This is a genomic window from Micromonospora sp. RTP1Z1 (genome assembly GCF_033804685.1).
GTDB lineage: Bacteria > Actinomycetota > Actinomycetes > Mycobacteriales > Micromonosporaceae > Micromonospora.
In genome coordinates this window covers 227,095-280,849 of record NZ_JAPFQV010000001.1, presented here as the reverse complement: position 1 = coordinate 280,849, position 53,755 = coordinate 227,095, and the positions used below count along the sequence as shown (strand labels likewise).

58 protein-coding genes (1 of these 58 cut by a window edge) are annotated in these 53,755 nt (G+C 74.3%); 23 read left to right on the top strand and 35 right to left on the bottom strand.

Features of this window, described 5'->3' with window-relative positions; all coding sequences use genetic code 11:
* Positions 1-187: 187 nt before the first annotated feature.
* From SLP03_RS01320 to pgsA, 7 genes are all read right to left on the bottom strand, one after another.
* Entirely contained in the window at positions 188-940 is a 753-nt protein-coding gene (locus SLP03_RS01320) for a YebC/PmpR family DNA-binding transcriptional regulator (protein ID WP_319458602.1), read from the bottom strand.
* Positions 941-1,236: 296 nt separating this feature from the next.
* A complete protein-coding gene (gene pdxT, locus SLP03_RS01315) occupies positions 1,237-1,842 on the bottom strand; it encodes a pyridoxal 5'-phosphate synthase glutaminase subunit PdxT (protein WP_319458601.1) in 606 nt (201 codons plus the stop codon).
* Positions 1,843-1,847: 5 nt separating this feature from the next.
* A complete protein-coding gene (gene pdxS / locus SLP03_RS01310; RefSeq protein WP_319458600.1) occupies positions 1,848-2,765 on the bottom strand; it encodes a pyridoxal 5'-phosphate synthase lyase subunit PdxS in 918 nt (305 codons plus the stop codon).
* Positions 2,766-2,923: 158 nt separating this feature from the next.
* Positions 2,924-3,427 (bottom strand): hypothetical protein, encoded by a 504-nt coding sequence (locus SLP03_RS01305; protein ID WP_319458599.1) that lies wholly within the window; start codon positions 3,425-3,427, stop codon positions 2,924-2,926.
* An 81-nt stretch (positions 3,428-3,508) separates the two neighbouring features.
* Entirely contained in the window at positions 3,509-4,669 is a 1,161-nt protein-coding gene (locus SLP03_RS01300) for a glycosyltransferase family 4 protein (protein WP_319458598.1), read from the bottom strand.
* Between the two features lie 13 nt (positions 4,670-4,682).
* Positions 4,683-5,627 (bottom strand): phosphatidylinositol mannoside acyltransferase, encoded by a 945-nt coding sequence (locus SLP03_RS01295; RefSeq protein ID WP_319458597.1) that lies wholly within the window; start codon positions 5,625-5,627, stop codon positions 4,683-4,685.
* Positions 5,624-6,244 (bottom strand): phosphatidylinositol phosphate synthase, encoded by a 621-nt coding sequence (gene pgsA, locus SLP03_RS01290; protein ID WP_319458596.1) that lies wholly within the window; start codon positions 6,242-6,244, stop codon positions 5,624-5,626. The genes SLP03_RS01295 and pgsA overlap by 4 nt, the downstream gene beginning before the upstream one ends.
* Before the next feature lie 251 nt (positions 6,245-6,495).
* Between pgsA and SLP03_RS01285 the strand changes: the two genes are divergently transcribed.
* Positions 6,496-8,658 carry an elongation factor G-like protein EF-G2 gene (locus tag SLP03_RS01285; RefSeq protein WP_319458595.1) on the top strand — a complete coding sequence of 721 codons (2,163 nt, stop codon included), beginning with the start codon at positions 6,496-6,498 and terminating at the stop codon, positions 8,656-8,658.
* A 48-nt stretch (positions 8,659-8,706) separates the two neighbouring features.
* On the opposite strand, the gene SLP03_RS01280 is transcribed toward SLP03_RS01285, so the two are convergent.
* Positions 8,707-9,765 (bottom strand): aldo/keto reductase, encoded by a 1,059-nt coding sequence (locus SLP03_RS01280; protein WP_319458594.1) that lies wholly within the window; start codon positions 9,763-9,765, stop codon positions 8,707-8,709.
* A 67-nt stretch (positions 9,766-9,832) separates the two neighbouring features.
* Here SLP03_RS01280 and SLP03_RS01275 point away from each other — a divergent pair, with 67 nt between their 5' ends.
* Positions 9,833-9,997 carry a hypothetical protein gene (locus SLP03_RS01275; RefSeq protein ID WP_319458593.1) on the top strand — a complete coding sequence of 55 codons (165 nt, stop codon included), beginning with the start codon at positions 9,833-9,835 and terminating at the stop codon, positions 9,995-9,997.
* Between the two features lie 75 nt (positions 9,998-10,072).
* On the opposite strand, the gene SLP03_RS01270 is transcribed toward SLP03_RS01275, so the two are convergent.
* Positions 10,073-10,702, bottom strand: a complete 630-nt coding sequence (locus tag SLP03_RS01270) for a CG0192-related protein (protein ID WP_319458592.1) — start codon at positions 10,700-10,702, stop codon at positions 10,073-10,075.
* A 74-nt stretch (positions 10,703-10,776) separates the two neighbouring features.
* Between SLP03_RS01270 and SLP03_RS01265 the strand changes: the two genes are divergently transcribed.
* Positions 10,777-11,313 (top strand): hypothetical protein, encoded by a 537-nt coding sequence (locus SLP03_RS01265; RefSeq protein ID WP_319458591.1) that lies wholly within the window; start codon positions 10,777-10,779, stop codon positions 11,311-11,313.
* On the opposite strand, the gene SLP03_RS01260 is transcribed toward SLP03_RS01265, so the two are convergent.
* Entirely contained in the window at positions 11,310-11,870 is a 561-nt protein-coding gene (locus SLP03_RS01260) for an HIT family protein (RefSeq protein ID WP_413644118.1), read from the bottom strand. The two genes, SLP03_RS01265 and SLP03_RS01260, sit on opposite strands and share 4 nt — an antisense overlap.
* Before the next feature lie 78 nt (positions 11,871-11,948).
* On the bottom strand, positions 11,949-13,955 hold the full coding sequence (gene thrS / locus SLP03_RS01255) for a threonine--tRNA ligase (protein ID WP_319458590.1): 2,007 nt from the start codon (positions 13,953-13,955) through the stop codon (positions 11,949-11,951).
* A gap of 219 nt (positions 13,956-14,174) precedes the next feature.
* On the opposite strand from thrS, the gene SLP03_RS01250 reads away from it, so the two are divergent.
* On the top strand, positions 14,175-15,119 hold the full coding sequence (locus SLP03_RS01250; protein WP_319458589.1) for a DUF1775 domain-containing protein: 945 nt from the start codon (positions 14,175-14,177) through the stop codon (positions 15,117-15,119).
* Between the two features lie 151 nt (positions 15,120-15,270).
* Here SLP03_RS01250 and SLP03_RS01245 read toward each other — a convergent pair whose 3' ends face one another.
* Positions 15,271-16,191, bottom strand: a complete 921-nt coding sequence (locus SLP03_RS01245; protein ID WP_319458588.1) for an ADP-ribosylglycohydrolase family protein — start codon at positions 16,189-16,191, stop codon at positions 15,271-15,273.
* Between the two features lie 73 nt (positions 16,192-16,264).
* Between SLP03_RS01245 and SLP03_RS01240 the strand changes: the two genes are divergently transcribed.
* Entirely contained in the window at positions 16,265-16,954 is a 690-nt protein-coding gene (locus SLP03_RS01240; RefSeq protein ID WP_319458587.1) for a response regulator transcription factor, read from the top strand.
* A gap of 29 nt (positions 16,955-16,983) precedes the next feature.
* Positions 16,984-18,375, top strand: coding sequence for a HAMP domain-containing sensor histidine kinase (locus SLP03_RS01235; protein ID WP_319458586.1), 1,392 nt, complete (start codon positions 16,984-16,986; stop codon positions 18,373-18,375).
* A 276-nt stretch (positions 18,376-18,651) separates the two neighbouring features.
* Here the strand turns inward: SLP03_RS01235 and SLP03_RS01230 are convergent, their stop codons facing one another.
* Together SLP03_RS01230 and SLP03_RS01225 are read right to left on the bottom strand one after the other, a co-directional pair.
* On the bottom strand, positions 18,652-19,677 hold the full coding sequence (locus SLP03_RS01230) for an adenosine deaminase (protein WP_319458585.1): 1,026 nt from the start codon (positions 19,675-19,677) through the stop codon (positions 18,652-18,654).
* A complete protein-coding gene (locus SLP03_RS01225; protein ID WP_319458584.1) occupies positions 19,674-20,468 on the bottom strand; it encodes a trans-aconitate 2-methyltransferase in 795 nt (264 codons plus the stop codon). The genes SLP03_RS01230 and SLP03_RS01225 overlap by 4 nt, the downstream gene beginning before the upstream one ends.
* Before the next feature lie 83 nt (positions 20,469-20,551).
* Between SLP03_RS01225 and SLP03_RS01220 the strand changes: the two genes are divergently transcribed.
* Complete coding sequence (locus tag SLP03_RS01220) at positions 20,552-21,535, top strand: aldo/keto reductase (protein ID WP_319458583.1); 984 nt, start codon at positions 20,552-20,554, stop codon at positions 21,533-21,535.
* A 73-nt stretch (positions 21,536-21,608) separates the two neighbouring features.
* Positions 21,609-21,806 carry a hypothetical protein gene (locus tag SLP03_RS01215; protein ID WP_319458582.1) on the top strand — a complete coding sequence of 66 codons (198 nt, stop codon included), beginning with the start codon at positions 21,609-21,611 and terminating at the stop codon, positions 21,804-21,806.
* 123 nt (positions 21,807-21,929) lie between these two features.
* Here the strand turns inward: SLP03_RS01215 and SLP03_RS01210 are convergent, their stop codons facing one another.
* From SLP03_RS01210 to SLP03_RS01180, 7 genes are all read right to left on the bottom strand, one after another.
* Positions 21,930-22,133, bottom strand: coding sequence for a cold-shock protein (locus tag SLP03_RS01210; protein ID WP_319458581.1), 204 nt, complete (start codon positions 22,131-22,133; stop codon positions 21,930-21,932).
* Positions 22,134-22,424: 291 nt separating this feature from the next.
* Entirely contained in the window at positions 22,425-22,697 is a 273-nt protein-coding gene (locus SLP03_RS01205) for a DUF4235 domain-containing protein (protein ID WP_319458580.1), read from the bottom strand.
* Positions 22,694-23,044, bottom strand: coding sequence for a DUF3618 domain-containing protein (locus tag SLP03_RS01200; RefSeq protein WP_319458579.1), 351 nt, complete (start codon positions 23,042-23,044; stop codon positions 22,694-22,696). The genes SLP03_RS01205 and SLP03_RS01200 overlap by 4 nt, the downstream gene beginning before the upstream one ends.
* Positions 23,041-23,475, bottom strand: coding sequence for a phage holin family protein (locus SLP03_RS01195; protein ID WP_319458578.1), 435 nt, complete (start codon positions 23,473-23,475; stop codon positions 23,041-23,043). The genes SLP03_RS01200 and SLP03_RS01195 overlap by 4 nt, the downstream gene beginning before the upstream one ends.
* A gap of 354 nt (positions 23,476-23,829) precedes the next feature.
* Positions 23,830-25,026 carry a mechanosensitive ion channel family protein gene (locus tag SLP03_RS01190; RefSeq protein ID WP_319458577.1) on the bottom strand — a complete coding sequence of 399 codons (1,197 nt, stop codon included), beginning with the start codon at positions 25,024-25,026 and terminating at the stop codon, positions 23,830-23,832.
* A gap of 82 nt (positions 25,027-25,108) precedes the next feature.
* Positions 25,109-25,930 (bottom strand): DUF1206 domain-containing protein, encoded by an 822-nt coding sequence (locus SLP03_RS01185; protein ID WP_319458576.1) that lies wholly within the window; start codon positions 25,928-25,930, stop codon positions 25,109-25,111.
* A gap of 60 nt (positions 25,931-25,990) precedes the next feature.
* On the bottom strand, positions 25,991-26,356 hold the full coding sequence (locus tag SLP03_RS01180; RefSeq protein ID WP_319458575.1) for a hypothetical protein: 366 nt from the start codon (positions 26,354-26,356) through the stop codon (positions 25,991-25,993).
* Positions 26,357-26,431: 75 nt separating this feature from the next.
* On the opposite strand from SLP03_RS01180, the gene SLP03_RS01175 reads away from it, so the two are divergent.
* Together SLP03_RS01175 and SLP03_RS01170 are read left to right on the top strand one after the other, a co-directional pair.
* A complete protein-coding gene (locus SLP03_RS01175) occupies positions 26,432-27,658 on the top strand; it encodes a cysteine desulfurase-like protein (protein ID WP_319458574.1) in 1,227 nt (408 codons plus the stop codon).
* The gene (locus tag SLP03_RS01170; protein WP_319458573.1) at positions 27,655-27,942 is read left to right on the top strand and encodes a GNAT family N-acetyltransferase; all 288 of its coding nucleotides are present in this window, start codon (positions 27,655-27,657) and stop codon (positions 27,940-27,942) included. Before SLP03_RS01175 ends, SLP03_RS01170 begins: the two co-directional genes overlap by 4 nt.
* A gap of 18 nt (positions 27,943-27,960) precedes the next feature.
* On the opposite strand, the gene SLP03_RS01165 is transcribed toward SLP03_RS01170, so the two are convergent.
* Positions 27,961-29,472, bottom strand: coding sequence for a glycoside hydrolase family 3 protein (locus SLP03_RS01165; protein WP_319458572.1), 1,512 nt, complete (start codon positions 29,470-29,472; stop codon positions 27,961-27,963).
* 139 nt (positions 29,473-29,611) lie between these two features.
* Between SLP03_RS01165 and SLP03_RS01160 the strand changes: the two genes are divergently transcribed.
* Both SLP03_RS01160 and SLP03_RS01155 read left to right on the top strand, forming a co-directional pair.
* Positions 29,612-29,734, top strand: coding sequence for a hypothetical protein (locus SLP03_RS01160; protein ID WP_255544580.1), 123 nt, complete (start codon positions 29,612-29,614; stop codon positions 29,732-29,734).
* Between the two features lie 93 nt (positions 29,735-29,827).
* Positions 29,828-30,778 (top strand): TIGR03557 family F420-dependent LLM class oxidoreductase, encoded by a 951-nt coding sequence (locus tag SLP03_RS01155; protein ID WP_319458571.1) that lies wholly within the window; start codon positions 29,828-29,830, stop codon positions 30,776-30,778.
* Positions 30,779-30,836: 58 nt separating this feature from the next.
* Here the strand turns inward: SLP03_RS01155 and SLP03_RS01150 are convergent, their stop codons facing one another.
* Complete coding sequence (locus SLP03_RS01150) at positions 30,837-30,986, bottom strand: hypothetical protein (protein WP_319458570.1); 150 nt, start codon at positions 30,984-30,986, stop codon at positions 30,837-30,839.
* A gap of 136 nt (positions 30,987-31,122) precedes the next feature.
* Here SLP03_RS01150 and SLP03_RS01145 point away from each other — a divergent pair, with 136 nt between their 5' ends.
* Both SLP03_RS01145 and SLP03_RS01140 read left to right on the top strand, forming a co-directional pair.
* Positions 31,123-32,754, top strand: coding sequence for a RecQ family ATP-dependent DNA helicase (locus SLP03_RS01145; RefSeq protein ID WP_319458569.1), 1,632 nt, complete (start codon positions 31,123-31,125; stop codon positions 32,752-32,754).
* A gap of 151 nt (positions 32,755-32,905) precedes the next feature.
* Positions 32,906-33,409: a hypothetical protein gene (locus SLP03_RS01140; RefSeq protein WP_319458568.1), complete on the top strand. Its 504-nt coding sequence runs from the start codon at positions 32,906-32,908 to the stop codon at positions 33,407-33,409.
* Between the two features lie 283 nt (positions 33,410-33,692).
* On the opposite strand, the gene SLP03_RS01135 is transcribed toward SLP03_RS01140, so the two are convergent.
* From SLP03_RS01135 to SLP03_RS01100, 8 genes are read right to left on the bottom strand one after another with little or no spacing between them, the layout of a single operon-like run.
* Complete coding sequence (locus SLP03_RS01135; RefSeq protein ID WP_319458567.1) at positions 33,693-34,676, bottom strand: DNA topoisomerase IB; 984 nt, start codon at positions 34,674-34,676, stop codon at positions 33,693-33,695.
* Complete coding sequence (locus SLP03_RS01130) at positions 34,660-35,628, bottom strand: glycosyltransferase family 9 protein (RefSeq protein ID WP_319458566.1); 969 nt, start codon at positions 35,626-35,628, stop codon at positions 34,660-34,662. Before SLP03_RS01130 ends, SLP03_RS01135 begins: the two co-directional genes overlap by 17 nt.
* Positions 35,625-36,326 carry an SDR family oxidoreductase gene (locus SLP03_RS01125; protein WP_319458565.1) on the bottom strand — a complete coding sequence of 234 codons (702 nt, stop codon included), beginning with the start codon at positions 36,324-36,326 and terminating at the stop codon, positions 35,625-35,627. Before SLP03_RS01125 ends, SLP03_RS01130 begins: the two co-directional genes overlap by 4 nt.
* A complete protein-coding gene (locus SLP03_RS01120) occupies positions 36,323-37,831 on the bottom strand; it encodes a PfkB family carbohydrate kinase (protein WP_413644107.1) in 1,509 nt (502 codons plus the stop codon). The genes SLP03_RS01125 and SLP03_RS01120 overlap by 4 nt, the downstream gene beginning before the upstream one ends.
* 11 nt (positions 37,832-37,842) lie before the next feature.
* On the bottom strand, positions 37,843-38,553 hold the full coding sequence (locus SLP03_RS01115) for an SIS domain-containing protein (protein WP_319458563.1): 711 nt from the start codon (positions 38,551-38,553) through the stop codon (positions 37,843-37,845).
* A complete protein-coding gene (locus SLP03_RS01110) occupies positions 38,553-39,770 on the bottom strand; it encodes a glycosyltransferase (RefSeq protein ID WP_319458562.1) in 1,218 nt (405 codons plus the stop codon). The genes SLP03_RS01115 and SLP03_RS01110 overlap by 1 nt, the downstream gene beginning before the upstream one ends.
* A complete protein-coding gene (locus tag SLP03_RS01105; RefSeq protein ID WP_319458561.1) occupies positions 39,755-40,729 on the bottom strand; it encodes a glycosyltransferase in 975 nt (324 codons plus the stop codon). The genes SLP03_RS01110 and SLP03_RS01105 overlap by 16 nt, the downstream gene beginning before the upstream one ends.
* Entirely contained in the window at positions 40,726-42,477 is a 1,752-nt protein-coding gene (locus SLP03_RS01100) for an HAD-IIIA family hydrolase (RefSeq protein ID WP_413644104.1), read from the bottom strand. Before SLP03_RS01100 ends, SLP03_RS01105 begins: the two co-directional genes overlap by 4 nt.
* Before the next feature lie 358 nt (positions 42,478-42,835).
* Here SLP03_RS01100 and SLP03_RS01095 point away from each other — a divergent pair, with 358 nt between their 5' ends.
* Complete coding sequence (locus tag SLP03_RS01095) at positions 42,836-43,603, top strand: polyprenol monophosphomannose synthase (protein ID WP_319458559.1); 768 nt, start codon at positions 42,836-42,838, stop codon at positions 43,601-43,603.
* An 85-nt stretch (positions 43,604-43,688) separates the two neighbouring features.
* Here the strand turns inward: SLP03_RS01095 and SLP03_RS01090 are convergent, their stop codons facing one another.
* Positions 43,689-45,293 (bottom strand): NAD(P)/FAD-dependent oxidoreductase, encoded by a 1,605-nt coding sequence (locus SLP03_RS01090; RefSeq protein ID WP_319458558.1) that lies wholly within the window; start codon positions 45,291-45,293, stop codon positions 43,689-43,691.
* Positions 45,294-45,365: 72 nt separating this feature from the next.
* Here SLP03_RS01090 and SLP03_RS01085 point away from each other — a divergent pair, with 72 nt between their 5' ends.
* Positions 45,366-46,799, top strand: coding sequence for an aldehyde dehydrogenase family protein (locus SLP03_RS01085; RefSeq protein ID WP_319458557.1), 1,434 nt, complete (start codon positions 45,366-45,368; stop codon positions 46,797-46,799).
* Positions 46,800-46,865: 66 nt separating this feature from the next.
* On the opposite strand, the gene SLP03_RS01080 is transcribed toward SLP03_RS01085, so the two are convergent.
* A complete protein-coding gene (locus SLP03_RS01080; RefSeq protein WP_319458556.1) occupies positions 46,866-47,270 on the bottom strand; it encodes a ChaB family protein in 405 nt (134 codons plus the stop codon).
* A 152-nt stretch (positions 47,271-47,422) separates the two neighbouring features.
* Here SLP03_RS01080 and SLP03_RS01075 point away from each other — a divergent pair, with 152 nt between their 5' ends.
* The 5 genes from SLP03_RS01075 (at position 47,423) to SLP03_RS01055 (ending at position 50,241) form a co-directional block, all read left to right on the top strand.
* The gene (locus tag SLP03_RS01075; RefSeq protein ID WP_319458555.1) at positions 47,423-48,400 is read left to right on the top strand and encodes a YihY/virulence factor BrkB family protein; all 978 of its coding nucleotides are present in this window, start codon (positions 47,423-47,425) and stop codon (positions 48,398-48,400) included.
* A 65-nt stretch (positions 48,401-48,465) separates the two neighbouring features.
* Positions 48,466-48,882, top strand: coding sequence for a DUF2795 domain-containing protein (locus SLP03_RS01070; RefSeq protein ID WP_319458554.1), 417 nt, complete (start codon positions 48,466-48,468; stop codon positions 48,880-48,882).
* 52 nt (positions 48,883-48,934) lie between these two features.
* A complete protein-coding gene (locus SLP03_RS01065; protein ID WP_319458553.1) occupies positions 48,935-49,396 on the top strand; it encodes an SRPBCC family protein in 462 nt (153 codons plus the stop codon).
* 106 nt (positions 49,397-49,502) lie between these two features.
* Positions 49,503-49,766, top strand: coding sequence for a hypothetical protein (locus tag SLP03_RS01060; RefSeq protein ID WP_319458636.1), 264 nt, complete (start codon positions 49,503-49,505; stop codon positions 49,764-49,766).
* Between the two features lie 262 nt (positions 49,767-50,028).
* Positions 50,029-50,241, top strand: coding sequence for a hypothetical protein (locus SLP03_RS01055; protein WP_319458552.1), 213 nt, complete (start codon positions 50,029-50,031; stop codon positions 50,239-50,241).
* Here the strand turns inward: SLP03_RS01055 and SLP03_RS01050 are convergent.
* On the bottom strand, positions 50,238-50,687 hold the full coding sequence (locus SLP03_RS01050; protein ID WP_319458551.1) for a hypothetical protein: 450 nt from the start codon (positions 50,685-50,687) through the stop codon (positions 50,238-50,240). The genes SLP03_RS01055 and SLP03_RS01050 overlap by 4 nt on opposite strands.
* Before the next feature lie 165 nt (positions 50,688-50,852).
* Here SLP03_RS01050 and SLP03_RS01045 point away from each other — a divergent pair, with 165 nt between their 5' ends.
* A complete protein-coding gene (locus tag SLP03_RS01045) occupies positions 50,853-51,215 on the top strand; it encodes a DUF6401 family natural product biosynthesis protein (protein WP_319458550.1) in 363 nt (120 codons plus the stop codon).
* A 58-nt stretch (positions 51,216-51,273) separates the two neighbouring features.
* Here the strand turns inward: SLP03_RS01045 and SLP03_RS01040 are convergent, their stop codons facing one another.
* The gene (locus tag SLP03_RS01040) at positions 51,274-52,149 is read right to left on the bottom strand and encodes a mechanosensitive ion channel family protein (RefSeq protein ID WP_319458549.1); all 876 of its coding nucleotides are present in this window, start codon (positions 52,147-52,149) and stop codon (positions 51,274-51,276) included.
* Between the two features lie 199 nt (positions 52,150-52,348).
* On the opposite strand from SLP03_RS01040, the gene SLP03_RS01035 reads away from it, so the two are divergent.
* Positions 52,349-53,755, top strand: partial view of a SpoIIE family protein phosphatase gene (locus SLP03_RS01035; protein WP_319458548.1) — the 5' portion only. 735 nt of this gene lie beyond the right edge of the window; the window shows 1,407 of its 2,142 coding nt (coding positions 1-1,407); it begins with the start codon at positions 52,349-52,351; its stop codon lies off the right edge, out of view.

Below are 53,755 nucleotides of genomic sequence, written 5' to 3'. Positions count from 1 at the left end.
ACCCACGCCGCGCGCTACGAAGCTGATGTCGTGGATGGATCGCCGGGCGACGCGGCCGGGGGCCGTGCGGACGACGACGAATCAGCGCCGCAGCGGTGACTCGTTCACGACATCAGCTTCGTAGTACCTCGCCGGGATGTCCGGAGCCCGCGCGCCACCGCGACCCGGGGCGCGCCGGCACCGACGGTCAGGCGTCGACGACCGCCATCACGTCGTCGGAGACGTCGAAGTTCGCGTAGACGTTCTGCACGTCGTCGCAGTCCTCCAGCACGTCGATCAGCTTGAAGATCTTGCGCGCGCCGTCGGCGTCCAGCGGCACGTTCATGCTGGGGATGAGGGCCGACTCGGCCGACTCGTACTCGATGCCGGCGTCCTGCAGGGCGGTGCGGACCGGAATCAGGTCGGTCGGTTCGGAGACCACCTCGTACGCCTCGCCGAGGTCGTTGACCTCCTCGGCGCCGGCGTCGAGGACCGCCATCATCACGTCGTCCTCCGACGTGCCGGCCTTGGGGACGATCACCACGCCCTTGCGGGAGAACATGTACGACACCGAGCCGGCGTCAGCGAGCGAGCCGCCGTTGCGGGTCAGCGCGGTGCGCACCTCGGTGGCGGCGCGGTTGCGGTTGTCGGTGAGGCACTCGATGAGCATCGCCACCCCGCTCGGGCCGTAGCCCTCGTACATGATGGTCTGCCAGTCGGCGCCGCCGGCCTCCAGGCCGGAGCCCCGCTTGACCGCGCGGTCGATGTTGTCGTTCGGTACCGAGTTCTTCTTCGCCTTCTGGATGGCGTCGTAGAGCGTCGGGTTACCCGCCGGGTCGCCGCCGCCGATCCGGGCCGCGACCTCGACGTTCTTGATCAGCTTGGCGAACATCTTGCCGCGCTTGGCGTCGATGACGGCCTTCTTGTGCTTGGTGGTCGCCCACTTTGAGTGGCCGGACATCTCGTACCTCCGTCTGTCATTCCACGCCTGCGTCGACTGCCCGCGCCGACTCCACGCCCCAACCGGCGACAGGACGGCCGGTCGGCTCCGCGTGGACGGCTGCGGCGGGCGATGGCCCTGCCGAATCGCGGCAATCCTACCGAGGCCGTGCCCCGGCATGTCACACCCGGCACCCCGTGCGGGGCGGCGTCGGGGCACCCGGGCCACAGAGAGGACAACCGCCGTGGGCCGGAAAACATGCCCGACCGGCACGCGAGAGGGGCCCGCCCGGTGCGGACGGGCCCCTCTCGCATCGCTCAGGCGGCCCGGACCAGCTCCACGAAAAAGCGGTGCAGCCGCAGGTCACCGGTGAGTTCCGGGTGGAACGACGTGGCCACCAGGTTGCCCTGCCGGACCGCGACGATCCGGTCGGCGGACGGCCCCTCGGTGACCCGGCCCAGCACCTCGACACCGGCACCGACCCGCTCGACCCAGGGGGCCCGGATGAAGACGGCGTGGAACGGCTCGCCCTCGATCCCGGTGATCGCCACCAGCGCCTCGAACGAGTCGACCTGCCGACCGAACGCGTTGCGCCGCACCGTCATGTCGATGCCGGCGAAGCCACGCTGGTCGGGCCGGCCGTCCAGGACCTCGGTGGCCAGCATGATCATGCCGGCGCAGGACCCGTAGACCGGCATGCCGCCGGCGATCCGCTTGTCGATCGGTTCGCGCATCTCGAAGATGTCGGCGAGCTTGCCGATGGTGGTGGACTCGCCCCCGGGGATGACCAGCCCGTCGACCGCGTCCAGCTCGGTCGGACGGCGGACCGGGCGGGCGTCGGCGCCGGCCCCGGCCAGGGCCGCGACGTGCTCGCGCACGTCCCCCTGGAGCGCGAGCACACCGATCCTCGGCTGGTCACCCATCGGCGTCACCAACCGCGCTCGGCCAGGCGGTGCGACTGCGGGATCTCGTCGACGTTGATGCCGACCATCGCCTCGCCCAGGCCACGGGAGACCTTGGCGAGCACGTCCGGGTCGTCGTGGAAGGTGGTCGCCTTGACGATCGCGGCGGCGCGCTGGGCCGGGTTACCCGCCTTGAAGATGCCGGAACCGACGAATACGCCCTCGGCGCCGAGCTGCATCATCATGGCGGCGTCGGCCGGGGTGGCGATGCCTCCCGCGGTGAAGAGCACCACCGGCAGCTTGCCGGTCTGGGCGATCTCCTTGACCAGCTCGTACGGCGCCTGGAGCTCCTTGGCGGCGACGAACAGCTCGTCCTCGGGCAGCGACTGCAGCCGGCGGATCTCCTGACGGATCTTGCGCATGTGGGTGGTGGCGTTGGAGACGTCACCGGTGCCGGCCTCGCCCTTGGAGCGGATCATGGCCGCGCCCTCGGTGATCCGGCGCAGCGCCTCGCCCAGGTTGGTCGCGCCGCAGACGAAGGGGACGGTGTAGGCCCACTTGTCGATGTGGTTGGCGTAGTCGGCCGGGGTCAGCACCTCGGACTCGTCGATGTAGTCGACGCCGAGCGACTGGAGGATCTGGGCCTCGACGAAGTGGCCGATGCGGGCCTTGGCCATCACCGGGATCGAGACGGCCTCGATGATGCGGTCGATCATGTCGGGGTCGCTCATCCGGGAGACGCCGCCCTGCGCGCGGATGTCCGCGGGCACGCGCTCCAGCGCCATGACGGCGACCGCACCGGCGTCCTCGGCGATCTTGGCCTGCTCGGCGTTGACCACGTCCATGATCACGCCGCCCTTGAGCATCTCGGCCATGCCCCGCTTGACGCGGGCGGTGCCGACGACGGGCGTGGCGTTGGCGTTCGGGGAGGTGGATTCGGGCACGGGTCATCGCTCCTTGGACGTGCTCGGGGGGTGGCTGCCAAAAATGCTACGACGTGGTCAACGCCGGTCCGACAGCCAATCAGACCCCCGGTGGCCTGCAATGTGGCCCGCATCACCCCTGGCCAGGCCCCCAGGGCGGGGTCGCCGGGCCGCGCCGGTCAGCCGGTGGTGACGTCCGCCGGGACGGCGAGGGTGGGGTCGTCGACGTCGAAGTAGCGCGGCCACTCGTGCCGCCGTCCCATCCGGAACAGGCGTACCAGCGGACGGCTGCGGGACGTCCGGGCGTCCCGCACCAGGTCGGTGTGCACCTGCCGGGCCAGCGCCAGCCGGCGGCTGGCCGCCACGACGGCCTCGCAGACCGGGTCCGCCGGGTCCAGCTCCACCGTACGCAGCTGCCGGGTGAGGTCGTTCTCGGCCGCCTCCCGCTCCTCCGGCTGGGCGTCCAGCGCGATCCGGGCCGCCGCGTACAGCTCGAGGCCGTACCGCTGCTCGGCCAGGACCGCGGCGGCCGCCGCGCGGCGCAGCAGGTGCGCGTCGAGCGCCCGGGCCGCCGCCTCGGCGCGGGCCTGCAGCCGCTCGACCCGGCCGGCCGTCCAGATCAGGTACGCCGAGACGAGCCCGACGACCAGGACCGCGCCCACCACCCACCACATGCCCGGCATCGTAGTGCTGCTCCGTTCCCGACCGGTTCGGCGCGGCTGCTGCCGACGCACTCGTCACATCGGCCCCAGCGGCCTCGCCGCTCAGCCCGTCCCCACCCATTCCTGGTCGATGACCCGACCGTCGGTGGCTTCGATCGCCGCTGCGTATACCTCCAGAACGCGGCGGGCAACCACGGGCCAGTCGAAAATCGCCACCGCCTGGTCGCCGCAGGCGGTCAGCGTGGCCCGCTGGTCGGCGTCGTCGAGCAGCTCGGCGAGTGCGCCGCGCAGCGCGGCCGGGTCGCCGGTCGGGAAGAGCCGGCCCGCCCGCCCGCCGTCGAGCACCCGGCGAAACGCGTCGAGGTCGCTGGCGACCACCGTGGTGCCGGCGGCGAGCGCCTCGGTGAGGATCATCCCGAAGGATTCCCCGCCGGTGTTCGGTGCGACGTAAAGGTGCACGCTGCGCAGCATGCGTGCCTTGTCCGCCTCGGAGACCTGACCGAGGAAGGTGACCCGGTCGCGCAGCTCGGCGGGGAACTGGTCGTACAGGTCGTCCGGGTCGCCCGGGCCGGCCACCAGCAGGCGCAGCCCGGGGCGTCGGCGGGCCAGCTCGACGAAGGCGTCGCGGAGGACCGGGAAGCCCTTGCGGGGCTCGGTGAACCGCCCCAGGAAGCCGAGCGTGCCGCCGGTGCCCGGGTCGCACTCCCCCGGCCAGCCGGGCAGCGGCTCGACCCCGGTGAACTTGGCCATGGTCACCCCGTTCGGGATTTCCACCGCGCCGCCGTCCATGTGCTCGACCTGCACCTTGCGCGCGAGGGCGCTGACCGCGATCCGGGCGGTGATCCGCTCCAGCAGGATCTGCAGCACACCCTGCGCGGCGGAGAGCACCCGGGAACGGGTCATCGCGGTGTGGAAGGTGGCCACCACCGGGCCGCGGGCGCAGAGCACGGCGAGCATGGACAGGCTGGGTGTCAGCGGCTCGTGCACGTGCAGCACGTCGAACTCGCCCCGGGTGATCCAGCGCCGCACCCGGGCGGTGGAGACCGGCCCGAACGCGATCCGGGCCACCGACCCGTTGTACGGCAGCGGCACGGCCCGCCCGGCGGACACCACGTACGGCGGCAGCGCCGAGTCCTCGTCGGCCGGGGCGAGCACGCTCACCTGGTGCCCCAGCCCGATCAACGCCTCGGCCAGGTCCATGACGTGGTTCTGCACCCCGCCGGGGACGTCGAAGGAGTACGGGCACACGATGCCGATCCGCATTGCGGCCGCTCCCTCAGATCGTCCCGGTGGTGGCCGGCGACTGCGCCGAGGGACTCGGGCCGCCGTCGGTCGCCGCGCGCTGGTCCAGCCACATCCGCTGCAACATGTGCCAGTCTTCCGGATGCCGGACGATGCCCGCCGCCAGACTGTCGGCAATCCGTTGGGTCAGCACCCGGACCCGCTGGTCCAGCGGCCCGCTGTCCGGGGCGGGCAGCTCCACCGGCCCCTCGAGGGAGGCGCACGCGACCTCCGGCTCGTACCACAGGGAGGCGACGTAGAGCGGCGCCCCGGTGCGCAGCGCGAGCAGGGCCGGCCCGGCCGGCATCCGGGTCCGCCCGCCGAAGAAGTCGACCTCGATGCCCCGGGCGGAGAGGTCCCGGTCGGCCAGCAGCGGCACCACGGCCCCCGCCCTCAGCCGGTCCACCAGCACGTCGAACGTGGGCCGGTCGCCGCCATGGGTCGGCAGGATCTCCATGCCCAGGCCCTGCCGGAAGGCGAGGAACCGCTCGTAGACGCCCTCCGGCTTGAGCCGCTCGGCGACGGTGGTGATCGGCCAGCCGGTGGCCGCGACCCAGGCGCCGGCGGCGTCCCAGTTGCCGGCGTGCGGCAGCGCCACCACCGCGCCCCGGCCCGCCGCCACGTCGGCGCCGAGCATTTCGTGTCCGTCGAGGCGGAACCCGGCGAGGATCTGCCGGCGGCTCAGCGCGGGCAGCCGGAAGGCTTCCATCCAGTACCGGGCGTACGACCGCAGGGCGCGCTTGACCAGCGCGTCCAGCTCGGCCTCGGGCAGGTCCGGGCCGACCACCCGGCGCAGGTTGGCGGCCAGTCGGGCGGTACCGCCGCCGGCCCGGCGGTGGGCGCGGTCCGCGCCCGCCCGGAAGGCCGCGGCCACCACGGGCCGGGGCAGCGCGCGGACCAGGCGCCAGCCGGCGACGTAGCCGAGCTCGGTGAGGTTCACTCCCGGCCGACCAGCTGGGCCTGCCGGTACACGTGGGCCATCCGCTGCCCCACCGTGAAGATCGAGACGGCGGCCAGCAGCCAGAGCGCGATCTCCAGGGCCAGCGGCACGCCGAGGCCGGTGAGCACGCCGCCCACCCCGACGATCAGCAGCCGCTCGGTGCGCTCGGCGATGCCCACGTTGGCGGTCATGCCGAGCCCCTCGGCGCGGGCCTTGACGTAGGAGACCAGCCCGCCGGCGGCCAGGCAGATCAGCGCGGCGGCCGTCCCGGCGTGGTTGCCCTGTGAGGCCAGCCAGTACGCGACCGCGCCGAAGACGGCGCTGTCGGCGATCCGGTCCATGCTCGAGTCGAGGAACGCGCCGAACCGGGTGGAGCCGCCGCTCATCCGGGCCATCGTCCCGTCGAGCAGGTCGGTGAGCGCGAAGAACGTGACGATCAGCGCCCCGGCGACCAGGTGCCCGCGTGCGCCTAAGCCGAGCGCGCCGACGAGCACGCCGAGGGTGCCGGTCACGGTGACCGCGTTGGGGGACACGCCGGCGCGGAGCAGGCCGCGCGCGACCGGCTCCACGACGCGGGTCATCCCCGCGCGGGCCGTTACTTGGAAGATCTTCGCCATGGCGGTCCCACGATAACGGCCTGCCGCGATCCGCGATACGGCCGGTCGTGCCGATCCTCGGAGGGAGGCTTGTGCGGGGTGGGCAACGGGTGTGAGATCGGAAGTGGGGGTGAGCCAGCTCACCGACCCGCCCGTTGATTACCCGTCGTCCAGGAAACCACCGGAGGATATCGCCGCGGCACCCGCCCGGGCCCGCTTCCCCGTCGCGCGCGGCGGTCGCCACCACCACCGGCTGAGGGAGGTGCGCCGCGATGGCGCAGAAAAATCAGGAGAAGGGTGTCACCGGCGGCGCGCCGGTGGTGACCGAGCCCAGCAGGGTTCGCAACGTGGTGCTCGTCGGGCACTCCGGTGCGGGCAAGACCACCCTGGTCGAGGCGCTGCTCGCGGCGAGCGGCACGATCGGCCGGGCCGGCAGCGTCACCGACGGCACCACCGTGGGCGACCACGACCCCGCGGCCGTACGCCAGCAGCGCTCGGTGAGCCTGGCCTGCGCCCCGCTGCTGCACTCGGACGTCAAGGTCAACCTCCTGGACACCCCCGGCTACGGCGACTTCGTCGGCGAGCTGCGGGCCGGCCTGCGGTCCGCCGACGCCGCGCTCTTCGTGGTCTCCGCCGTCGACGGGATGGACGCGGCCACCGCCGCCCTCTGGGAGGAGTGCGCCGCCGTCGACATGCCGCGCGCCGTCGCGGTCACCCGGCTGGACCACCCGCGCGCCGACTTCGACGAGGCGGTGGCGCTCTGCCAGCGGGTCTTCGGCGACAACGTGCTCCCGCTCCACCTGACGATGCTCGGCGACGACGGGGTGTCCGTGGTGGGCCTGCTCGGGTTGATCACCCGGCGGGTCTTCGACTACACCGCCGGGTTGCCGGCGGCGGTGCGCGAGCCGGACCCGGAGCACCTGCCGGCGATCGTGGAGTCCCGCAACGAGCTGATCGAGGGGATCATCGCGGAGAGCGAGGACGAGACCCTGATGGACCGCTACCTCGGCGGCGAGGAGATCGACACCGAGGTGCTCATCGCCGACCTGGAGAAGGCGGTCGCCCGGGGTCACTTCTACCCGGTGGTGCCGGTCTGCGCGGAGACCGGCGTCGGGCTGGACGTGCTGCTCGACGGGCTGGTCTCGGCGTTCCCGTCTCCGCTGGAACACGAACTGCCGGCGGTCACCGGGGTGGACGGCTCGCCCCGGTCGCCGCTGACCTGCGACCCGGACGGGCCGCTGGTCGCCGAGGTGGTCAAGACCACCGTCGACCGGCACGTCGGGCGGGTCTCCCTGGTCCGGGTCTTCTCCGGCACGCTCCGCCCCGACCAGGTGGTGCACGTCTCCGGGCACGGCATGGCCGAGCGCGGACACCCGGACCACGACGCCGACGAGCGGGTCGGGCACATCTACAGCCCGCTGGGCGCGACGCTGCGCGAGGTGCCCCTGTGCGTCGCCGGGGACATCTGCGCGCTCACCAAGTCGGGCAGCGCGGAGACCGGTGACACCATCTCCGCCAAGGAGGAGCCGCTGCTCATCGCGCCCTGGGAGATGCCCGAGCCGCTGCTGCCGGTGGCGATCGTGGCGAAGAGCCGGGCCGACGAGGACGCCCTGGCGCGGAACCTGGCCCGGCTGGTCGCCGGCGACCCGACGCTGCGGCTGGAGCGCAACCCGGAGACCCACCAGCTGGTGCTCTGGTGCATGGGCGAGGCGCACGCCGACGTGGTGCTGGACCGGCTGCGCAGCGGCGGCGTGGAGCTGGAGACCGAGCCGGTGCGGGTGGCGCTGCGCGAGACGCTGACCGTCGTCGCCAAGGGGCACGGCCGGCACGTCAAGCAGTCCGGCGGGCACGGCCAGTACGCCGTCTGCGACATCGAGGTGGAGCCGCTGCCCCGGGGCGCCGGCTTCGAGTTCGTCGACAAGGTGGTCGGCGGGGCCGTCCCGCACAACTACATCCCGTCGGTGGAGAAGGGCGTCCGGGCGCAGCTGGAGCGTGGCCTGGCAGCCGGGTACCCGGCGGTGGACCTGCGGGTGACCCTCTTCGACGGCAAGGCGCACAGCGTCGACTCCTCGGACGCCGCGTTCCAGACCGCCGGCGCCCTGGCGCTGCGGGACGCCGCCGAGAAGGGGCAGCCGGCGCTGCTGGAGCCGGTGGACGAGGTGGTCGTCCGGGTGCCCGACTCCTCGGTCGGCGCGGTGATGGGTGACCTCTCCGGCCGGCGCGGCCGGGTGCTCGGCACCGAGCCCGACCCCGACGCCGAGGGCCGCACCCTGGTGCGCGCCGAGGTCCCCGCGACCGAGCTGCTGCGGTACGCCGTCGAGCTGCGCTCGATGACCGCCGGCGCCGGCGCCTTCCGTCGCGAGTTCGTCCGCTACGACCCGATGCCCGCCCACCTGGCCGACCAGGCCCGCAAGGAACACGTCACCCACCCCTGACGCACCCCTCCCCTCACCGCCGCCCCGCCCCCTGTCCGCAGCCTGCGGTCAGGGGCGGGCTGCGGGGACGGGGGGCATCGGCCAGTGCGGGCGGTCGGCGTCGCGCAGGGCGGCGGTACGCAGCGCCGCGAGCTGGCGCTCCACCTCGGCGAAGTGGTCGGGGGCGAGGGGCCCCCGGTGCAGGGCGGCAGCGTTCTCCTCGACCTGGGCGACGGTCCGCGCGCCGGGAATCGGGACCGTGCGCCCGCTGCGCGCCCAGATCCAGCCCAGCGCCCCCTGCACCAGGGTCCGGCCGTCGGCGGTCAGCGCACCCCGGACCGCGGCCACCCGACGCAGCCACTCCGGCGCCGGCCGGCCGCTGCGGAACCACTCCAGCCAGTTCGGGGCGGTGCCGCGGACGTCGTCGCGGGGCAGCGTCGAGGTGGTGGTGTACTTGCCGGTCAGCAGTCCCATCCCGAGCGGCCCGCGGGCCACGCTGGCCAGGTCGTGCTTGTCGCAGACCGCCAGCATGGCCGGCGCGTCCCGCAGCACCGACAGGCCGTGCTGCACGGCGGTGGCGCCCCGGGCGACCTGGGCGAAGGCCGCCGCCCGGTCGGGCCGGTCGGTGCTCCAGCCGTACGCCCGGACGAGACCGTCGGCGACCAGGTCCTCCAGCGTGCCGATCAGCGCCTCGGCCCGGGGCACCGGCAGGTCGCCGAGGTGCAGCTGGTAAAGGTCGATCCGGTCGGTGTCTAGCCGGCGCAGCGAGTCGGTCACCGCACGCCGCAGGTACTCCGGCGAGGCGTCCTCACCGGTGGCCTGCCGGGCCGTCTCGTCGAAGGTGTAGCCCCACTTGGTGGCGATCACCGCCTCGTCGCGGCGACCCGCGAGGGCCCGGCCGAGGATCCGCTCACCGTGCCCCGCCCCGTACGTGTCGGCGGTGTCGAAGAGGATCACCCCGAGGTCCAGCGCGCGACGGACCGCCCGGACCGACTCCTCGTCGTCCACCGCACCCCAGCCGAGCGGGCGGGCGCCCTCGGCCCACGGGCCGCCGATCGCCCAACACCCCATGCCGAGCGCGCCGACCTCGATGCCGCTGCGGCCCAACGTCCGCGTGGTCACTGCCATCGGCGCATCCTGCCACCTCGAGCGCGCTGGAGGGCAGGAAGCTCACCCGTCGTGCATGATCGACGGCATGCGACGGCTGGGCGTGGGTGTCGAAGTGCGGCGCGGAGACCGAGCTGCGTACCCGCGAACGCACCTGGCCCGCGAACGCCGGGTGGAGAGCTGGCCGGAGCTGGCGGCCGCGCTGCGGGCGCAGCTCACCGGGGGGGCGGACCCGGCCGGCGACCACCGGTAGCCGACGGCCGGACCGGGGCCGGGACATCGCGACTCGGCCCGGACCGGCAGGTCCGCCGGGCCGGGCGGACGGGGGTCAGCGGGGCGCGGCGTACGCCAGCGGCAGCGGGGTGGCCTGACCCGGCCATGTGCCGGAGAGCGTGCCACCGGCGCGCGCTTCGCCCGCACCGGGGCGGCGCACCACGGCCAGCTCGACGGTGTCGGTCACGATGATCGTCGGGTCGCCGTCCAGCACCCGGCGCGGCGCGCCCACGGCGGCACCGCCGACCTCCCCGCCGCTGCTGGTGATGGTCATGCTCGGCGTGCGGTACTCCCGCCTGCCGTCGACCTCGAAGAACTCCTCCGCCTGGCCGGCCCCGTCGAGGATGGCGGCGGCCAGCGCCGCGGCGTAGACCGGATCGCCGCAGGCGTCGTAGACCCAGCGCGGGCCGAGCGCCGAGTGGTGGGTGGTGCCGACCAGCCAACCGTCGGCGCCCTCCAGGGGCGCCCCGCGGTAGGTCAGCGGCACCTGGTGGACCGGCCCGTCACCGACGCGGACGAGTATCGTCTCGATCCCGACCGCGCCCGCCGGGTCGTCGAACCGGAATCCCGCCACCCGTACGACGTCCGCGCCGGCCGGCCCGTGGAACCAGGGCCGGCCGGGCAGCCACGCCGCGAGGAGTTCGAGCTTGGTGGGGCGAATTTCCGCCCGGTGCAGCAGAGCCATGCCGCGCATCGTACCGAGGTGCGCCGACGTTTGTTGACCTTGGCGGGGAGGCATTACCGCTGCCGGAGGTCGGGATGAGCAGCGCGGTGGAGCAGATCGAACGGGCGACCGAGGTACGACCGGCGCCCCGCTGGGTGGCGCCCGTGTTCGCGGTGCTGGCGCTGTTCACGCTGCCCTGGATCGGCTACCTCGCGCTGACGCTGCCCCGGCACGCGGTAGCGGTGCACTACCGGGCCGCCTGGGTCGGCTTCGACCTGGGCCTGGTGGCGATGCTGGCGCTGACCGCGGTGTGCGCCTACCGGGGTCACCGGCAGGTGGTGCCCGCCGCCAGCGCCACCGCCACCATGCTGCTGGTGGACGCCTGGTTCGACGTCGTCACCACTCCGGCCGGGCCGGACCTGCTGCTGTCGTTGGTGCTGGCCGCCCTGGTCGAGCTGCCGCTGGCCGCGGTCTGCGTCTGGATCGCCCGGCACGGCGACCGGATGGTGGAGCGCCGGCTGCGGCAGCTCGCCGTCCGCGCCCGGCTGGCCGGCGACCGCGCCGCCGCCGCCGAACGGACCGCCGGCACCGCCCGCCGCCGCCTGGCCCGCCTCCGCACCCCGCTGCGCTAAATGCTTGGCCAGGCCTTGGCGAGCAGGTCCCGGGTGTCGGCGAGCAGCTGCGGCAGGACCTTGGTCCGGCCGATCACCGGCATGAAGTTGGCGTCGCCGCCCCAGCGCGGCACCACGTGCTGGTGCAGGTGCGCGGCGATGCCGGCCCCGGCCACCCCGCCCTGGTTCATCCCCAGGTTGAAGCCGTGCGCGTTGGAGACCTGCCGGACCACCCGCATGGCGTCCTTGGTGAAGGTCGCCAGCTCGGCGGTCTCCGGCACGTCCAGCTCGGTGTAGTCGGCCACGTGCCGGTACGGGCAGACCAGCAGGTGCCCCGGGTTGTACGGGTAGAGGTTGAGCACCGCGAAGACGTGCTCGCCCCGGGCGACAATCAGGCTCTGGTCCGGCGGCAGCCCGGGGGCCAGGCAGAACGGGCAGCCGGTGGGCTTCTCGTAGCCGCCTTCGGGCCGGTCCTCGCCGGAGATGTAGGTCATCCGGTGCGGCGTCCAGAGCCGTTCCAGCCCGTCCGCCAGACCGTCGTCGGTGCCGTTGTCGAAGTGCCGCGCCGCCCCAGTCACACCGCCGATCCTACGGTCACCGCACCGGGTCGCACCCGTCCGCACCGGCCGGTCAGGCGCCGGGGCGGACCCGGGGCGTCAGCTCTCGGCGGACGGCCCCGAGTTGGTGCGGGAGCTGACCACGTCGAGCACGTGGGTGACCGCCTCGGCCATCGGCACCCCGTTGCGCTGCGAGCCGTCCCGGTAGCGGAAGGAGACCGTGCCGGCGGCCACGTCGTCGTCGCCGGCGATCACCATGAACGGGATCTTCTGCTGCTGGGCGGTGCGGATCTTCTTCTGCATCCGGTCGTCACCGGCGTCCACCTGGGCCCGGATCCCCTCGGCGCGCAGCGCCGCCACGAAGCCGTGCAGGTAGTCGGTGTGGTCCTCGCGGATCGGGATGCCGACCACCTGCACCGGCGCCAGCCAGGCCGGGAACGCGCCCGCGTAGTGCTCGGTGAGCACACCGAAGAAGCGCTCGATCGAGCCGAAGAGCGCGCGGTGGATCATCACCGGCCGCTGCCGGGTGCCGTCGGCGGCCTGGTACTCCAGGCCGAACCGCTCCGGCTGGTTGAAGTCGACCTGGATGGTGGACATCTGCCAGGTCCGGCCGATGGCGTCCTTGGCCTGCACCGAGATCTTCGGGCCGTAGAACGCCGCGCCGCCCGGGTCCGGCACCAGGTCCAGCCCGGAGGCCTCGGCCGCGGTGCGCAGCGCCTGGGTGGCCTCCTCCCAGTCCTCGTCCGACCCGATGAACTTCGGGGAGTCGTCCCGGGTGGACAGCTCCAGGTAGAAGTCGTCCAGGCCGTAGTCGCGCAGCAGGTCCAGCACGAAGGTGAGCAGCGTGGACAGCTCGCCCGGCATCTGCTCGCGGGTGCAGTAGATGTGCGAGTCGTCCTGGGTCAGGCCGCGGACCCGGGTCAGGCCGTGCACCACGCCGGACTTCTCGTACCGGTAGACCGTGCCGAACTCGAACAGCCGCAGCGGCAGCTCTCGGTAGGACCGCCCGCGCGCCCTGAAGATCAGGTTGTGCATCGGGCAGTTCATCGCCTTGAGGTAGTAGTCCGCGCCCTCCAGCTGCATGGGCGGGAACATCGTGTCGGCGTAGTAGGGCAAGTGGCCCGAGGTCTCGAAGAGCTGGGCCTTGGTGATGTGCGGGGTGTTGACGAACTCGTACCCGGCGGTCTCGTGCCGGCGCCGCGAGTAGTTCTCCATCTCCCGGCGGATGATGCCGCCCTTGGGGTGGAAGACCGCCAGGCCGGAGCCGATCTCGTCGGGGAAGCTGAACAGGTCGAGGTCCGCGCCGAGCTTGCGGTGGTCGCGCCGGGCGGCCTCCTCCAGCAGCTTCAGGTACGCCTTGAGCTCGTCCCGGGTCGGCCAGGCGGTGCCGTACACCCGCTGCAGCTGCGGGTTCTTCTCTGAGCCGCGCCAGTAGGCGGCGGCGGAACGCATCAGCTTGAACGCGCCGATCAGGCGGGTGTTCGGCAGGTGCGGGCCCCGGCACAGGTCCGACCAGCAGACCTTCTCCTCCTTGGCGTCGAGGTTGTCGTAGATGGTCAGCTCGCCGCCGCCCACCTCCATCACCTCGGAGGAGTCCAGCCCCTCCCCCTTGACGTCGATCAGCTCCAGCTTGAACGGCTCGTCGGCCAGCTCGGCCTTTGCCTCGTCGAGGCTGCGGAAGCGCCGCCGGCGGAACCGCTGACCGGACTTGATGATCTCCTGCATCCGCTTCTCGAGCTTGCTCAGGTCGTCCGGCTGGAACGGCTTGTCCACGGCGAAGTCGTAGTAGAAGCCCTTCTCGATCGGCGGCCCGATGCCGAGCTTCGCCTCCGGGAAGACGTCCTGCACGGCCTGGGCGAGCACGTGCGCGGTGGAGTGGCGCAGCACGTTGAGCCCGTCCGGCGAGTCGATGCTCACCGGCTCGACGGTGGTCTCCTCGGCCGGCTTCCAGTCCAGGTCGCGCAGCACGCCCTGCGGGTCGCGGACCACGACGATCGCCTTCGGGCCCGTGGTGGGCAGCCCGGCCGCGGCTACCGCGTCGGCCGCCGTCGTCCCGGCGGCGACGACGACGGGGTCGGCCACGACGGGGGTACGGGGTGCGGACACGGTGACTCCTGTCGTCGGTGCTGATCGGATGTGCCGGTTATCGGCTCCTGCGATGCTATCGGTCGCCCGTTCGGCACCGTCGGCGACGCCACCGGCGTCCCGGCCCGCAGTCCCCCCGGGCCGAGTTCCGCCGGCCGTTGAACCTTTCCGCCCTCCGGGCCGAACTACCAGGTGTGGCCGGATCCGGTGCCGGCTGCGTGGACACGGATGGGGACGACCATGACGATGACCCGTCGTGACCGGGTCCGCGGGACCCTGCTGCTGGCCGCCACGGCGGCCGGGGTGCTGCTGGGCTGGGCCGGCCCGGCGCGGGCCGCCGGGGTGTCCATCACCGCCGCACCGGCGCAGGTCCACCAGGGCGACGCCGTCCGGGTGACCTTCGCGGTGCCCGAGGAGCGGTCCGGGACGCGGACCGAGCGGATCGAGATCGGGATGCCCGGCGACGCGCCCGTCGGGGAGGTGTACCCGATGTCGGTGCCCGGCTGGGCGCCCCGGATCGCCACCCGCACCCTCGACCGTCCGGTCGCCGGCATTCACACCCCGGGGGTGGACATGGTGACCGCATCGGTGACCTGGATCCGGGTGCCCGGCGCGACGGCGGGCCCCGTCCGGCTCGCCCTCGGCATGGGCCCGATGCCGGCGACCGACCGGCTGGCCTTCCAGGTCGTGCAGACGTACGGGGACGGCACGGTGGTCCGGTGGACGGACCCGGCGGGTGGGGCGCACCCGGCCCCGACGCTCGCGCTGCTGCCGGCGATGCCCGGTGCGGCCACGGGCGGGCACGCCGGCCACAGCGGGATCACCGCCGACGGGCCGGGCGACCCGGCCGCTCAGGCCCCGGCCGACGCCGCGGGTGCGGACGGTCAAGGGCCGGCCGCCGACGGTCAGGACGCCCCGAGCGCCGACCTCCTGCTCGGCGGCGGGCTGCTCGCCGGGCTGGCCGGCGGCGCGGCGATCGGCTGGCTGTTCAGCCGGCGGCGGCGCGGGGCGATGGCCCTGGCCCCCGAGGAGGCCGACGGCGCCGGGCACGAGGACATGGACGACAGCGCTGGTGACGCGGACCCGAGCCCGGCCGACCCGGACCAGCGCGCCCGACCCGACCGGGGCGATGGCGGCGAACCCGTGCTCTCCGGAACCGTTAGAGCGACGGCGGCCCGGCACTAGGTGCCCGCGGTCGCGCCGCCACCCGGAGTAATCCCGATCAGCCGCTTTGCTCTGCTGCAGCCCACGCAACACGGGAGCGCTCCCGGTGGTGCCGTCGCTGCAGCAGAGCAAAGGGCGCGGCTGAAGTCCCACTAGGCGGCGGGTGGCGCCGTCAGCCCACCCAGTCGGGCAGCGGCTCGCGGGCGGCGAGCCAGCCGTCCGGCACGCCGCCGGGGGTGCCGACGCCGGTGTGCGCGGCGACCACCGCGCCGACGATCGCGGACGTGGTGTCGACGTCCCCGCCGGCCTCCACGCACACCCGGATCGCCGTCGGGTAGTCGTCGAGGTGGGTGGCGGCCACCCAGAGGGTGAAGGGGACGGTGTCCTGGGCGGTCACCCGCGAGCCGTTGCCGAGCGCGTCGGCGGCCTCCGCCGCCGGCCGGCCCAACAGGGCGGTCGCCCGGCGTACGCCCCGGTGCAGTTCCCCCGCCGGGTCGAGAGTCGTGGCGACCGCGCCGATCAGCCGGGCCGGGTCGGGCCGGTCGCCGTCCAGGCGGGCCCGGGCGGCGAGCGAGGCCGCGACGGCCACCGCGACGGCGCCGGCGACGCCCTCCGGATGGGCGTGGGTCACTTCGGCCGAGGCCCGGGCCTGGTCGGCGGCCCGGCGGGTCGAGTCGGCGTACCAGGCGCCGAGCGGGCCGACCCGCATCGCCGCCCCGTTGCCGCAGGAACCCTGCCCGTCGAACGCGGACGCGGCGGCCACCGGCCAGGGCGTGCCGGTGCGGATCAGCCGGAGGATGGTCACCGCGCCCGGCCCGTAGCCGCGGTAGGGCTCGCAGCGCTCGGCGAAGTCGAGCGCCAGCTGGTCCCGGTCGAGCTGTCCGCCGGCCGCCAGGGCGGCCACCACCGAGCAGGCCATCTCGGTGTCGTCGGTCCATTGCCACGGCGGGGGCGGCAGCCGTCCGGCAGCAAGATCCGTGGGGTGCCGGCCGGGGACGAAGAACTGCGAGCCGAGCGCGTCGCCGACCGACAGGCCGGCGAGCGCGTCCCGGGCCAGCGCCAGCCGGGCGTCGGGGAACAGGGTGAACGTCATCGCCGTCCCAGCTTGCCCGGTTCCCAGGAGCGCCGCAACGCGCTCGGCTTGCCACGCGAAGTACGGTCGTGACGTGGCCACCGTGCTCCTGGTCGAAGATGATCACGTCGTACGCGGCGCGATGCTGCGGTCCCTCACCGACCGGGGGCACGCCGTGCACGCCGTCGGTACGGCCCTGGACGCGCTGCGCCGGGTCGCCGCCGAGACCCCCGACCTGGTCGTGCTCGACCTCGGCCTGCCCGACCTGGACGGCTCCGACGCGTTACGGATGCTGCGCGGCATCACCGACGTGCCGATCATCATCGCCACCGCCCGCGACGACGAGCAGTCGGTGGTCCGGCTGCTGCGGGCGGGGGCCGACGACTACATGGTCAAGCCGTTCACGGGCGCGCACCTGGACGCCCGGATCACCACCGTGCTGCGCCGGGCCGGCCGGGCCAGCCGCACGGTGCAGCCGGCCGTGCACGCCGTCGGCGGCCTGCGGGTGGACGTGGGCGAGCGGAGCGTCCTGCTCGACGGGGAGCCGCTCGCGCTGACCCGCAAGGAGTTCGACCTGCTGGCGTATCTCGCCGCACGTCCCGGCCGGGTAGTGTCCCGGCGGGAGCTCTTGGAGGAGGTATGGCGGCAGCCATCGGTCGGCGAGGACCAGACCATCGACGTTCACCTGTACTGGCTGCGCCGCAAAATGGGCGAGTCCGCGGCGAAGCCGCGCTACCTGCGCACCGTGCGGGGGGTCGGCTTCCGGCTGGTGGCACCGGACTGAGGCCGGCGCTGGCCTGGCTCACGGCCGGCATGTGCAGCCTCGCCGCGCTCGCCTTCCTCATTCCGCTCGGGATCAGCCTGGGGGACCAGGCGCGCGAGGAGAAGCTGGCGGACGCCGCCCGGCGCGGCGCCCTGGTCACCGGCGCCCTCGCCGTCAGCACCGACCCGACGGTCGTCCGGCGGGCCGTGGCGGCCAGCGGCGACGACCCGGCGACCCGGCCCGTCGTACACGGACTCGGTGGCGACGAGTCCGCGGGCCGCGCCGACTCGGCGGCGCTGGCCCGGGCCGGCGCCGAGCGCCGCTCGCTGGTCACCGACGTGCCCGGCGGCGTGCTCCGGCTCGACCCGGTGGTGCTCGGCGACAACGTCGCCGTGGTGGAGGTCTTCGTGCCGGACGAGGTGCTCGACGAGGGCTCCGGCGGCCGGTGGCTGCTGCTGCTCGCGGTGGCCGTCGCGCTGGTGGGGGCCGCGGTCATCGTGGTCGACCGGGTCGCCGCCCGCGCGGTCGACTCGACCGGCGAGCTGGTCAAGGCGGCCCTGGCGATCGGCGACGGCGACATCGGCGTACGCGTCGAGCCGAGCGGCCCCCGAGAGGTGGCCGAGGCCGGGCACGCGTTCAACCGGATGGCCGACCAGCTGGTGGCGCTCCGCGCCGACGAGCGGGAACTGGTCGCGGACCTGTCCCACCGGCTGCGTACCCCGCTGACCGTGCTGCGCCTGGACGCCGAGGCGCTGGAGTCCGACGACACCAGCATCGGCACGTTCAGCGAGGCGGAGCTGGACCGCCGGCGCGGCATCCGCCGCATCCGCCAGGCCATCGTCACCCTGGAGGGCGAGGTCGACCAGCTGATCAAGACCACCCGCAAGGTGGTCACCCAGGAGACCGGCCCGGCGATGTGCGACGTCAGCGAGGTGGTCCGAGACCGGATGGTCTTCTGGGCGGCCCTCGCCGGGGACCAGAACCGCCCGCAGCGGGTGAGCGGGGCGCAGCTGCGCATCCCCGCGCCGGTGCCCCGGGCCGAGCTGGCCGCCGCCCTCGACGCGGTGATCGGCAACGTCTTCCGCTACACCCCCCAGGGCACCGCCTTCGAGGTGGCCGTCAGCCGGCGGGACGGGTATGTGGCGATCCGGATCGACGACGCCGGCCCGGGCATCGCCAACCCCGACCGCGCGCTGCGCCGGGGCACCAGCGACCAGGGCTCGACCGGGCTGGGTCTGGACATCGCCAAGCGGGTGGCGTTGCAGGCCAACGGCTCGGTGAGCATCGACCGGGCCCGGCTCGGCGGCGCCAGCGTGGTGATGCTGCTGGCCGACCCGGAGGCGACGCCCCGGCAGGTCAACCGGTTCGGGCTGGTGGGCCGGATGACCCGGGAGGCGCGGGAGCAGAAGACCAGCGGGCGACGCTGGCCCCGGCCGCGCTGACCCCGCCAGCTGTGCGCCGGCGCAAGTCTTCCTTAGATCCGGGTTAACGACGGCGTCGGGGCCACCGAGGACTGACAGGATCTGGGCAGAACCCATCAGTTCCGTCGGCCGGGACGCCCTGCAACATCACCGGCCGGTGGAGCCGTGGGGGCGGGGGGGGGGGGGGGGCCCCCCCCCCCCCGCCCCCCCCCCCCCCCCCCCCCCCCGCCGCCCCCGCGCCCCGCCACTCCCCCGTCGAGCCGCACTCCGGCGTGAGGTGACCGCCGTCCCGTCCGCTCAGCGGGTCGCGGCCGCCAGGTAGGCGTCGATCTCGCCGCTGATCCGCGCCTTCTCCCCGGGCTCCAGGAACGAGGCGGTCACCGCGGCCCGGGCCAGCCCGGCCAGCCCCTCCGGACCGGCGCCGAGCAGGCGGGCGGCGACCGCGTACTCGTCGTTGAGGGTGGTGCCGAACATCGGCGGGTCGTCGGAGTTGACGGTGACCAGCAGGCCGGCCTCGACGAGCTGCGGCAGCGGGTGCTCCTCGATGGTGGCCACCGCCCGGGTCCGCACGTTGGAGGTGGGGCAGACCTCCAGGGCGATCTGCCGCTCGGCGAGGTACGTGAGCAGCTGCGGGTCGAGCGCGGCGGAGATGCCGTGCCCGATCCGTTCCGCGCCCAGCTCGCGCAGCGCGTCCCAGACCGTCTCCGGGCCGGTGGTCTCCCCGGCGTGCGGCACCGAGCGCAGGCCGGCCGCCCGGGCCTGGTCGAAGTACGGCTTGAACTGGGGGCGCGGCACCCCGATCTCCGGGCCGCCCAGGCCGAAGCTGATCAGCCCGTCCGGCCGCTCCTCCAGCGCGATCCGCAGGGTCTCCTCGGCCGCGGGCAGGCCGGCCTCACCCGGGATGTCGAAGCACCAGCGCAACGCGATGCCGAAGTCGGCCTCGGCCCGCTTGCGGGCGTCCTCGATCGCCTCGCAGAACGCCGGCGCGGGGATGCCCCGGTGCACGTGCGAGTACGGGGTGACGGTCAGCTCGGCGTACCGGACCTGCTGGCGGGCCAGCTCCCGGGCCACCTCGTGGGTGAGGAGCCAGACGTCCTCCGGGTCGCGGATCAGGTCGACGACGCTCAGGTAGACCTCGATGAAGTGGGCGAAGTCGCGGAACGCGAAGTAGTCGGCGAGGGCGTCCGGATCCGCCGGGACGGGGGTGCGCCCCTCGTGCCGGGCGGCCAGCTCGGCGACGATCCGGGGCGAGGCGGAGCCGACGTGGTGCACGTGCAGCTCCACCTTGGGCAGTCCGGCGATGAAGGTGGACAGGTCGGTCACGGGTTCTCCTCTGCGTGGGCGCCGGTGCGGGCCACCACGAAGATCCGGCGGAACGGGAAGTACACCTGACCCTGCCGCACCGGGTACGCCCCGGCGAGGCGTACCCCCAGCTCGGCCCGGAAGTCGGCCCAGCCGGCGGCGTCCAGCGCGGCCCGGACCGGGCGCAGCGCCGTCCCCTCCATCCAGGTCAGCACCGGGTGGTCCGCGTCGACGGGGGCCGGGAGCAGGTGCACGTAGGTAGTCTCCCAGGCGTCGACCGCGCAGCCGGCGGCGACCAGCAGCGCGGCGTAGTCCACCGGGTCGCCGACCGGCGCCTCGCGCAGCAGCGCGGCCAGCTCGGGCCGCCACCGGTCGCGCCCGGCGACCTCGCGCAGCGCCCGGTGCGACGGGGCGTCGAAGTTGCCCGGCACCTGCACCGCCAGCCAGGCCCCGGCGGGCAGCTCGCGGGCCCAGCGGGTGAGCAGCTCCCGGTGGCCGGGCACCCACTGCAGGACCGCGTTGGAGACCAGCACGTCCACGTCCGCCCCGGGTCGCCAGTCGCGGACGTCGCCGACCGCGAAGGAGACCGGACCGTCCAGCGCGGCGGCCCGGTCGATCATCTCCGGGGAGGAGTCCAGGCCGACGATCCGGCTCCGCGGCCAGCGCTCGACGAGGGTGGCGGTGAGGGTGCCAGGTCCGCAGCCGAGGTCGACGACGGCCCGTGGCTGCCGCGCCGGGATCCGGGCCACCAGGTCGTGGAACGGCCGGGACCGCTCGTCGCCGTACCGCAGGTAGGTGCTCGGGTCCCACATGACAGCCTCCAAACCGTACGTACGTTTTGTTGAACCCTACGGCCCGACGGGCGCCCGGGCAAGAGGATCACTAGGCTCGTCGGATGGAACAGCGCAGCTTCGACCGGCTCGGCCGGCGCGTCGGCGTCGTCGGACTCGGCGCCTGGCAGCTCGGCGCCGACTGGGGTCAGGTCAGCGAGGACGCGGCGATGGCCGTCCTGGCGGCCGCCGTGGACGCCGGCGTCACGTTCCTGGACACCGCCGACGTGTACGGCGACGGGCGCAGCGAGCAGCTGATCGGCCGGTTCCTGCGCACCCGACCCGGGCACGGGCTGACCGTCGCCACCAAGATGGGCCGCCGGGTGGAGCAGACGCCGCAGGCGTACACCCTGGACAACTTCCGGGCCTGGACCGACCGGTCCCGGGCGAACCTCGGCGTGGACACCCTGGACCTGGTCCAGCTGCACTGCCCGCCCACCGCGGTCTTCGCCGACGACCGGGTCTTCGACGCGCTGGACACCCTGGTCGCCGAGAAGCGGATCGCCGGGTACGGGGTGAGCGTGGAGACCTGCGACCAGGCGCTCACCGCCATCGCCCGGCCGCCCGTGGCCAGCGTGCAGATCATCCTCAACGCGGTCCGGCACAAGCCCCTGGAGCGGGTGCTGCCCGCCGCCGCCGCGGCCGGGGTCGGCATCATCGCCCGGGTACCGCTGGCGAGCGGCCTGCTCTCCGGCCGGTACGACGAGCACACCACCTTCCCCGCCGACGACCACCGCACCTTCAACCGGCACGGCGAGTCCTTCGACGTCGGCGAGACCTTCTCGGGGGTCGACTACGACCTCGGCCTGGCCGCCGTGCGCCGGCTCGCGCCGCTGGTCGGCGAGGGCCGGACGATGGCCCAGTTCGCGCTGCGCTGGATCCTCGACCAGCCCGGCGTCACCGTGGTCATCCCCGGCGCCCGGGACGCCGACCAGGCCCGGCGCAACGCCGCCGCGGCCGACCTGCCGCCGCTGACCGGGGCGGAGCTGACCGCCGTCCGGCAGACGTACGACGAGCTGATCCGGCCGCAGGTGCACGACCGGTGGTGACCGGCGTGGCGCCGACGTACCCGGACGCTGGCGGGCATGCTGGACCGGTGCGGTACGCCGGGAGGGGGATTCGATGAGGGGCTGGCTCACGCTCACGCTCGGGCTGCTGGCGGTGGTCGTCGGCGCGGTGTGGACCGTGCAGGGCCTCGGCTACGTCGGCGGCAGCGTGATGACCGACCAGCGGATCTGGGCGGTGATCGGCCCGGTCGTCGTCCTCATCGGACTCGCCGCCCTCTGGTACGGGATGCGCACCCGCCGCCACCGCCCCTGACCGGCCCGCACCCAGGACCGCCACCGGGAACGCGGAAAGCCCCGCATCCCGGGGCGGGGTGCGGGGCTTCGCATCGATCCGGGGGGCCGGATCGCACAGGCCGGCGCTGCCGGCCGGCACTGCTCAGAGGGGGCGGACCTGCTCGGCCTGCGGACCCTTCTGACCCTGGGCGATCTCGAACTCCACCCGCTGGTTCTCCTCCAGCGTGCGGTAGCCGCTGGTCTCGATGGCCGAGAAGTGGACGAACACGTCAGCACCCCCGCCGTCGACGGTGATGAAGCCGAAGCCCTTGTCTGCGTTGAACCACTTCACGGTTCCCTGCGCCATGTGTATCTCCTTCTAAAACTGGCGGCCGAGCACGCCGTGCGGCCGATTGGCCGTTTTCGAGCAGCGGCGCCTGAGGTGGCCCCCGGTGAAGGTGACTTCTCTCAACCCACGCCATCTCTCAACAGCGGGGAACAGCAAACCACGTACGCAAAAACTCTGCACAGCCCAATCGACGAAATTCTTCGACATGTGACCTGACGGATGCGTCAGATCAACTGGGCGGGCCGGCGGGACCATGCGAAAGGCCCCTTCCCCGTCGATGGCTGGGGAAGGGGCCGACACCTGCGCGGATCAGTCGGGCCAACGGCCGGTCAGCCGGCGTACGCCGACCGCGCCGCCCCGGTCCACGGCGGCCCGGACCACCGCGAAGATCGCTCCCTGCAACGCCGCGGCGGCCAGGATCTCGCCCCAGCGGCGGTCCTCGTCGGTGGCGCTGGGCGCCTCGCCGTCGCCCGCGGTCACCTTCCAGACCTGCCGGAAGATCACCCCGGCGACCGTACCGGCGGCCAGCCCGAGCAGCACCCCGACGGGCCGGTACGCTGCCTTGCCGATCTTTCCGCTCACCTGCGCCTCCCCCGGACGATCAGCAGCACCACCACGGTCGCCACGGCGCCGGCCGCGACGGCCGCGACGGCCGCCCACGGCACCGGCCTGCGCCGGACCGCCTCACCCTTGTCGTACGCCTGCGCCCGTGCGCCGCGGGCCTTCTCCGCGGCCTGGCCGCGCACCCGGGCCACGGTCAGCGCGGCCTGCTCGCGCATCCGCACCTTCGCCTGCTCGGCGGAGTCCTTCAGCCGAGCCTTGACGTCGGCCTTGGCGGCCAACAGCTCCATGGTCTCACCCAGCTCCACCCGGGTACGGCGGATCTCCTCGCGGAGCGCCTCCGTGTCGCCGGTCCCGTTGCCCGTCATGCCCGTCTCCCGTCCCTCACCGCGGCGGTGACGGTGTCCACGTCCGCCCGGACACTGCGAACCGTCGCCTCCGGCACCGGCGGGACGGCACGGCTGACCTGCTTCTTGCCGACCAGGGCGAACACTCCGGCGAGCAGGAAGAGCGCCACCGCCACGATCAGGGCGGCGAGCCACGCGGGCATCACCAGCGCCAGCAGCAGGATTGCGGTGGCGACCAGGGCGCCCGTCCCGTAGAGGGCCATCACCCCGCCGCCGCCGAAGAGACCGATCCCGATCCCGGCGTGCTTGCCCTTCTGGGTCAGCTCCGCCCGGGCCAGCGCCAACTCGTCCCGCACCAGTCGGGAGACCTGCTCGGTGGCCCGCTGCACCAGTTCCGCGGTGGACGGCTCGCTCCCGGTCCGGGACGTGCTGCGACTCGCGACGTCAGCCATGCTGTCCTCCTTTCATCATCACCGCGCTGTATGCCCGGAGTCACGGCGCGCCAATCCTGCCCGGAGCGCCGGTCCCGCCCGGCCGCGCCGCCCACCATCCGGCGCCGCAGCGCGCGAGCCGGAGCCGGGGCGTGCGCAGCAGGTCCCCCGGAACCGACGGAACAAACGCACCGGGGGCCGAATGTCCCGCAACGGGCGACCCCGGCAGGTCGACGTGACGGCGGTACGACACCTCCCCGGCAGGTGCAACGGGCCGGCGGGCAACGAGGTCACGTGGCCCGCGGTCGGCCCGGACAAGCGCGGAGCCCCCGGCGCCGCGCGGGGCGGCCGGGGGCTCCCGGGGTGGTCCGGTGGTCAGCGACGGAGGTCGGCGGGCTCCTCGCGGCCCACGAAGGTCTCGCTGCGGGCATCGCCGTCGTCGCTGCCGCCGAAGACCCGGGCGTCGTCCGGCACGTCGGTGTCGGGCAGCCGGCGGACCGGGCGGCGCGGCTGCACCGCGTGCCACGGCAGTGCGCCGGAGGCGTCGCCCACCTCGGCGCGCATCCGCGGCAGCGCGGTCGGCCGGTGGTCGCGCACCCAGGCCACCAGGTGCTCACGGACCAGGCAGCGCAGGTCCCAGAGGCTGCCGGCGTCGGCCGCGCTGACCAGCGCCCGGACCTTGATCATGCCACCGGTGGCGTCGGTCACCTGGAGCACGCAGACCCGGCCGTCCCACAGCTCCGTGCCCTCGCAGACCCGGCGCAGCTCCTCCCGCATGGCCTGCACGGGGATCGACCAGTCGACGTCGAACTCGGCGGTGCCGAGCACCGCCGCCTCGGTCCGGGTCCAGTTCTCGAACGGGGCGCTGGTGAAGTACGAGGTGGGCAGGATCAGCCGGCGGTCGTCCCAGATCTGCACCACCACGTAGCTCAGCGTCAGCTCCTCGATCCGGCCCCACTCCCCCTCGACCACCACCACGTCGTCGAGCCGCACCGCGTCGCTGAAGGCGAGCTGGAGACCGGCGAAGACGTTGCCGAGGAGGCTCTGGGCGGCGAGCGCGGCGACCACACCGACGACACCGGCGCTGGTCAGCACGCCGGCGCCGATGCCGCGTACGGCGGGGAAGGTCATCAGCATCACGCCGAGGGCCAGCACGACGATCACCGCGATGGTGAGCCGGCGCAGCAGCACCACCTGGGTACGCACCCGGCGGGCGTGCCGGTTGTTCGGCACGTCCACCCGGAACCGTTCCAGCGCGGTGTCCTCGATCACCACCAGCAGCGAGGCGACCAGCCAGGACCCGGCCGCGATCAGGCCCAGCCCGAGCGCGTGCAGGACGAACTGCCGCCACGGGCTGCCCACGGCGTACAGGGTGGTGAACCGGACGGCGAGCTGCACCGCGAACACGGTGGCGGCCGCCTGGAACGGGTGGTGCGAGTGGTCGGTGAGCTCGGTCATCAGCAGTGAGCGCCGGCCGAGCCGGCGAATCACCTGGTGCACCACCTCGACCACCAATAGAGCGATCGCCGCCGCGGCGAGCGCGGCGACGACCGTCATGAGGTAGCTCTGCACAGGTACTTTCTCCCTCCAGCCGGGCGGGGTGCTTCGGGCACAAAGGCCCAATGATGCCCGGCGGTCGGTGGAATCGACCAGTTCAGACCTTGCGGTAGCGGGACTGGAGGAAGCAGTAGACGCCGAAGGCGGCGATGCCGAGCGCCATCAGCAGCAGGATGAAGGGACCCCAGGGCTGGTCGCGCATGGTCCGTAGGGCGGCGTCCAGGCCGCGGGCCTTCTCCGGGTCGTACTTCACCGCGGCCACGATGATCAGGAGGCCGGCGACGGCGAAGACGGCGCCCCGGGCGGCGTAGCCGGCCATGCCCAGCCGGCGGGTCAGGGTGTGGGTCTTCGGGCTCATCTCGCCGGTCTTGAGGTTCTTCTCGAACTTCTTCTTCAGCCCGTAGATGACCATTCCGATGCCGACGATGGCGAGCACCAGTCCGGCCAGCCCGACCAGCCAGCGGCCGCCGGTGGTGGCCATCAGCTTCTCGGAGAGGGCCTGCTGCTGATCGGAGGCGTTCGCGCTGGCGTCCTGGAAGACCTTGATCGCGGTCCAGGCCAGCCAGAGGAAGACCACGGTCCGGACGACCGAGGCGATCCGCTCGAAGAGCCGGTCCTTGTCGCGCAGGGCCCGGTGCCCGATCGCGGCTTCGAACGCCTGCCAGATGGCCATGGCGAAGAGGCCGACCGCGATCGTGATGAGCAGGAACTTGCCGAGCGGCTGAGCGCCCAGCGTACGAAGCGCACCGTTCTGGTTGCCCTCCTCGCCCGACTTGCCGAAGGCGATCTGGAGCGCGAGCCAGGCGAAGAGAAGGTGCACGATCCCGTAGCCGATGAATCCGGCCCGGGTCAACAGTTCGAGCCACCTGCTGTTTGCTGCCTGGGCGGCGGTGGCTCCGGCGTTCCGGGTGAGTGACATGGCGCCACAATCTCCTGATGCGAAGATTTCCAAACGTCGGCCGCCACCGCCCTGGCCCGGTCAGCTGTTGGAATTGCGCGCCACGCGGATCTTGACCTGCTGGTCGGTGACGCTGTCCAGGGTGACCGCGAAGCCGCCGGCCTCGGTGGCCTGCTGGCCGACGGTGAGCGAGAGCTGCTCTCCGGCGACCTCGACGGTGACCTGGTCACCCTGGGCGCCGATCAGCTTGGCCTCGACCCCGAGGATGGTGGCGCTGGCGTCGACGCCGCGCTCGAAGGTGACCGTGCAGGCGTCCAACCCACAGTCGGTGGAGGCGCCCTCCGAGCTGCAGCCGGACAGCACCGCGACGCCGAGCGCCAGGCCGGCCAGCAGGCCGGCAGCCCGGCGGGTGGGGTACTGCGGGGGGAACGCGAGTCGGTTCGTCACCCGGCCAAGGGTACGAGACCGCGGCGACACCGGCACCATCGGAGATCATTCCGGCAGGCGCGCTATCGTCCCGACATGCCGTTCGACATCGCCCGCACCCGGGCCGCGTACCCCGCCCTGGCCGAGGGCTTCGTCCACTTCGACGGTGCCGGCGGCACCCAGACCGCCGAGCCGGTGATCGAGGCGGTCGGCGCCGCGATGCGCGCGGCGATCGGCAACCGCAGCACCGCCTTCGGGCCTGGCCGGCGCTCCCTGGACCTCGTCGCGGCCGCCCGATCCGCGGTCGCCGACCTGCTCGGCGCGCGACCCGAGGGCGTGGTGCTCGGGCCGAGCGCCACAGCGCTGACGTACACCCTGGCCCGGACGCTCGGCGCGGCCTGGCGGCCGGGCGACGAGGTGGTGGTCTCCCGGCTCGACCACGACGCGAACGTGCGGCCCTGGGTGCAGGCGGCGGAGGCGGCCGGGGCCACGGTGCGCTGGGCGGAGTTCGATCCGGCGACCGGTGAGCTGCCCGTCGGCCAGTACACCGACCTGGTCGGCGAGCGGACCCGGCTGGTCGCGGTGACCGCGGGCAGCAACGCGATCGGCACCGCGCCGGACGTCGCCGCGATCGCGAAGAGCGCGCACGCGGTCGGCGCGCTGGTCTGCGTCGACGGGGTGCACTCGGTGCCGCACGGCCCGACGGACGTGGCCTCGCTGGGCGCCGACTTCCTGGTCACCAGCGCGTACAAGTGGTCGGGGCCGCACCTGGCCGCGATGGTCGCCGACCCGGTCTTCTGGGCGCAGCTGCGCCCGGCGAAGCTGCTTCCCTCCTCCGACGCGGTGCCGGACCGGTTCGAGTACGGCACGCCGAGCTTCCCGCTGCTGGCCGGGGTGGCCGCCGCGGTGGACCACCTGGCCACGCTCGACCCGGGCGCCACCGGCAGCCGACGGGACCGGGTCCGCGCCGGCCTGGCCGCCGCCCAGGCCCACGAGGAGGCGGTCTTCGACCGACTGCTGGCCGGGTTGACCGCGCGGCCGGCGGTGACCGTGTACGGCTCCCCGGCTCGGCGCTGCCCGACGGTGTCGTTCCGGGTGGCCGGGCTGGCGCCGGCCGACACCGCCGCGGCGCTGGGCGCGGCCGGTTTCTGCCTCTCCTCCGGCGACTACTACGCCTACGAGTACTTCCGCACGATGGGGCTGCGCGACAGCGGCGGGGCGGTCCGGGCCAGCGTCTACCACTACAACACGGTGGACGAGGTGGACCGGTTGCTCGCCGAACTGGACAGGATCGTCGCCGCCGGGGGGAGAATGACCCGGTGAGCTTCCTGGTCGAGGAGAACCCCGCCAAGCACCGTTTCGAGATCCTGGTCGATGACGCGCTGGCCGGGTTCACCGCGTACCTGCCGCGCGGCGAGGTGCTGGTCTTCACCCACACCGACGTGGAGGAGCGGTTCCAGAACATGGGCGTGGGGTCGGCCCTGATCCGGGGCACCCTCGACCAGATCCGCGAGCGCGGCGACCGGCTGGTGGCGAAGTGCCCCTTCGTGGCCGCCTTCATCGACCGCCACCCCGAGTACGCCGACCTGGTGGTCGCCGAGTCCTGACCGGGTTGCGCCGGCGGTTCAGCGGGCGCCGGTGAGGAGTTCGGCCGCGGCCCGGGCAGCGGCCCGGGTGGCGCCGTGGGTGGCGATGTGGACCGCGCCGGTGACCAGCTCCGGGACGCCGAGTTCCACGACGACGGCGTCCGGGCGGGCGGCCAACGCACGGCGCACGGCGGCCCGCATCCAGTCGTGCCGGTGCAGGTCCCGCACGACCAGCACGACGGGGCGGCCGGCTGCGCCGGCGGTGGGGTCGGCGGGCGCCCCGCCCTCGGCGTACCGGGCGACGGTGGTGTCCGGGACCAGGTCGGCCAGGGGCGCGCCGATCCCCCACGGGGTCTCCGCGCCGATGGCGAGGTTGTGCGGCGGGGCGAACTCCACCACGTGGGCCGGGTGGCGCAACGGCAGCGCGTCGGCGCCGGCGGGTGCGGTGACCACCCGGAGCGCCCGTCGCGCGGCGGCCAGCCCGATCGCGGAGCCGTCGGCCGCGGCCGGGGTGCCGGCGGGGCGGTCGGCGCGGGCGGCGACCGTCCAGGCGGCGAGCTGACCGACCCGCTTGGCCGCCTCGGCGAGGCGCTCCTCCGGCAGTTCTCCGGTCACCACCGCGGCGACGACGGCGTCGCGCAGTTCCCGGGCGTCCGCCTCGGTGGCCCGCTCCCCGCCCACGCAGATCGCGTCCGCGCCGGCGGCGAGGGCGCGGACCGCCGCGCCGGCGAAGCCGTACCGGTCGGCGACGGCCCGCATCTCCACCGCGTCGGTGACCACCACCCCGTGGAATCCCAGCTCCTCGCGGAGCAGCCCGCCGAGGATGCGCGGGCTGAGGGTGGCCGGCAGCTCCGGGTCGAGCGCGGGCACCAGCAGGTGCCCGGTCATCACCGCCTGCACCCCGGCGGCCACGGCGGCCCGGAACGGCGCCAGCTCGACGGCGTCGAGGCGGGCCCGATCGCCGCCGATGCGGGGCAGGTCGTGGTGCGAGTCCACCCGGGTGTCGCCGTGGCCCGGGAAGTGCTTGGCGCAGGCCGCGACGCCGCTGGCCTGGAGTCCGCGTACCCAGGCGGCGGTGTGCCGGGCGACCAGGTCGGCGGCGGTACCGAACGAGCGGACGCCGATGACCGGGTTGGCCGGGTTGGAGTTGACGTCGGCGTCCGGGGCGTAGTTGAGGGTGACGCCCACGCCGGCCAGCTCGGCGCCGAGGTCGCGGGCCACCTCCTCGGTCAGGGCCGGGTCGTCGACCGCGCCGAGGGCGAAGTTGCCGGGCCGGGAGCTGCCCCGGGCGGACTCGATCCGGGTGACGTCGCCGGCCTCCTCGTCGATGGCGACGATGACGTCCGGGCGCTCGGCGCGCAGCGTCGCGGTGAGCGCGGCGAGCTGACCGGGGTCGACGATGTTGCGGGCGAAGAGGACCACCGAGCCGAGCCCCTCGCCGAGCCACCGGCACACCCAGGGTGGCGGGGTGGTGCCGACGAAGCCGGGCTGCAGGACGGCGGCGGCGAGGCCCGCCAGGTCTCCGGTCGCCCCCACGATCCGCTCGTTCATGCGCTGTCGTACCCCCGTCTTCCCCACCGGCCCGCCGCCCCGGCGGGTGCTGCCATGGTCACACCGCGCCCTGAAATAGTCAATAAACCTTACTGTTAGCGCCTGGCGCCTCCCCGTACCCGGGTGGAAGAGTGCGACCATGCACCCCGCGCTGCTCGCCGACGCCACCAGCGCGGCCGACGTCCCCGGCGTACGGCTGCTCGGCCTGGTGGTCGGCGGCCTGTTCCTGCTGCTCGCGATCCGGGCCATGTTCCGCCGCTGACCCAACCGGCCCCGCCCGTTCGGCCGGCACCCTGGGGGGTACGCCTCTCGTTGTCCATCCGTGCACCCGCACCGCGAGCAGCGAGGGAGAACGATGAGGATCGGCTACTTCCTGTCCAGCGAGGAGTACACCCCGGCGGAGCTGCTGGAGCAGGCGCGCGGCGCCGAGCGGGCCGGCTTTGAGGCACTGTGGATCTCCGACCACTACCACCCGTGGGTGGACGCGCAGGGCCAGAGCCCCTTCGTCTGGTCGACGATCGGCGCGCTCAGCCAGGTCTGCGCGCTGCCGGTGACCACCGCGGTCACCTGCCCGACGGTCCGCATCCACCCGGCGATCATCGCGCAGGCGGCGGCGACCAGCGCGGTCATGCACAACGGCCGGTTCGTCCTCGGCGTTGGCACCGGTGAGGCGCTCAACGAGCACATCCTCGGCGACGCCTGGCCGCAGACCGACGTCCGGCTGGAGATGCTGGCGGAGGCGGTCGAGGTGATGCGCGAGCTGTGGCGGGGCGGGTTCGTCAACCACCACGGCAGGCACTACACCGTCGATCACGCCCGGATCTACACGCTGCCCGACACTCCCCCGCCGATCTACGTCTCCGGCTTCGGCCCGAAGTCGATCGACCTGGCCGCCCGGATCGGCGACGGGTACATCAACATCATGCCCGACGGCGAGATGGTCCGCCGGTTCCGCGAGAACGGCGGCGGCGACAAGCCGTGCCAGGCCGGCTTCAAGGCGGCGTACGCCGACAGCGAGGACGCCGGCGCGCGGATCGCGTACGAGAAGTGGCCGAACGCCGGGGTGCCGGGCGAGCTGTCCCAGGTGCTCCCCTCGCCGCGCCACTTCGAGCAGGCCGCCCAGCTGGTCAAGCCGGAGATGGTGAAGGAGTCGTTCGTCTGCGGCAACAGCGTCGACGCGCACCTCGAGATGATCGACAAGTACGCCAAGGCCGGCTTCGACGAGGTGTACGTGGCCAACACCGGCCCGCACTGGCAGGGCCTGTTCGACCTCTACCGGCGCGAGGTGCTGCCCCGACTGCGGTGACCCGGCCAGCTCCTTCCCGGACGACTGCCGCACCGGGCGGCGGGACGCGGTCCCTCGGTCAGCCGTCGGCGGGCCGGACGATGCCGTGCACAAGCGTGTCGACCAGCTCGGCGACCAGACCGGGCGAGGGCTCGGGCGGCGCTCCCGTGGGATCGAGAAGGCGGCCGAGGACCAGGTCGTGGCAGACCCCGACGACGAGCGTGGCCACCGCCTCGGGGACGGCGGACGGGTCGCCCCGCCGGTACGGTCCACTGCGGAGGTACCCATGCCCGAACGAAACCCGGCCCCCGCCCGCCGGGCCGGCCGGTTTCGCCCGATGCCCGCCCGGGTACCTGCGGCCACTGATGAAGCTGACCATGCACTCGACGACGTTGCGCCGCGCGGCGCGGAGCCTCTTCGGCTGGACCGCGCTCCGGCCCAACCAACTGGCCGCGATGCGCGCGGTGATGAAGCGACGCGACGCCCTGGTGGTGCTGCCCACCGGCGCCGGCAAGTCGGCGATCTACCAGATCCCGGCCAGCCTGATCCCCGGACCCACCGTGGTCATCTCCCCGCTGCTGGCCCTCCAGCAGGACCAGATCGCGGCGCTCAACGAGCGGCAACGCCCCGAGCTGCGGGCGGTCCGGATCAGCTCCGACGAGACCGCGGCCCAGCAGGCCGAGGCGATCGTGGAGATCCGGGAGGGACGCGCCGAGTTCCTCTTCATCACCCCGGAGGCGCTCAGCAACCCGGACCGGATGGCCGAGGTCCGGTCGCTGAACCCGGCGCTCGTGGCGATCGACGAGGCGCACTGCATCTCGGCCTGGGGACACGACTTCCGCCCCGACTACCTGGCGCTCGGCCACCTGATCGACGGCCTCGGCCGGCCGCCGGTGGTCGCGCTGACCGCCACCGCCTCCCCGCCGGTACGCGACGACATCATCGCCCGGCTGCGGCTGCGCGACCCCGAGGTGGTGGTCTCCGGACTGGACCGGTCCAACCTCTTCCTCGAGGTTGCCCACTGCCCCACCGACGACTACCGCTGGCGGCGGCTGATCGCCCTGCTCCGCGACGACGAACGCCCCGGCATCATCTACGTGCCCACCCGGCGGGCGGCCGAGGAGCTGGCCCAGCGGCTCACCGACGCCGGCTTCCCGGCCCAGTACTACCACGGCGGGATGCCCACCGCCGCCCGCAACCAGCTGCACGAGGCGTTCCTCGCCGACCGGGTGCCGATCATGGTGGCGACGTCCGCGTTCGGCATGGGCATCGACAAGCCGAACATCGCCTGGGTGGTGCACATGGCGCTGCCCGACTCCCCGGACAGCTACTTCCAGGAGATCGGTCGCGCCGGCCGGGACGGCGAATCCGCCCGGGTCCTGCTGCTCTGGCGCGCCGAGGACGTCGGGCTGCAGCGCTACTTCAGCGGTGGCCTGCCGGACGAGACCGAGCTGCGTGACCTCGCCGCGGTGCTGCGCAAGCAGGCCCGGACCAAGAAGGAGCTGCGCGAGCTGACCGGCCTCGGCCCGCGCAAGTTCGGCCAGTACCTCTCCCTGCTGGAGCAGGTGGGCGCGGCCGAGCTGCGGGCGAAGCAGCGCATGGGCGCCCCCCGGTACGCCCCGGAGCCCGCCGCCTCGGCCCGCGCCGCGCTGGCCGAGGCGGAACGGCAGCAGACGGTCACCCGGTCGCGTACCGACATGATGCGGGCCTTCGCCGAGACCACCGGGTGCCGGGGGCAGGCGCTGCTGGCGTACTTCGGCGAGCAGATGAGCAAGGTCTGCGGGCACTGCGACAACTGCCACGCGGGCACCAGCGTCCCCGACGACGGGGCGAGCGGACCGTTCCCGGTGCACAGCCAGGTCCGGCACCCGGAGTGGGGGTCCGGCCTGGTGCTGAGCTACGAGGAGGACCGGATGACGGTGCTCTTCGACGAGGTGGGGTACAAGACACTGTCCGTGCGCGTGGTGTCCGAACAGGGCCTGCTGACGCTGGACTAGTGCGGTGTCCATTAACGTTCACCGGGTTTCCGGATCTTCCTGGACAGCGAAGGAGTGGGCACTGGATTAACCTGTTCCGGATCAGGGCACCAACGTCGTACACGGCCGGACCGCCCGCGCCACGTCAGCCAATGAGAGGGGTGTTGTTGTCGTGATCGAGCAGCCGGCGTACACCGGGTTCGGATTCTCCGACGAGGAGTGGGGGCTGCTGGTCGGCCTGCCGCAGTCGGTGCTGACCGCGGCGAGCGCGGCCGAGTCGGACGGCACCAAGCGCACCATGGCGGAGAACGCCGCCGGGCTGGAGGGCATCGCCGCCGGGCGCGGATCGGCGAGTCCGCTGGTGGCCGCGGTCGCCGGCGAGATCGTCGCCCGGGTGGGCGACCCGGAGGCCGGCGAGGAAATGCCGGTCATCGAGCCCGCCGACCCGCAGGCGATGATCGACGACGTGCTGGCCCGGGCCGGCGAGGCGGCGGCCCTGCTGGCCGCCCGGGTCGACGAGGGCCAGGCGGGGGCGTACAAGCACTGGCTGGTGGAGATCGCCGAGCAGGTGGTGAGCGCGGCGTCCAGCGGCGGCATCCTGGGCCTCGGCGGCGACGTGGTCAGCGACTCGGAGCGCCGCTTCCGGGACCGGCTCTCGCACGTGCTCAACGACTGACGGAACGACCCGACGCCGCGGGCGTAGCGGGCCCTGGCATCCCGGCACGGGTCGTCAACGCTCCGGCGTCCGTGGTCAACCCCGAGCCGACACACTGATCGCGGGCCGCCAGCCGGGAGACCGGCACGGCCCACTGGTATCGGGGGGCCGTGGCGAGGCGCCCGCGACAGTCGGTCGCGGGCGGCCGCCCGGTGCCGAGGGGTCCCGCTCGCACCGGCCGGGCCGCCGGCCACGCCGGCTCCGGCCCCCGTCGCTCTTCCCCCCAGGACCGACGACGGGGCGGTCAGGCCTCTTCCAACAGCGCCAGCACCACCATCTCCACGTCGGCGCGCGGCATCTCGGGCTGGACCGTCGCCACCACCCCGTCGTGGTAGAGGTCCACCACGCGAGGGTCCACGTAGGACGTCCGAGCCACGGTCGGGGTGTTGCCCAGCAGCTCGGCGACGGCCCGCATCACCGCCGCGACGGCCTTCTTCCGGGCGGTGGCCGAGCGCTGCCGGCCGACCGTGGCCAGCTCCGTCGCCGCCAGCACGGTCGCGTGCCAGGTACGGAAGTCCTTCGCGGTCATCTCGCCGCCGCTGGCGTCGCGCAGGTAGTCGTTGACCTCGTCGCTGCGCACGTCCCGCCAGCTCCGGCCGTCCCAGTAGCCGAAGAGCCGTTCCTCGGCCCGCCGCCGCCGGCGCAGGTTCGTCAGCACCCGGCACAGCTCCGGGTCCTCGATCCGGCGTACCTGGTCGATGCCGCCCTTGGCCGGGAACTCGAAGACCACGCAACCCTGCCGGGACCGGGCGTGCTCGGGGCGCAGGGTGGAGACGCCGAACGTCGGGTCGTCACCAGTCGCGTACTGGTCGCTGCCGACCCGGAACATGCCCATGTCCAGCAGCCGGGCGACGGTGGCGAGGACCCGCTCGCGCCGCAGGCCGCGCAACGCCAGGTCGTGGTCGACCCGCTCACGTAGCACCGGCAGCCGTTGGGCCACCTCCAGCACGTGGTCGAACTTGGCCTCGTCCCGCTTCTGGCGCCACATCGGGTGGTAGAGGTACTGCTTGCGGCCGGCCGCGTCCACGCCGGTGGCCTGGATGTGCCCGTTCTGGTACGGCGAGATCCAGACGTCCTGCCAGGCCGGGGGGATCACCAGCTCGTGGAGCCGGGCCAGGTCGTCGGCGTCGCGTACCGGCTCGCCCTTCGGGTCGAGGAAGAGCCAGCCCTTGCCGCGCCGCCGGCGCCCGTACCCCGGCCGGCCCGGATCACTACGCCGCAACCGCACCGGAGACCCGCACCGCCCGTTCCGCGTCAGCCACGGCGGCGAGCACCTCGTCGACCGAGATGGCCGCCAACCCCGGACGCGGTCGTACCCCCTCCACCCCGATCCAGTCGCGGTCGATCCGCGCCCGGTCCGCACCGTCGAGCACCCGGTGCCGGGGGCGGTCCGGCGGCGGACCCCAGCGGGTCGGCGAGACCGGCCCGAAGAGCACCACCGAGGCGGTGCCGTACCCGGTGGCCAGGTGGGCGATCCCGGTGTCCCCGCTGACCACCAGTCGGGCGGCGGCCACCAGGGCGGCCAGCTCGGCCAGGCCGGTCCGGCCGGCGAGCACCGCGTCCGGGGCCAGCCCGGCGGCGCCGGCGACCCGGGCGGCGGCGTCCCGCTCGTCGGCGGAACCGGTCAGCACCACCCGGTGGCCCCGGTCGGTCAGCGCCCGGGCGAGCGCGGCGAACCGCTCCGCCGGCCAGCGCTTGGCGTGGATCTTGCCGCCCGGGTGCAGCACGGTGACACCGGCCGGGACCGCGGCCGCGGGCGGCGGCAGCAGCGCCAGGTCGGCCGGGTCCGCCGGCAGGTCGTACCAGTGCAGGAGCCGGCACCAGCGACGGACCTCGTGCTCCTCGTCGTCCCACTGCGGACCGTCGGCGTGCCCGGCCCTGGCGCTGGCGAAGGCGAGCAGCCGGCCCGGCCGGGCGGCGGCGAGCAGCCGGTGCGACTGCGGCCCCCGACCGTGCAGGTTGACCGCCGCCTCGGGCGGTGGTCCCGGCCAGGCCGGTGGGGCCAGCCCGTCGGTGGGCAGCACCCGGTCGATCCCGCCGACGAGGTCGGCCAGCGGCGTCAGCCAGGCGGGGGCGGCCAGCACCAGCTCCCGGTCGGGGAATCCGGCGCGCAGCCCGCGCAGCGCCGGGACGGCGGCCGCCAGGTCGCCGACCCCGAGCGCCCGGAGCACCAGGATCACGGGTACGACGACTCCTGCGCGGCGCAGACCACCATCTCCCGTACCGCGCACCCGGGCGGCTGGGAGAGCGCGAACATGATCGCGGCGGCGGTGTCGGCCGGCTCGTTCAGCGCGGCGTCCGGGCCGGGCCGGTACTGCACGTCCCGCTCGTCGAAGAACGCCGTCCGCATGCCGCCGGGAATCAGCAGGGTGACCCCGACCGACCCGGCGAGTTCCGCCGCGAGGGCCCGGGTGAAGCCGACCACCCCGAACTTGGCGGCGCAGTACGCGGTCGCGTCGCTGACCGCCTTCACCCCGAGGGTGGAGGCGACGGTGACGATGCTGCCCCGGGACGCCTCCAGGTACGGCAGCGCGGCGCGGATCACGGCCGCGGTGGCGAGCAGGTCCACCGCGACGATCCGTTCCCAGGTCTCGCCGGGCACGTCGGCCAGCTTGCCCGGGACGTCCATGCCGGCCGCGGTGACGACGGCGTCCAGGCCGCCGGAGCGTTCGGCCAGCTCGCGGGTCGCCGCCTCGGCGGCCCGGGTGTCGGCCAGGTCGCACTCGACCCACGGCACCCCGTCCCCGGGTGGGTGCCGGTCCAGCACGAGGGGCCGGCCGCCGGCGCGGGCGACTGCGGTGACCACGGCGGCGCCGAGGCCGCTGGCGCCGCCGGTGACCAGGACGGTGGGACCCGCCCCCGGGGAACTGCCGCTCATCGTGCTCCCTCCGCCGTCGACCGGACGCCCGTCGCGCCGGGCCGGGCCACGGCCGGCCCGGCGGGCGTCCCCGGGCGGCCGGCTCGGGCCGCGGCGATCATGTCGGTGGTGGACCGGCCGTCCAGGTACGGCACCACCACGGTCTGGCCACCCCAACGCCGCAGGATCCCCGCCTCCGGCAGCGTCTCGTCGCCGCCCCCGGTGGCGTAGTCACCGCCCTTGACCCAGATGTCCGGGCGGAGCCAGGACAGGGCCGCGTGCGGGGTCGACTCGTCGAAGATGAGTACGGCGTCCACGCAGCTCAACGCGGCGAGGAGCCGGCTGCGGTCGCCCTGCGGCACCACCGGCCGGTCGGGCCCCTTCAGGCCGGCGACGCTGGCGTCGGAGTTGAGGCAGACCACCAGGCAGTCGCCGAGCTGGCGGGCCGTCTCGAGGGTGGCCACGTGCCCGGCGTGGAGCAGGTCGAAGCAGCCCCCGGTGGCGACCACCGTGCCGCCGGCCGCGCGCACCTCGGCGATGACCGCGCCGGCCGCGGCCGGTCCGATCCGCTCCCCGCCGCCGGTGAAGACCGGTCCGGTCTCCACGGCGGGCCGGTCGGGCCGGGTCCGGACCGGTCCCGGCAGCGCGGTGGCCACACCCCCACCCGCCACGTACGCGGACGCCTCGGCGACCGCCGCCTGCGCCGCCTCGGAGACCAGGGCGCCCCGGGCCAGGGCGAGGGTCGCCGCGGCCGCGAACCGGTCCCCTGCCCCGCAGGTGTCCCCCTCGGCGCTCGCCGGTGCGGGCACCACCAGCGGGGTGGTGCCGGCGTGGCAGAGCAGCGCACCTTCGCCGCCCAGGGTCACCGCCACCGCGCCGGCCCGCCACCGCTGGCGCAGCGCCTGCGCGCCCCGGGACACGGTCACCAGCCGGGAGGCGCCCGGCGACGCCTTCGCCAGCTCCCGCGCCTCGAACTCGTTCGGGGTGGCCAGTTGCACGCCCGGCACCGCCGCCGGCCCGCGCGGGTGTGGGTCCCAGACCACCGGCGCCCGGGTGGCGGCCAGCGCGGCCCGCAGCGCCGGCTGCCCGGCGACCCCCCGGCCGTAGTCGCTGACCAGCACGGCGGACGCCCGGGCGATCAGCCGCAGCACCGCCTCGCCCGGTTCGCCGGGCTCGCCGGATGTCCCGCCCCGGTCGTGCCGCAGCAGCACCCGGCCCCGAACCCGCAACCGGATCTTCTCCGGGGTCGCGCCGGCCAGCGGGAGCGCGTACAACTGCACGCCCGCGGCGGCCAGCAGCGAGCTGAGCCGGGCCCCGCCCGCGTCGTCGGCGATGGCGGTGACCAGCGCCACCTCCGCGCCGTGGACGGCGGCGAAGACCGCGGCGAGGCCCGCGCCGCCGGGCCGGTCGACGTACGTGGTCTCGTCGAGCACGGGCACCGGGGAGTCCGGACAGAGCCGGTTCACCACCCCCTCGACGTCCCGGTCCAGCAGGGTGTCACCGATCACCACCACGGGTCCCGTCACGCTCGACCTCCTCATCGGGCCTCGACCTCCGGGGCCTCGTCACCGAGCACCACCTCCACGCCGGTCCGCACCGGCCCGGAGGGCGTGTGTCCGGTCGGCACCGGCTGCGCCGCGCGGCCGGCGAGCGCCACCGGCAGCGCCCGCTCGACGTACTCGCAGAGCACGTGGGTGGCGACCAGGTGGAGTTCCTGGACCACCTGGCTGTCCGGCGACGCGACGGCGAGGGTGTCGTGGCAGAGGTCCGCGAGCGGGTTGGGGGTGGGGCCGGTGAAGGCCCAGCAGCGCAGTCCGGTGTCGCGTGCGGCGTGGGCGGCGGTGAGGAGGTTGACGCTGGTGCCGCTGGTGGACATGAGCAGGAGGATGTCGTCCGGTCGGCCGTGGGCGCGGACCTGGCGGGCGTAGACCTCGTCGTAGCCGTAGTCGTTGCCGATGGCGGTGAGGGCGCTGGTTTCCGCGTGCAGGGCGATGGCGGAGAGCGGTTCGCGGTCGTCGCGGAGTTTGCCGACGAGTTCGGCGGTGAGGTGCTGGGCCTCGGCGGCGCTGCCGCCGTTGCCGGCGACGAGGAGCCGCCCGCCGGTGGCCAGCCGGTGCGCCAACTCCCCGCCCCAGCGGGCGAGCAGGTGCTCCGCGCGGCGAAAGGGCAGCAGCGCCGCGGCGAGGTGGGCCAGGTGGGTGTCCAGCACGGTCCCGGCGTCGTCCCCGGTCCGGCCGGGCGCCGTCATCAGGCGACCACCCGGGTCGGCCGACGCACGGTGGCCACCTCGCCGTACACCTCCGTCAGCCGGTCCGCCGTGGTCGACCAGGAGTAGCAGCGGCGGGCCCGTTCCAGGGCCGCCGTGGCGTACGCGAAGCGCCGGATCCGGTCGCCGAGCAGCCGCTGGATCGCCGCGCCCAGCGCCTGCGGGTCCCGGGCCGGGACGAGGTCACCGGTCCGCCCGTCGACGACGGTGTCGATCAGCCCACCGACCGCGGTACCGATCACCGGTACGCCGCACGCCATCGCCTCCAGCGGGGTGAGCCCGAACGGCTCGTACCAGGGCGCGGCGACCAGCACGTCGGCGGAGCGGTACCAGCGGCCCATCTCCTCGCGGGGCACCGCACCGACCAGCCGCACCCGGTCGGCCACTCCGCAGGACTGTGCGAGCGTTCGCAGCCGCCGGGCGTACGCGTCGGTCTCCAGCAGCCCCGCCGGCGGCCCGCCCACCACCACGCATTCCGCCCCGGGAACCAGGGCCGTCGCCCGGATCACGTCCTGGAACCCCTTGCGTTCCACCAGCCGGCCGACGGTGAGGATCCGCGGCCGGTCGCCGTCCCGCTCGGCGGCCGGGCCGAGCGGGGCGAAGCTGCCGAGGTTCACCCCGGACGGGACGACGGTCATCCGGGACCGGGGCACCCCCATCCGGACCAGCTCACCGACCTCGTCCTGGCACTGGGCGACCACCCGGTCGACGGACCGGCCCAGCTCCCGTTCGAAGCGGACCCGGCCCGGCGGGCTGGTGTCCTGCGCCCCCTGGTGGCGCCGCTTCACCGTGCCGAGCGCGTGGTACGTCTGCACCACCGGCACCCCGGTCCGCCGACCGGCGGCCAGCGCGGCCACGCCGCTCATCCAGAAGTGCGCGTGGATCACCTCGGGCTGCCAGTCGCCGGTGCGCCACCGCTCCGCCAGCCAGCCGCCGAACTCGGCCATGTACGGCAGCAGTTCGTCCTTGGCGACCGGCTCGGCCGGGCCGGCGGGCACGTGCACCACGTCGAAGCCGTCCGGGGCCCGCACCGCCACGGGCAGGTCCACGGCGTCGCGGCGGGTGTAGACGCGGACGTCGTGACCGGCGGCCACCAGGGCGGCGGAGAGCTCCGCGACATGCGCGTTCTGGCCGCCCGCGTCCTCGCCGCCGAGGACGGCGAGCGGGCTGGCGTGCTCCGAGATCATCGCGATCCGCATACTTCCTCCTCCAGCAGCCGGTCCCAGTCGGCGAGGAAACGGTCCAGGCCGTAGCGGTTCCGTGCGGCCACCCGGGCCTCGGCGCCGGCCCGGCGGGCCGCCGACGGGTCCTCGACGAACCGTCGGGCCGCCTCCAGCAGGACGTCCACCCGGGTGGAGAGGGCGCCGGCGGACGGCGGCACCGCCTCCACGGCCTCGGTGGTGGCGAGCGCGACGACCGGCATCCCGATCGTCATGGCCTCGACCAGGCTCAGCCCCAGCGAGGTCCACCGGCACAGGTGCAGGTACGCCCGCCGCCGGGCCAGCTCGGTGTGCATGGCGTGCTGCGGGACGTCGTCGTGGCTGGTGACCCGGTCCGCCGGCAGCCCGAGGCGGTCGGCCAGCCCGGCCACCCCCAGGCCGTAGACGTCCAGCGGGGCGATCTCGGCGAACCCGGGCAGCAGGTCGGTGCCGGTGACCCGCCAGCGGCGGACCGGCTCGTTGATCACCACCGCGAGCCGGTCCAGTTCGCCGGTCCATTCGACGGCCGGCGCGACCACCCCGTGTTCGATGACCGCGGTACGGGTGCCGCCGTTGTCCCAGAACAGCTCGTTGAAGTGGGTCACGTGGGTGAGCAGCAGGTCGTCCCGGTCGGCCATCGGGTGCCGGCTGTTCGGCACGTCGCCCTTGGGGGTGTTGTGCTCGACGTAGATCGCCGGGACGTCCCGGCCCACCCGGCGGCCCAGCCACTCGCAGGCGAGGTCGAACTCCTCGGGGCGCTGGAGCAGCACCACGTCCACGTCGGCCCGGGCCAGCTCCTGCGGGGTCACCTCGACGGCGCTGTCGGGCCAGGGGTAGGTCCGGGCCCGGCCCAGCCCGTACGGGCCGCGGTCGGGGGTGACCGGCACCAGGCACCGGTGCTTCCCGTGCACGAAGGACGTGGTCCAGGAGCCGTGCACGTGCCACAGCAGGATGTTCATCGGGCCACCCCACCGGTGGCGGTCACCGCCGGTCCGCGCGGCGGACCCGCGAACCGGGCCGCCGGCCCGGCCGGCACGTCGGCGGGCACGCCGAGCAGCCGCAGCGCCGCCAGGACCCGTCCGGGCTCGACGGCCGAGAGGCACGGGTGCCCGGGCACCGGGCAGCGGGTGGCGCGGCTGTCCCGGCAGGCCGCCCCCGCGTCGCCGAGCCGGACCGTGGGCACCCGGTACGGGCCCCACTGTCCGAACGGGACGGTCGGGGCGAAGAGGCTGACCACCGGCACTCCCAGCGCCGCGGCGAGGTGCGCCGGGCCGGTGTTGCCGACGACGAGCGCACCGGCCCGCGCGATGATCGCGGCCAGCTCGCCGAGTCCGGTGCGGCCGCCGAGGTCGAGCCCGCCGGCGGCGGCGACCCGAGCGGTCAGCTCCCGCTCGCCCGGGCCGCCGGTCACCACCACCCGGTACCCGGCGGCGTCGAGCACCCGGACGATCCGGGTGGCCAGCTCGGGCGGGCAGGCCCGGGTCTCGACCGACGACCCGGGGTGCAGCACCACGTAGCCGGCCTCGCCGGGGCCGGCCGGGGCGGGCGGCAGCCGCTCGGCGCGCAGCCGCAGCCCCGGCTCGTCGTCCGGGGCGAGGGCGAAGCCGGCGGCGGCGGCGAGGGAGAGGGCGCGCTCCGGTTCGGGTACGCCGACGGGCACCCGGTGGCGTACGTCGAGCAGGGAGCCGGGGTAGTCGTCGCTGATCGCGCTGATCCGCGGTACGCCGGCCATCCGCAGCAGCAGGGCCAGGGGCAGCGGGGACTGGTGGAAGGAGGTGAAGACGACCGCCTCGTCGGCGTGCACGGCCGTGAGGCGGTCGGTGAGCGCGCGCATGCCGCCCGGGTCGACCGGGGCGGGGTTGCCGTCGATCCAGGGCAGCGGCCATTCGATGATCTCGTCGATGCCGGGCAGCAGGTCGGCGGCGATCCGGCCGCGGGGGCCGCAGAGCAGCACCACGCGTTCGGCGCTGGCGGCCACGGCCCGGATGCCGGGGCCGGTGACCAGCACGTCGCCGGCGGCGTCGCTGCGCACCACCAGCACCGTGCCCCGCCGTGGGGACGGTCCCGGGGCGGTCACCAGGCCGATCCGGTCCAGGATCTGCGTCACCGCCGCGGGCAGGTCGTCAGCGACCGTGGGCGCCGCGGCCACCTCGGCCGCCCGGGTGGCCGGGGTGGGGACCATGATCCCCGCGGCGCCGGCCGCCGCGGCGGCGTTCATGTCGGCGCTGATGTCGCCGACCAGGACGCACCGGGTCGAGCTGGTGCCGAGTGCGCGGGCGGCGGCGTGCACCAGCCCCGGCGCGGGCTTGCGGCAGGCGCAGTCGTCCCGCTCGCCGTGCGGGCAGATCTGCCATGCGTCGAAGGGCCCGAGCAGCTCCTCCACCCGTGCGTTCACCCGGCGCAGTTCGTCGTGGGTGAACAGGCCCCGGGCCAGTCCGGACTGGTTGGTCACCACCGCGAGCCGCAACCCGGCGGCGCGCAGCCGGTCCAGGGCCTCCCGGGCGCCCGGTACCGGGCGGACCTTCTCCGGGTCGCCGTTGTAGGGCACGTCCTCGATGAGCGTGCCGTCCCGGTCCAGCAGCACCGCGTCGAAGAGTCCCGACGGGGACCGGCCAGGACCGGGGGCAACCCGGGCTGACCTGCACTGATCCCGCTCGTGGTCCCGTCGCACGGCCGGCGGGTTCCCGGCGCCCCGAGGAGTAAACATCATCTTCGGCGGAGCCGCCCCGACCGCCGCCCGGCGCCCGGGGGCGAGCCCGGCCGTCGCACCACTCCCCGCTCGGTGCCGCGTTACCCGCCGCTGCCGAGAAGCTAACCCGACGGCTCCGTTAGCGGCGGACCAGGCGGGGGTATGTGGTTGAGGTGGCGATTGTGGAAAAAGTGATCGATGCGCCCCCGCAGCAGGTCTCCGGAGTGACGGCGGCCACCGGCTGGCCCGCCTATTGCGCTGACCAGCCGGCGCGACGACGCTCCGCAGGCCCTCCGGCGGGCGTCTGTGCGGACCGGCCGGAGGCAACTGGCTACCCTCTCAGGTGAACACTGTCGGCCGACCGAGGATGTCCGTGATGATCGAACCCATGCAGCTGCCCGTTCCCTGGCGGGACGCACGCCTGACCGTCGTCGTTCCCACCTACAACGAGGCGGGGAACCTCCCGGTGCTGGTCGAGCGGCTCCTCGCCCTGCCGCTGTCGGGGCTGAAGGTGCTGGTCGCGGACGACAACTCCCCGGACGGGACCGGCGAGGTGGCGGACAAGCTGGCCATCGAGCACCCCGAGCGGGTGGAGGTCGTGCACCGCGCCGACAAGGAGGGGCTCGGCCGGGCGTACGTGGACGGGATCGGACGGGCGCTCGACGGTGGCGCCGAGTACGTGGCGCAGATGGACGCCGACCTGTCCCACCCGCCGGAGGCGCTGCCGGGCATGCTCGGCGCGCTGCTCTCCACCCAGGCCGGCGTGGTGATCGGCTCCCGCTACGTGCCCGGCGGGCAGCTGGACGAGAACTGGCCGCTCTACCGTCGGGCGCTGAGCGGCTGGGCCAACCTGTACGTGCACACGCTGCTGCGGGTGCGGATCCGTGACCTCACCGCCGGCTTCAAGGTCTGGCGTGCCGACGCCCTGCGGGACATCGGGCTGCACCGGGTCCAGTCCAACGGCTACAGCTTCCAGGTCGAGATGCACTACCTCGCGACGAAGCTGGGGCACACCATCCTGGAGGTGCCGATCCGCTTCGAGGAGCGCCGCGAGGGTGACTCGAAGATGACCACCGCCACCAAGATCGAGAGTGCGCTGATGCCGTTCAAGCTGCGCACCCGGCACCGCAACATCCGGGGCTGAGCAGGCGCCCCACCCGCCGCCGTGGCCGTGACGTACGGGTCACGGCGGGGCGGGGAGCGGTCATCAGCTCCCCGCGCTCTGCTCTTCAGCGGTAGACCGCCCGGTGCGCGGCGCCGATCATCCCCGCGTACAGCTCTCCGGTGAGCGCGCGGTCCCGGGCCAGCGCCGCCCGGGCCGCGTTCGCGCCCGGCGCGCCGTGCACGCCGCCGCCGGGGTGGGCCGACGAACTGGCCAGGAAGAGCCGGTCCACCGGGGTGTCCGCACGCGCCAGGCCGGGAATCGGGCGCAGGAAGAGCTGCTGGTACGCGGCCGCGGTGCCCCCGCCGAGCGCGCCGCCGACCAGGCTCGGGTCACCCTGCTCCAGCTCGGCCGGGCCGGCCACGTGCCGCCCCACGATCAGCGACCGGACGCCGGGCGCGGCCTCCTCCAGCACCTGCTCCATCCGCTCGACGTGTTCCACGATCTCCTCGGCCCGCCACTGTCGACGGAACGGCAGGTGGGTGTACGACCAGAGCGACTCCGTTCCCGGCGGGGAGTGGCTCGGGTCGGCCACCGACATCTGCCCGACCAGCAGGAACGGGTCGCGCGGCACCTCGCCCCGGGCCAGCGCGGCGGAGTAGGTGGTCAGGCCGTCGAGGTCGGCGCCGAGGTGCACCGTGCCCGCGGTGGCCACCTCGCGGTTCTTCCACGGCACCGGCGCGGAGAGCGCCCAGTCCACCTTGAGGGTGGAGCCGTCCCACTTGAAGTGGGCCAGGTCCTCCACCAGGCGGGGCGGCAGCGCCGCCGCGCCGACCAGGTCCAGGAAGAGCGCCGGCGCGGGGACGTCGGCGAGCACCGCCCGGCGCGCCCGCCAGGCGGCGCCGCCGACGGTGCGGACACCCATGGCCCGACCCTGGGCGGTGAGCACCCGGTCGACGCGGGCGCCGTAGTCGATCCGGCCGCCCCGCGCGATCAGCCGGGCCACCAGCGCGTCGGTGATCTTCTGGGCCCCGCCGACCGGCACCGGCCAGCCCACCTGCTGGCCGAGCATCGCCAGCAGCCACCCGTACACCCCGGAGCCGGCCTCCTCGGGTGACAGGTCGGTGTGCAGGGCGCAGCCGGCCAGCAGGGCCCGCCCGCCGTCGCCGTCGAAGAGTTCGTCACCGAGCTTGCGGACCGGCACCACCAGCCGGCGGGCCAGCCGCAGCGCGCCCGAGACGCGCAGCCGACGCAGCAGGGCGAGCCCGCCGCGCACCGGCGGGAACGGCGTGGTGATGGCGGCGAGCATCGGCTCGGCCACCTCGCTCCAGTCGGCGTACGCGTGCCGCCAGCGGTCCCCGTCGCCCGGGGCGAACGCCTCCAGCGAGGCGGCGGTGGCGTCGAGGTCCCGGTTGACCACCGCGGCCCGTCCGTCGGGCAGCAGGTGGGCCAGCACATCGGGGGCGTGCGTCCAGGTCAGCCCGTACCGGTCGAGGTTCAGCCCGCGCAGCACCGGCGAGGCGTACCCGAGCGGATAGAACGAGCTGTAGAGGTCGCTGAGGTAGCCGGGGGCGGTCACCTCGGCGGAGCGGACCGCGCCGCCGGGGGCCTGGGTCGCTTCCAGCACCAGGACGTCCCAACCCGCGTCGGCCAGCAGGTTCGCGGCCACCAGGCCGTTGTGGCCGGCGCCGATGACGACGGCGTCCGCGCTCGCCGTGGCGGTCGTGGTCATCGGATCCGCCTACCCGGCCGGTTACCGGGCGAAACGCGTTTGCCGCGCCGGGGCGGGGGCATCCACCGCCGCATGTACACGGTTGCGCAGCTCATAGGTGGAGTGTGGGGCGCGGGAGGTGCGGGGGGCGAGCTGGTCGTCCACGATCCGGCCGACGGCTCCCCGGTGACCACGGTGCCGGTGGCGACGGCGGACGAGGTGGCCAAGGCGGTCGAGGCCGCGCGGGAGACGGCGGCGGAGTGGGCAGCGACCGCCTCGGCGGAACGGGCGGCGGCGCTGCACCGGGCCGCGGACGCCGTGGAGGCCGCCGCGGAGGAGCTGGCGCAGGCGACGACGGCCGAGATGGGCAAGCCGCTGGACGACGCGCGCGGCGGGGTGGCGGCGGGGGTCGGCACGCTGCGACAGTACGCGGAGCTGGCGCCGCTGCGCGGTGGCCGGACGCTGCACGGCGGGCAGTCGTCCATCGACTTCATGGCTCCCGAGCCGCACGGCGTGGTCGCCGCGATCACCCCGTGGAACGACCCGGTGGCGGTCTCCTGCGGGCTGCTCGGCGCGGCCCTGGTCACCGGCAATGTGGTGCTGTACAAGCCGAGCGAGCGCAGCCCGGCGACCGGTTGGCTGCTGGCGAAGGCGCTGGACTCCGCGCTGCCCGCCGGAGTGCTGTCGCTGCTGACCGGTGGCCCCGAGGCGGGCGCGGCGCTGGCCGGCCAGGAGGTGGACGTGGTGGCCCACGTCGGCTCCACCGCCACCGGCCGGGAGATCGCCGCCGCCGGGGCCCGCACCGGCGCCAAGGTGCTGCTGGAGAACGGCGGCAGCGACGCGCTCGTGGTGGACAACGACGTCGACCCGGTCTGGGCGGCCGGGCAGGCGGCGCTTGGCTGTTTCGCCAACGCCGGGCAGATCTGCGTGGCGGTGGAACGGATCTACGTGCACCGGGACGTGGCGGAGGACTTCGTCGACGCGCTGGCGCAACGCGCCGAGGCGCTGACCATGGGCCCGGGCCGCGACCCCGGGACGCAGCTCGGCCCCCTGGTGGACCGGCGGCACCGGGACCACGTGCACGGGCAGGTCACCGCGGCGGTCGCGGAGGGGGCGCGGGTGCGTACCGGCGGGTCGGTGCCGGACGGGCCGGGAGCGTTCTACCCGGCGACGGTGGTGACCGACTGCCGGCACGAGATGGCGCTGGTGCGCGAGGAGACGTTCGGGCCGGTCGCCCCGGTGATCGTGGTCGACTCGTTCTCGGAGGGGCTGCGCTGCGCCGCCGACTCGCCGTACGGGCTGGCGGCCACGGTGCTCACCGGGTCGATGAGCCACGCCCAGCGGGCCTGGCGGGAGCTGCCGGTCGGCACGGTCAAGGTGAACGCGGTCTTCGGCGGCGCGCCGGGCGGCGCCGCGCAGCCGCGCCGGGGCAGCGGACAGGGCTTCGGGTACGGCCCGGAGCTGCTGGACGAGTTCAGCACGGTGAAGGCCGTGCACATCGAGGCGCCGGGCGGCGGCCACTGGTGACGACGGGACGACGACGGGAGCCCGGGACCGCTGGTCCCGGGCTCCGGTCGTACGGGATGGTGGTGGTCAGCGCCCGCCGCGCGCCTCACGGGTCTGCTTGTCGTTCGCCTTCTGGATCGCCTTGACCAGCTCCGGCTTGGTCATCCGGGACCGGCCCGGCACGTCCAGCTTCTTGGCCACGTCCATCAGGTGCTCCTTGGGCGCATTCGCGTCCACACCGGCGGCCGTGGGCGCCCGCCGCGCGGGGCCGCCCCCGGCGGCCTGCTGGTCGCTGGGGCCCTTGCGTCCCTTCGGCTCCCAGTGGTCGCCGACCTTCTCGAACTCGTGCTTCACCGCGGCGAACGCGGTGCGGTGCGACCGCTCCCCCTCGCCGTACGTCTCCACCGCCGAGTCGTGCGTCTTCTCCCACGTGCGCTGGGCCTTCTCCGGGGAGCGCCGCAGCGTGCTGGGCAGTACCTCGCGCCCGGGCATCTCGTCCTCCTCCGCGTCGATGGGCTACCCAGTGGAATTCCCGCACCCCCCGGCGGCAAACCGGCACCCGGTTTGTCGGCTTTCCCGGCGGGGTACCGCCCGGGCCACCACGTGCGGGGGTGCGCCCGGGCGGCGGAACACAGGGAGCGGCCATGGCAGCGACGACTGAACCGGCGCTCGGCGGCCGGCAGCAGGCCCGGATCCCCCGCCGGATGCGCCAGCTGAGCTGGGCCACCTGGCGCGGGGTGCTGGTCCGCAGCGGGCGGAACTTCGTCAAGGACAACTGCGCGGACTGGGCGGCGGCGCTCACCTACTACGGCGTGCTGGCGCTGTTCCCCTCCACCATCGTCGTGGTCGCCCTGGTCGGGCTGGTCTCCGACGGCGAGCGCACCGTGGACACCGTCCTCGGCCTCGCCCGCGACGTGGGCGCCGGCTCAGTGGTCGGCAACGACGGCTTCATCAACGTGGTGCGCGCCGTGGTCGACCAGCAGAGTTCGGCGCAGATGCTGCTCAGTTTCGGTCTGCTCGGCGCCCTCTGGTCCGCCTCCGGGTTCATCGGGGCGTTCACCCGGGCCTCCAACGCGATCTACGGCGTCGAGGAGGGCCGCCCCTTCTACCGGCTGCGGCCGTTGCAGGTCGGGCTCGCCGCGCTGTCGCTGATCCTGCTGGCGGTGGTGGCCACGGGGCTGATCGTCAGCGGACCGGTCACCGACGCGGTGGGCGACCGGCTGCACGCCGGCGGGCTGGCCCGGACGGTGTGGAGCGCCTCGAAGTGGCCGGTGCTGGCCCTGGTGGTGATGACCCTGCTCTCCCTGATGTTCTGGATCGCGCCGAACGTCCAGCAGCCCCGGTTCCGCTGGCTCACCCCGGGCGGGGCGCTCGCCCTGCTCGCCTGGGTGCTCGCCTCGTTCGGTTTCGGCCTCTACGTCGCCAACTTCGGCTCGTACGACGTGACATACGGCAGCCTCGGCGCCGTCATCGCCTTCCTGGTCTGGCTCTACCTGTCCAACTGCGCCCTGCTGCTCGGCGTACAGGTCAACGCGGAGTTGCAGCGTGGCCGGGTGCTGCAGGCTGGCGGCGGGGACCCGGGCGAGCCGGTCCTGCCACCCCGGGCGCCCGCCGATTCGTGACCGAATGACCGGCTCCGTGGGCCGGCCCCGGTTTACCGGCGGCCCCCTCGGGCATGCCTGTCGGCATGGAACGTGGCAACAGCAAGCACTCGCCGAGGGTCGACGACAACATGAGCCAGGAGGTCGCCGGGCTCGTCCAGGGGCCGGGGGCCGGTGGCTCGCGCGTCGAGGAGTCCCGCCAGCCGGAGCCGGCGGGCGAGGACCAGCCGGAGCCGAAGACGATGACGGCCGGCCCGAGCCGCGGCGGCAACCCGCAGGGGATGAGCATGGACGACGTGGAGGGGCGCAGCCGCCTCGGCCGGTTCATCACCATGACGGCGCTGCCCGGCGACCGGGCGGCGCTGATCGCCAACGCCCAGCAGAACCAGGCGCCGGCCGAGATCATCGCCGCGCTGGAGCGCCTCCCCGAGGGCACGCGTTACCAGACGATTTCCGAGGTGTGGGCCGCACTCGGGCACACGAACGAGACGACGCGCTGGTGACCGGATCGGCCCACGATCCGGAGCGTCACCGGTGGGCAGAGGAGGATTCTTCATGAGCGGCGTTACCGAGCACGTGGACGTCTCGGTCCCGATCCGGACCGCCTACGACCAGTGGACCCAGTTCGAGGAGTTCCCCCACTTCATGGAGGGTGTCCAGGAGGTGCGGCAGCTCTCCGACACGATGACCCACTGGACGGTGGAGATCGCCGGGGTGAAGCGGGAGTTCGACGCCGAGATCACCGAGCAGTTGCCGGACGAGCGGGTCGCCTGGAAGTCCACCGGCGGGACCCAGCAGGCCGGCGTGGTGACGTTCCACCGGCTCGACGAGGGCACCACCCGGGTCACCCTGCAGATGGACTTCGAGCCGCACGGCGTGGTCGAGCAGGCCGGCGACAAGCTGGGCGTGGTCGACCGGCGGGCCAAGGGTGACCTGAGCCGGTTCAAGCAGTTCATCGAGCGGCGCGGTCAGGAGACCGGCGCCTGGCGCGGCAAGGTCGACCGGCCGACGCCGTGATGCCCTGACCCCCGATCAGACAACTCCGATGGCCGCCGGTGATCCGGCGGCCATCGGCGTGTCCGCCCGGCCGTTTGCGCTCACCGCGCCCGGGTACGGCTGGGGAATGACCGACAACGACAGCCACGTGTGGCGCGACGAGGACCGGACCCCGCTGCGCGAACTGGACCGGGCCATCGCCCGATCCTCCCTCGACGGGCAGGCCGACGACGCCACCGGCAACGACGCCGGTGAGGAGGCCGCGTTCGGGCACGGTCCCGAGGCGGTGGACCGGGGCGCCGGCCCGGAGGCGGAGCGTCGGGAGATGACCGACGCGGACCGGGCGTACCGGCCCTCGACGACCGGACGGACCGGCCCCGACAGCATGTGAGGTGCACGGGGCTCCGGCGGCGTGCGGCGGATCGGGCCGCGCCCGGAGCCCCGGGCGGAACCCCCGGAGGCAACCGCCGTGGCGGGCCGGGGGTGTCGGCACGGTCTGTCATCCTGCCGCACACACAGAGGCGGCTGATGCCGGCAGATGACTGCTCCGAAACGACAAAAAATGAGGCCCGGACGGTCGAGAAACCGGACAGGTCATCCAGAATCGACCGAACGGTTTCGGCAACGCCGGGGTGCCGCGTAAGACTTTCGGGATGCAACAGGGCTCCGACATCCTCACCCCACGTCAGCGTCGCCTGGCTTGGCTGGGCTTCCTGCTCGCCGCCGTCCAGGCGCCCGTCGCCGCGAAACTCGTCTCCGACGACTCCTGGCTGTTCAGCCTCTGCGTCGCGCTGATGGTGGCCACAGTGATCATCGCGGACGACGCCGCCCGACGCCGTCCGGCCGGCGCACCCTCCTCGGACTAACCCTCCGCGCGGGGGCGCGCCTCGTGCCCCGGCCGCCCCGGAGTGCGGCGGCGCTCCTTCATCTCCGCCTCGTACAGGTGGCGTCGGCCGTCGACCAGCTCGTCGCGGGCCCGGCGGTCCAGCTCCCGAAAGAGGGCGTAGTACCCGTCGTCGAAGTCCTCGACGATCTGGAAGGTCCAGCGCCCGGCGATCACGTTACGGCCGAGCAGGTCCTGGCCGATCCGGTCGGCGATGTCGTCGTGCCCGGCGGCCCGGAACAGCTCCACCGCGTCGTCGAGCATCAGGTCGGCATGGCCGATGAGCTGGTGCAGCGAGTACAGGTGGCCGCGGGCCCGTTCCACGGTCTCCAGGGCCTCGCTGAGCGTGCCCAGCGCCTCGACCGTGTCGTCGCTCACGCCGGCCGGGCGCCGGTGCCGCTCGTCGGGTCCGTCCGCGTGCTGTCCCATTCCGTTCCTCCGCGAGGTCGCCTGCGCCGGTTCGCGCGGTTTTCCTTCTGCCCGGTCCTGGCCGGGTCAATCCCTCCGGAGGAGAGCGGACACCGGCCCGGCCGACCGGCACTCAGCCGGTCGGCCGAGGTCGACCCGCTCCGGGCGTGACTAGCCTCGGTCCCCATGCGTGTGCCGTACAACCGGGTCGCGACCCGCTCCGCCGCGGGCTCCGCGCGGTCCACCCTCACCGTGCTCACCGCCTCCGTCGGCACCGCCGGGCTGGCCGCGGCCGCCGCCCGCCCCGGGCTGCTCGCCATGGTCGACCAGCACGCCGCCGCCGTCCGCGACAGCCTGGACGGCGACCGCCGGCCGCTCACGGTCGCCGCGCTCGCCGGGTACGCCGAGGGCGTCCGCGCCGCCGCCGTCGAGCACGGCTGGCAGCCCTCCACCGACCCGACCGACTGGTCGGCGCCAAACTGGCTGCACACCCGCCTGCTGGCGGTCTGCGCCCTGGCCCGCTCGGTGGACCCGCGGCACCTGGCCTGACGCGACGGAGGGCGCCCGCGATCGCCCCGCGGACACCCTCCCCCTGCCACCGGCCGGCTCAGCCGCCCGGACGGCGGAACTGCTGGGTCTCGTCGCCCATGTTCCCGGACGTGCCCTGCCCGCCCCGGGTGCCGGACATCGACTCCTGGCCACGAGACATCACCTGGGTACGCTCCGCGCCGCTCCGGTCGGCCATCTGCCGCTCGTAGTCGCTGCGCCCGGCACCCTGCGCCTGGCGCTGCTCCCGGATCGCGCGGGACTCCTCCGCAGCCCGGTCCAGCCAGCGGCCCCAGCGCTCCTGCATCGGCTTCACCAGACCACCGCCGACACCGACGATCAGGATGCCGGCCACCGTGGCGAGCACCGCGATGAGCACCGGCGTGGTCACCGTGGTGGCGATGCCCACCTGGTTCAGCGCGGCGATCACACCGAGCGCCAGGATGAAGATCGCCGTCAGGTCGCCGAGGATCTTGCCGTACGAGAGCCCGCCCAGCGCGCCGGTGACCAGGTCCCGGACCGCGTTGGCGATGGCCGCGGCGATCACCACGATGACGATCGCCACGAAGGCCCGTGGCAGCCAGGCCACGACGCCCCGGATCAGGTCGCTGATCGCGTTCGGTCCCCACACCCCGAAGGCGAACTGCAGGGTGAACAGCAGGACGGCGTAGTAGGCCAGTTTGGCCAGGATGTCACTGGCGTCGTACTTGGTTCTCTCGAGCGCACGTTTGACGCCGCCGCGTTCGACGGCACGGTCGAAGCCCACCCGTTCCAGTGCCGCGTCCACGATCTTCAGAACGGCTCGGGCGATGAGCCAACCCACCACGAGGATCACGATGAACGCGACCGCCCTCGGGATGAAGAGCAGGACCGACCTCCACATGTCGGCCAGGGCGTCGCCGATGTCGGCCTGCCCGGCCGCGAGGGTTTTCGTCATGATGTCCCTCCTGTCGCGTGAACTGCGACGCCCGCATACCCGGTCGCCCGGTGCGCACGCCGCGCCACCGGCGGGGATTTCCCGACATCACTCCCGGAACCGGCCCTGACCTGCCAGAACGACCGGCCGGGCCGGCCCTTCGGGCTTTCCACCACACGCGACCGGAACGTCCGCGTCACGCTCCGGATAGGCTGCGGTCATGCCAGGCACGGTCGGGCGAGTTCCCACCCCATCAGCCCCCGCCCCGGGAGCACCTGCGGGCTCGGGCGCCGGCAGCTCCGGCGGGGCGGCCGCCGTGCTCGCCCATCCCTGGTCCGGCACGTCGCTCGGCGCGCCCGAGGGGTGGGACCCGGCGGTACGTGCGGTGGTCGATCTGGTTCTCGAATCACCCGTGCCGATGGCCCTGTTCTACGGCGATGACCTGGTACTGCTCTACAACGACGGGTACGCCGAGCTGATCGGCGCCCGGCACCCGGAGGCGCTCGGGCGGCCGGCCGCGGAGGTCTTCGCGGACACCTGGCACGAGCCGGGCGCCGGGGAGGTGCTGGAACGCGCGTACCGACGGGGCGAGTCCTTCCTCGAGCGGGAGGCGGTGCTGCCGGCGGACCGGCACCTGGTCGGCGGCGGCGAGCCGGCGGTGTTCACCCGGGGCCACTCCCCGGTACGCGACAGCCACGGCCGGATCATCGGGGTGCTCACCGTCGCGGCGCAGACCACCCAGGTCACCCAGCAGTTGCAGAGCCTGAGCGACTTCGCCGCCGCCCTGTCCGGCACCCTCACCCTCGACGACGTCGCCCGCGTCACCCTCCGGTACGCCATCAACTCGTTCGACGCCGACCGGGTCGCCTTCGTCGTCGACGAAGGCGGCAACTGGCGGATGGTCCGGCGGATCCGCGGCGAGCTGCTCGACGAGGCCGATGAGCGGCTTCCGCCGCTGTGGCGGCGCGCCCCGGCAGATTCGCCCGGCCCGGTCGTGGTGACCGCCCGCAGCGGGGTGCCCTGCTACGTCGGCGACGGCCAGCCGCTGCGGGAGATCGCCGTGGACCGGCACGACCAGAAGATCCGGGCGTTGGCCGCCCTGCCGCTGCGTTCCTCGGTGATCCGGGGCGCGCTGGTGGTCGGCTACCAGATCCCGCACACGTGGTCCGCAGCGGAGCGGGCGCTGCTCGCCGCCTCGGCCGAGCTGGTGGGTCAGGCGGCCGAGCGGGCCCGCCGGTTCGAGACCCAGCACGGCACCGCCCAGCTCCTGCAGCGCAGCATGCTCCCGGAGCAGCTGCCCGACCTGCCCCGGCTGCGCATCGCCGCCCGGTACGACCCGGGGGTCGACGGCAATGCCGCCGGCGGCGACTTCTACGACGCCTTCGTGCTGCCCACCGGCGCGCTGGGCGTGGTCCTCGGTGACGTGGCCGGCCACGACGTGCAGGCGGCCGCGCGGATGGGGCAGGTGCGGGCCGCCCTGCGGGCGCTGGCCCTGACCGATTCCCGTCCCGACGCGGTGCTCAGCGGGCTGGACCGGCTGGTGTCCAGCCTGGGCGCCGAGGCCGGGACGCAGGAACTCTTCGTGACCGTGGTCTTCGGGGTCATCGAGGCGGATCTGGAGCGGATC

Bases quoted from the DNA above. Each gene is read 5' to 3' on its own strand.
- SLP03_RS01090 (WP_319458558.1), bottom strand. From the start codon at position 45,293: ATGACCACGACCGCCACGGCGAGCGCGGACGCCGTCGTCATCGGCGCC.
- SLP03_RS01050 (WP_319458551.1), bottom strand. From the start codon at position 50,687: ATGGGACAGCACGCGGACGGACCCGACGAGCGGCACCGGCGCCCGGCC.
- SLP03_RS01045 (WP_319458550.1), top strand. From the start codon at position 50,853: ATGCGTGTGCCGTACAACCGGGTCGCGACCCGCTCCGCCGCGGGCTCC.
- SLP03_RS01210 (WP_319458581.1), bottom strand. From the start codon at position 22,133: ATGGCGCAGGGAACCGTGAAGTGGTTCAACGCAGACAAGGGCTTCGGC.
- SLP03_RS01185 (WP_319458576.1), bottom strand. From the start codon at position 25,930: ATGTCACTCACCCGGAACGCCGGAGCCACCGCCGCCCAGGCAGCAAAC.
- SLP03_RS01165 (WP_319458572.1), bottom strand. From the start codon at position 29,472: ATGAACGAGCGGATCGTGGGGGCGACCGGAGACCTGGCGGGCCTCGCC.
- SLP03_RS01085 (WP_319458557.1), top strand. From the start codon at position 45,366: ATGTACACGGTTGCGCAGCTCATAGGTGGAGTGTGGGGCGCGGGAGGT.
- SLP03_RS01220 (WP_319458583.1), top strand. From the start codon at position 20,552: ATGGAACAGCGCAGCTTCGACCGGCTCGGCCGGCGCGTCGGCGTCGTC.
- SLP03_RS01275 (WP_319458593.1), top strand. From the start codon at position 9,833: ATGCGACGGCTGGGCGTGGGTGTCGAAGTGCGGCGCGGAGACCGAGCT.
- SLP03_RS01300 (WP_319458598.1), bottom strand. From the start codon at position 4,669: ATGCGGATCGGCATCGTGTGCCCGTACTCCTTCGACGTCCCCGGCGGG.
- SLP03_RS01235 (WP_319458586.1), top strand. From the start codon at position 16,984: ATGTGCAGCCTCGCCGCGCTCGCCTTCCTCATTCCGCTCGGGATCAGC.
- SLP03_RS01145 (WP_319458569.1), top strand. From the start codon at position 31,123: ATGAAGCTGACCATGCACTCGACGACGTTGCGCCGCGCGGCGCGGAGC.
- SLP03_RS01115 (WP_319458563.1), bottom strand. From the start codon at position 38,553: ATGACGGCGCCCGGCCGGACCGGGGACGACGCCGGGACCGTGCTGGAC.
- SLP03_RS01265 (WP_319458591.1), top strand. From the start codon at position 10,777: ATGAGCAGCGCGGTGGAGCAGATCGAACGGGCGACCGAGGTACGACCG.
- SLP03_RS01065 (WP_319458553.1), top strand. From the start codon at position 48,935: ATGAGCGGCGTTACCGAGCACGTGGACGTCTCGGTCCCGATCCGGACC.
- SLP03_RS01040 (WP_319458549.1), bottom strand. From the start codon at position 52,149: ATGACGAAAACCCTCGCGGCCGGGCAGGCCGACATCGGCGACGCCCTG.
- SLP03_RS01100 (WP_413644104.1), bottom strand. From the start codon at position 42,477: ATGTTTACTCCTCGGGGCGCCGGGAACCCGCCGGCCGTGCGACGGGAC.
- SLP03_RS01110 (WP_319458562.1), bottom strand. From the start codon at position 39,770: ATGCGGATCGCGATGATCTCGGAGCACGCCAGCCCGCTCGCCGTCCTC.
- SLP03_RS01285 (WP_319458595.1), top strand. From the start codon at position 6,496: ATGGCGCAGAAAAATCAGGAGAAGGGTGTCACCGGCGGCGCGCCGGTG.
- pdxT (WP_319458601.1), bottom strand. From the start codon at position 1,842: ATGGGTGACCAGCCGAGGATCGGTGTGCTCGCGCTCCAGGGGGACGTG.
- SLP03_RS01200 (WP_319458579.1), bottom strand. From the start codon at position 23,044: ATGACGGGCAACGGGACCGGCGACACGGAGGCGCTCCGCGAGGAGATC.
- SLP03_RS01270 (WP_319458592.1), bottom strand. From the start codon at position 10,702: ATGGCTCTGCTGCACCGGGCGGAAATTCGCCCCACCAAGCTCGAACTC.
- SLP03_RS01225 (WP_319458584.1), bottom strand. From the start codon at position 20,468: ATGTGGGACCCGAGCACCTACCTGCGGTACGGCGACGAGCGGTCCCGG.
- SLP03_RS01070 (WP_319458554.1), top strand. From the start codon at position 48,466: ATGGAACGTGGCAACAGCAAGCACTCGCCGAGGGTCGACGACAACATG.
- SLP03_RS01280 (WP_319458594.1), bottom strand. From the start codon at position 9,765: ATGGCAGTGACCACGCGGACGTTGGGCCGCAGCGGCATCGAGGTCGGC.
- SLP03_RS01160 (WP_255544580.1), top strand. From the start codon at position 29,612: ATGCACCCCGCGCTGCTCGCCGACGCCACCAGCGCGGCCGACGTCCCC.
- pgsA (WP_319458596.1), bottom strand. From the start codon at position 6,244: ATGGCGAAGATCTTCCAAGTAACGGCCCGCGCGGGGATGACCCGCGTC.
- SLP03_RS01105 (WP_319458561.1), bottom strand. From the start codon at position 40,729: ATGAACATCCTGCTGTGGCACGTGCACGGCTCCTGGACCACGTCCTTC.
- SLP03_RS01175 (WP_319458574.1), top strand. From the start codon at position 26,432: ATGCCGTTCGACATCGCCCGCACCCGGGCCGCGTACCCCGCCCTGGCC.
- SLP03_RS01320 (WP_319458602.1), bottom strand. From the start codon at position 940: ATGTCCGGCCACTCAAAGTGGGCGACCACCAAGCACAAGAAGGCCGTC.
- SLP03_RS01215 (WP_319458582.1), top strand. From the start codon at position 21,609: ATGAGGGGCTGGCTCACGCTCACGCTCGGGCTGCTGGCGGTGGTCGTC.
- SLP03_RS01060 (WP_319458636.1), top strand. From the start codon at position 49,503: ATGACCGACAACGACAGCCACGTGTGGCGCGACGAGGACCGGACCCCG.
- SLP03_RS01195 (WP_319458578.1), bottom strand. From the start codon at position 23,475: ATGGCTGACGTCGCGAGTCGCAGCACGTCCCGGACCGGGAGCGAGCCG.
- SLP03_RS01305 (WP_319458599.1), bottom strand. From the start codon at position 3,427: ATGCCGGGCATGTGGTGGGTGGTGGGCGCGGTCCTGGTCGTCGGGCTC.
- SLP03_RS01075 (WP_319458555.1), top strand. From the start codon at position 47,423: ATGGCAGCGACGACTGAACCGGCGCTCGGCGGCCGGCAGCAGGCCCGG.
- SLP03_RS01055 (WP_319458552.1), top strand. From the start codon at position 50,029: ATGCAACAGGGCTCCGACATCCTCACCCCACGTCAGCGTCGCCTGGCT.
- SLP03_RS01155 (WP_319458571.1), top strand. From the start codon at position 29,828: ATGAGGATCGGCTACTTCCTGTCCAGCGAGGAGTACACCCCGGCGGAG.
- SLP03_RS01095 (WP_319458559.1), top strand. From the start codon at position 42,836: ATGATCGAACCCATGCAGCTGCCCGTTCCCTGGCGGGACGCACGCCTG.
- SLP03_RS01125 (WP_319458565.1), bottom strand. From the start codon at position 36,326: ATGAGCGGCAGTTCCCCGGGGGCGGGTCCCACCGTCCTGGTCACCGGC.
- SLP03_RS01080 (WP_319458556.1), bottom strand. From the start codon at position 47,270: ATGCCCGGGCGCGAGGTACTGCCCAGCACGCTGCGGCGCTCCCCGGAG.
- SLP03_RS01250 (WP_319458589.1), top strand. From the start codon at position 14,175: ATGACGATGACCCGTCGTGACCGGGTCCGCGGGACCCTGCTGCTGGCC.
- SLP03_RS01245 (WP_319458588.1), bottom strand. From the start codon at position 16,191: ATGACGTTCACCCTGTTCCCCGACGCCCGGCTGGCGCTGGCCCGGGAC.